Below are 55,095 nucleotides of genomic sequence, written 5' to 3'. Positions count from 1 at the left end.
GCCGAACAGCTCGGGGTCACGGGTGGCCAGGGATTCGGTGAAGAAACCATCGGGACGGTGGTGGGCGTTCATGATCAGAGCTCCGCTTCGGATGGCCATTCAGGCCGGTGACATTTCAGGAATATGGTCCGTTGCCCGTGCAAGTTGGATGGTGTGAGATGGGAGAGGTCTGCACGGGCAACGGTTTCAGATGACTTGATCGCGGGGTGTTCGCCCTTCGAAAAAGTCACTGAGATTGTCGAGGACGCGGAAGCCCATCGCTTCGCGTGCCTCGCGCGTGGCGCTGCCGAGGTGCGGCAGCATCACGACGTTGTCGCATTGCATCAGGTCCGGATTGATGCGCGGTTCTCCGTCAAAGACGTCAAGGCCGGCGCCGCCGATCATGTCGAACATCAGTGCCTGAGTGAGGGCGGTGTCATCCACCACCTCGCCGCGTGCGGTGTTGATGAGGAAGGCATCCTGTTTCATCAGATCGAGACGACGGGCGTTGATCAGGTGACGGTTCGCGGCGCCACCGGGGCAGTGCAGCGAGACGAAATCGCACTGTGGCAGGAGGTCATCGACCGAAGCAACCTGGGTGGCATTGCATTGGGCCAGCACCTCGGGGGCGACCTGGCTGCGGTTGTAGACCAGGATGTCCATGCCGAAGCCATGATGGGCACGGCGGGCCATTTCCTGACCGATACGACCATAGCCAATGATGCCGAGCGTCTTGCCGCTGACCTTGGTGCCGATCAGGTGGGTTGGCCGCCAGCCGGTCCACTGGCCGGCGCGGACCTCGCGTTCGCCTTCACCGGCGCGACGCGCCACCATCAGCAAGAGCGTCATGGCGATATCGGCAGTACACTCGGACAGGACGTCGGGCGTGTTGGTGACGGTCAGGCCAAGGGTGCGGGCAGACGACTCACAGATGTGGCTGTAGCCGACACCGTAGTTGCCGAGGATCCGAGCCTGTGCCTTGGGCACGTCCAGAGCCTCGGCGTTCAGCGTATCGGTGACCGTTGGCAGAACCGCGTCGTATGTCTTGATCGACTCGCGGATCTCGGCAGGCGACAAGGGTTTGTCGCCTGTGTTGAGTACAACATTGTAGTCCTCGGCCAGTTTCGCCTCGACGGCGGCGGGCCAACGACGGGTGACAAAGACCGAAGGTTTGATCATCACGCTGCCTTTCCCATGACGCGGGCGATGGTCTCTCCGATCACCGCCGGGTTTTCAGCGACGGTAACGCCAGCCGCCGATAGGATTTCTACCTTTTCCGACGCAGATTCCCCGAAAGCCGAAATGATCGCGCCCGCGTGGCCCATCGTGCGGCCTTTCGGAGCGGTCAGACCGGCAACGTAGGCGATCACGGGTTTCGAGATGTTGTTGCGGATGTAGTCCGCAGCTTCCGCCTCTTGCGGGCCGCCGATCTCGCCGATCATGGCGATCACGTGGGTATCCTCGTCCTGCTCGAACCGCTCGAGGATGTCCTTGAACGACGAGCCGTTGATCGGGTCACCACCGATGCCGACGCTGGTCGAGACACCGATGCCACGCTCTTTGAGCTGGGCCGCGGCCTCGTAGCCGAGTGTGCCGGAGCGACCGATGATGCCGACATTGCCGGGCAGGTAGATGTGACCGGGCATGATGCCCAGAAGCGCCTTGCCGGGCGAGATCGTGCCCGCGCAGTTGGGGCCGGTCAGCACCATGCGCTTGTCCTTGGGGTAGCGGTACATGTAGCGCTTGACGCGGATCATGTCCTGCGCCGGAATACCGTCGGTGATGCAGACACAGTAGCGGATTCCACCGTCCGCGGCTTCCATGATCGAGTCGGCCGCGAACGGCGGCGGCACGAAGACCAGCGAAGCGTCTGCGCCGGTTGCGTCGACGGCTTCCTTGACGGTGTTGAACACCGGCACGCCTTCGACGGTTTCGCCGCCTTTGCCAGGGACCACGCCGCCTACGACGTTGGTGCCGTATTCCAGCATGTCCTTGGTGTGGAAGCGTGCCATGCGGCCGGTGATGCCCTGAACGATGACGCGCGAGTTGCGATCCAGCAGAATGCTCATTGTACGGCCCTCATCTTGGTGCCTTGGGTAAGGTCGTTTTGCCATGCGCCCACGGCGCGTTCGGCGGCTTCCATCAGCGTGGTGGCGCGGATGATCGGCAGGCCCGACTGGGCAAGGATTTTCTGGCCTTCCTCGACGTTGGTGCCGGCAAGGCGAACAACAACGGGAAGGTCGATGTCCAGTTCCCTGAGCGCCTGAACGACGCCTTCGGCCACCCAGTCGCAGCGGTTGATGCCCGCGAAGATGTTGACCAGGATCGCCTGCACGTTGGTGTCGGAGAGGACCAGACGGAAAGCCTTGGTCACGCGTTCCGGTGAGGCGCCGCCGCCGATGTCGAGGAAGTTGGCTGGCTCGCCACCGGCGAGCTTGATGGTGTCCATCGTCGCCATCGCGAGGCCTGCGCCGTTTACGATGCAGCCGATATTGCCATCGAGACCGACATAAGAGAGACCGCGATCAGCTGCACGGCTTTCGCGCGGATCTTCCTGGCTCTTGTCGCGCAGTTCTGCGATCTGCGGGTGCCGGAACAGGGCGTTGTCGTCAAAGCTCATCTTGGCATCCAGCGCGAGAACGCGGTTGTCGCCGGTGATGACGAGCGGGTTGATCTCGACCATGGTCGCGTCGAGGTCGCGGAATGCCTGATAGCAGCCCTGCAGGGTCCGGACCATATGCTGGGTCAGAGACGGTTCAAGACCAAGTTTGAAGGCGATCTCGCGGGCCTGGAACTCTTGCAGGCCAACCGCCGGTTCCACGGTGGAGCGCACGATGCTCTCGGGACGTTCGGCCGAGATTTCCTCGATTTCCATGCCGCCTTCGGAAGAGGCCACGATCATGACGCGTTGCGAGGAGCGGTCGAGAACGAAACCGAGATAGATTTCGCGGTCGATCTGGACGGCGGATTCCACGTAGACGCGGTAGATGCCTTTGCCTTCCGGTCCGGTCTGGTGGGTGACCAGCTTGCGGCCGAACATGTCGTCACAGGCGTCGTAGATCTCGTTCTCGCTGTCGCAGAGCTTGACGCCGCCGGCCTTGCCGCGACCGCCTGCATGGACCTGCGCCTTGACGATCCATTTGTCGCCACCAAGTTCACGCGCGCGATAGGCCGCCTGTTCGGGGCTGTATGCGAGCGCGCCCTTGGGCACGTCGACGCCGAAATTCGCGAGAATTTCCTTGGCTTGATATTCGTGGATGTCCATTTGCTCCTCCCTGTTGAGCGGCTAATGCCTGGACGATGGTGATTATTGTGCGGCGATGGCCTCGGCGTAGTGCTTGTCGAGAGTGGCCTCGATCAGCGGCTGGTCGAGCGTGGCGCCCATGTCGCGCATGGCGTCTGCAAAGCGGGCAACGATGTCGCGAATGGCCGCTTCGGTCAGTTGGTTCAGAATGCCGATGCGCACCTGTACGGGCTGGGACAGGGTGGGCCAGATGCCAAAGCCGGCGGCGCGGCAGTTCTGTACCAGTTCCATTTCACGGCCCGCGAGGTCGCCCGGCAGGTTGAGGACAACGAGGCTGGTCATGTTCGAAGTGACTTCACAGCCCATCGCGGCGACGGCGTCGCGCAGGGCGGCTTCGTGCTTGCGATAGGAGGCAGCGCGAGCGGCAAGCCCTTCTTGCAGCGTTAGGCGCAGCGATTCATGGAAGGCGGCCACGGCATAGCCCGAATGGGTGCGGTGGTAGGTGCCTTTTTCGACGTCCTGACCATCGACGATGCCCCAGTGGCGGGCTTCGAACAGCGGGTTGTGAACATAGGTGTAGGCGCCGCTGGCCTTCAGGCTGTCGATGTAGCTGTCGGTAAAGCTGACCGGTGCATAGGTGAGGGGCAGGCAGCAGAGGCCCTTCTGGGGGCAGGAGGCCCAGCCCGCGATGCCGGGGAAATCGTCGATCGAGAAATCCTCGACGCCGAGCGACGAAACCGCATCGATCAGACCCATGGCACCGTGGCGGTCGCAGGCGTCCGAGAAGCCGCGCAGGTCGTTGATACGGCCGGAACCGGTTTCCCAGTGCGCCATGAAGGCCCACTTGGGTTTATGTTCCGCCAATGCTGCTTCGACCATTTCCTCGGTCACGGAGGTGCCGTGCGGCACGTCGATCACGACAACGCTGGCGGCCTGCGGGTCCTGCGGGTTGGCGGCGTGTTCCTCTGAGGTCGCCGCCTTGATGCGCAGGGTGAGCGTGTCGATGCCCGAGAAGGTGCCATTGTTGAAGGCGACAACCTTGTCACTGGGCATGACGGCGGCGAACATGGTGTCGAGCGCGCTCCAGCCAGTGCCGGCAACGGCAAAGGTGTAGGTGTTCCTGGTGCCCCAGATTTCGCGCAGCATGTGCTTGCATTCGATCATGCCACGCAGCACGTCACCCTGCATGTGATCGGCAACGCCAGCGCGGGCGAAAGCCTGCAATACGCGGGCGTCTGTATTGCCGGGGCCCGGACCCGCAGCAAGGGTTTCGGGGATTTCGAGAGGGGGGAAGATATCAAAACTCATCTCGGGGCTTCCTCGCCAGTAGTGGCCCGCAGGCCGTGGTATCATGTGTTGAGGAAGAGAAAATCGAACCTTGTTGCATCCCGCAACGTAAGGAACTACTGCTTTTGGGTATCTAATTGGGTGGGTAAATACCTACCCAAAGGTGTAAGAATACCGAGGTATACCGGAATTGACCCCACCCAAATGGGTAGTTTATTTCGAAAAGGGACGTGAATTCATATGCTTGGCCAAAAAGAGGCACCGATCGACATCATGCTCGCCAACAGCAATTCGCTGGTGTTGTCGGCCATGTCAGAGATTTTTGAACGGGATCCCCGATTCTCTCTGGTTGCAACGTCAGCGACCGCAGAAGGGTTTCTGGGAACGGTCATGCGGGTGCCGGTCAAGGTCGGGGTGATCAACTGGAACCTGCCGGTCCTTGGGGCTGCAAAGCTTATCGAAGTTCTGCGGGAACATGAGAACGCGCCGCGTATCGTGGTCTATGGCGACGACACAGGCGATCATCCCCGCCTTGCGATGCAAGCCGGGGCGGCCGGTTTCGCGGCACGTTCGGGGGACGTTAGTGGACTTCTGGAAACCTGCGCCGAAGTTGCCTCTGGCAAGATGGTCTTTCCATTCATTGACGTACGGCAGATGCAACAGGACCCGATCCATACCCTGTCACGCAAGGAACGTGCTATCCTCGAAGCGCTGGCGAAGGGTATGTCAAATAAGGAACTGTCGAAAAACCTCGGGATTTCAACGAACACGGTGAAGTTCCATCTGTCGAACATCTATGAGAAACTGTCGGTGAAGAACCGGTCTCAGGCAATTGCCTATTACTATTCGGCGAATAACAAGTAGGCGAAGGGCAATCGGATACTCATGGCAGAGAAGTTGACAGCCGAGGACATCGAAGCGATTTGCCGGCAGGTTTGGCAACGTTCGCCCGATGCGGTGTCGTTTCCCGGCGGTGAGGGGCGGAAGACGGCATTGGTGCACCTGGAAGAGGGGTCTTTCGCGGTTTCCAAACGCAGCAGTATGGGGCGGGCTCAGTTGGAACGCGAAGCCCTGTTGCGGCTGTCGGATACGGGGGCGGTTCCAGACCTGTTGTATGGCAAGGGCGATGTTGTTGTTCAGCAGGCCATTGACGGACAGCGGCTTTCCGAAGCTCTAGAACTGGCGGATCGCACCGGACGTGACCGTATGTTGATCGAGGCGGCGCAGTCCTTGTTTCGGTTGCGTCGGCAGGCGCGGGATACCGGTCTGGAAGACATGGCGCCGGACATCGGGATACGCAGCGGGTGGGCGGAAGACATGGCCAACGTACCGCTGCGTCTGGCCGAGATGACGAATGTCGCCCTAGAAGGCTACGACCCGCAGGCCGTGGCCGAGATCATCCGCCCTCGCTACAGGGGATTCGTCAAATGGGATGCCCGGCCGGGGAATGCCCTGGTGACCGACAAGGGCGGCGTCGTCTGGTTCGATTGGGAGCATTGCGGTGTCGGTTCGGTGGAAGATGATCTTGTCTGGTTGCTGGCGGATGAATGGTGCCCGATCAGCGCGGTGGCAGAAGAGACTCTTCTACAAGACCTCGAACGGGAGACAGGGTCTGATCTGGCACAGCGGTTCCATTACAAGGCGGTCATGCACAGCGTGATCAGGCTCTCTCTGATCCTTGATCGCAAGGGCGATGGGCCCTGGTGGTCGGTGCAGGAGGCCCTTCAGAACGACCGGATTGGTGTCAGCCTTGCACATGTCACGCGAGTTGCGAAACGGGCTTCGGTCTGGGCCGGAAACTACGATGATCTTGCGGCGCTGGTTCCGTTTCTAAGAGGAGTTCACGCCTTCGCGTCGCAACTGTGAGCGATTCATTGTTCGCGTCGAAGGCACTTTGTGAGTGAATGGAAACGATTGTTTCCCTTCAAGTTTTCCGCGGACCAATCGGTAAAAATATTTTTCACTCTTAACCGTCTGTATTCATTTGAAAAGTTCACTTCCCTGTGAGGTTCGCGGGTTTACGTTAGGGTAATTTTCTTGACACAGAACGCCTTCGGAATTCCAAATATGTAAAAAAATATGTCTTTTTTGCGGCGAATGCCGCCTTTCCTTGGGGGGATAGTTTTATGGCCAGATTTCGTGGTTCCAATGGTAGTGACGTTTTTTCCGGTACTTCTCGTAAAGACAAAATCTACGGACGGGACGGCGATGATACGCTGGATGGTCAGGGCGGCGACGACAAGATTTACGGCGGTGATGGCAATGACAGCATTCTGGGCGGCACCGGCAACGACAAGCTGAGAGGCGACAAGGGCGATGACGTTCTTGATGGCGGCGAGGGCTGTGATGATCTCGATGGCGGCAAGGGCAACGACAGCGTCTATGGCGGTCTTGGCCACGATCGACTGAAAGGCAAATCCGGAAACGACCTGCTGGATGGCGGCGAGGGCAACGACAGGCTCGACGGCGGAGAGGGTAATGACACGCTACTTGGGGGCCTTGGCAACGATATCCTGATCGGGGATGGCTCGGGCTCGGCAAGCGGCTCTGGAAGCGGCGCCTTTGGCACGTTCAACGATTACCTTGATGGTGGTGCCGGCAATGATTTCCTGATTGGTGGTCGCGGTGAAGATACGGTTCTTGGCGGAGAAGGCGATGACATCCTGGTTGGGGATGGCAATGGGTCTGGCTCGGGTCTCGGGAATTGGCTGCGCGGCGGTGGCAGTGGTTCTGGCGGCGGGCGTGGCAAACGTGGTCGCGGCAGCGGCAGCGGATCGGGAAGCGGGTCCGGAGGTTTCTGTGGAAGCGGATCTGGCAGCGGTCAGGCCGCAGGTTTCAATGACTACCTTGATGGTGGTGCAGGCAATGACATCGTTCTTGCCGGTGGAGGCGACGATGAAGCTGTCTACACCATGTCCGAAAACGCGGGTGCGACAGACGACTACCGTGGCGGACACGGCATCGACACGCTGACGCTGAATTTTACGCTGGCCGAATGGTTCCAGCCGGATGTCCAAGCGGATATTGCAAATTACCTTGCCTTTATCCAGGCCAACACCGATCCGGTCTCGGGTGAAGCGAATTCGAATGTCTTCCAGTTTACGGCCTTTGATCTGAGCGCCCGGGAATTCGAGAACCTGCGTGTCTTCGTGGATGGCGTCGAACTTGACCCTGCGGATGACCCGGCGGATGCGATCGACGATTCAATGGGCGTGCAAGAGGATGACGGCAACACCGTCTTTGCCGGTTCGGTTCTCGACAATGACAACGTTCCGGACCTTGTCTATGCGGTGCGCCTGATTTCGACCACCGCCGAAGGGGTTCTAACCTTCAACGAGGGGACGCCGGGCGCACCTGACGGGAGCTTCTCCTTTGATCCCAATGGCGATTTCGAAGATCTCGCAGAAGGGGAAACCCGCGATGTGACCTTTGTTTACGAGGTCGAAGACGCCAATGGTGACACCGATCAGGCGACTGTCACAATTACCGTGACCGGTAACAACGACGCGCCGACCTTGGCGGCGGGTGTTGGCAATGCTGTCGAGGACGGGCCGACCGTCGACGTGGCACTTGCACCGCTTGGCGATGATGTGGACAGCGACGACAATGGGTCGACCCTGACCTACAGCATCACCGGCGCGCCGGGTGCGGGTGAGGGCACTGCCTCGATCACCGGGACCACACTGACCTTTGATCCGGGCGCGGATTTCCAAGGCCTTGCGCTAGGTGAAACGCAGGACGTTGTGATCGAGGTCACGGCCACGGATGCCCACGGTGCGACGGCGGTCAACAACGTGACCATCACCGTGACTGGCACCAATGACGCGCCGACCTTGGCGGCGGGTGTTGGCAATGCTGTCGAGGATGGGCCGACGGTCGACGTGGCACTTGCACCGCTTGGCGATGATGTCGACAGCGACGACAATGGCTCGACCCTGACCTACAGCATCACCGGCACTCCGTCGGAAGGTTCGGCGTCGATCACGGGCACAACCCTGACTTTCGACCCCGGCAGCGATTTCCAGGATCTTGCCGTTGGCGAGACACGCGACGTGGTGGTGCAGGTCACCGCGACGGATGCCCACGGCGCGACGGCGGTCAACGACGTGACGATCACCGTGACCGGAACCAATGACGCGCCCGTGGCGCAGGCCATTGCCGGGGACGTCTGTGAGAACCCGGTCGAGACGCAATTGTCAGACGGCATTGCACCGGGCACGGCGATCCAGAATATCGGGCGCTACTATATCTTTGACTTCGACACCGGCACGGCGGTAACCGTGCCACGTGACGGCGGGGCCAACAACACCTTTGCACAGGTGGCGGCGACCTATCTCTCGGCGGGCAACGGCGTGATCCTGACACTCAACCCGAACAACTCGGGCTGGGGTGCGGCAACGGCCCTGTTCGATGACGGTGTCGAAAGCCTGATGGATGCCTCTGAATATTCGGTCACCGACACCAGCGGCGGCGGCATTCTGCAACCGTACGCGCCAACCCTGCCCGAGGTGATCTACTTTGAGGACAACAACAAGGCCGTGGACCAGATCGCCGTGAGCCTTGCGCCGTTTACGCTATCGGATGGTCGGACAATCGAATTGTCGTTTGAAGCCAATGACATCGATTATGAGGTGAACTCTACCGACGACCTGCTTGTGGGCGCGGTTTCCTTCAGCGCGACGGTGACCGATCCGGCGGATGTGGTGACAGTCGCGGCGGACTTCAGCGATGTGGATGTCACGGACACGCATACTTTCAGCGTGGACGACACGGGCACCCTTGGCAGCGTGACCAACAATGGCGACGGCACCTTCACCTATGACGCCAATGGCCAGTTCGAAGGGTTGGCCGAGGGTGAGACAACCACCGACGCCTTCACCTACACGGTGGATGACGGCAACGGCGGTACCGACACCGAAACCGCGACGATCACCGTGACCGGCAAGAACGACGCGCCGACACTTGCGGCGGGTCTTGGCAACGCGGTTGAGGATGGTCCGAGCGTTGATGTCGATCTGTCGGTGCTGGGTGATGATGTGGACAGCGACAATGACAGCACAACCCTGACCTACTCGGTCACCGGCACTCCGTCGGAAGGTTCGGCGTCGATCACGGGCACAACCCTGACTTTCGATCCCGGCAGCGATTTCCAGGATCTTGCGGTTGGCGAGACACGCGACGTGGTCGTTCAGGTCACCGCGACGGATGCGCATGGTGCGACGGCGGTCAACAACGTCACGGTCACCGTGACCGGCACCAATGACGCGCCGACCTTGGCGGCAGGCGTTGGCAATGCTGTCGAGGACGGCCCGACCGTCGACGTGGCACTTGCACCGCTTGGCGATGATGTGGACAGCGACGACGATGGTTCGACCCTGACCTACTCGGTCACCGGCACTCCGTCGGAAGGCTCGGCGTCGATCACGGGCACTACCCTGACCTTCGATCCCGGCAGCGATTTTCAGGATCTTGCGGTTGGCGAGACACGCGACGTGGTGGTGCAGGTCACCGCGACGGATGCCCACGGCGCGACGGCAGTCAACAACGTCACGGTCACCGTGACCGGCACCAATGACGCGCCGACCTTGGCGGCAGGTGTTGGCAATGCTGTCGAGGACGGCCCGACCGTCGACGTGGCGCTTGCCCCACTTGGCGATGATGTCGACAGCGACGACGATGGGTCGACCCTGACCTATACGGTGACCGGCATTCCGTCAGAAGGTTCGGCGTCGATCACGGGGACAACCCTGACTTTCGATCCCGGCAGTGATTTCCAGGACCTTGCGGTTGGTGAGACGCGTGACGTGGTGGTTCAGGTCACCGCGACGGATGCGCATGGTGAAACTGCCGTCAACGACGTGACGGTCACTGTAACGGGCACCAATGATGCGCCTGAGTTCACGGGGGGCAGCACCGGGGCCACGGTTCGCGCCGGGCTGGATTCCGGGGCGCTGAACGTGTCGGACAATCTGGACGCAGCAGCGCTGGCGGCGGCTTATGATGGCGGCGGGGTGTCGGTTGGTAGCCTGACCACCATTGGCGGCACGCAGGTGCATCAGGTCACGCAAACGGGCCAGTTGCGCACGCCGCATACCACCATCGACCTTGTCGAAGCGGGCGCGTTGGAAAGCGACGATATCGTAGTCATCACCATCAACGGTGAGGTGCTGCGCACCAGCGGAGACCAGGATGTGCTTTTCGGTGTCTCGGATGGTGTCAACCACATGTCCATGTTCTCGACCGACGGCACAGGTGGTGGGCTGTTCAGTGACGCCATTCTTGCGGGAGGAGAGCTTGGCGTGGCCTTCCCCGAGAACCCGACCAATGATCGCACCTTGCTGAGCGGCGTTCCCGAGCTGGCAAGTTTCGAGGTGGAAATCCGCCTTGATCTGGCCAATGACGTGATCACGTTGGTTTCGGATGGCGGGACGCAGACCTACAACATTTCGGGCGATGCCTCGGATCACCTTGATCCGTCGTTGGGCCTCGATCTGATCCTGGCCAATGACCAGACCGGTGAGACGTCGAACTATGTAAGCCTCAGCTATGACGTGCAGGTCCAGCAGCGCACGGCGGATGGCACGCTGAATTTCAACGATGTTGATGTCAGCGATGTGCATACTGCCAGCGTGACCGACACGCGGATATCCGGCACCACCGGGTCGCTTACGGCGGCGTCCGTTGCGGGGCTGCTGGGTCTGGGCGTGACGTCGGATGCGCTGAGTGCGCCGGGGAGCGTGGACTGGAGCTTTGCCAATGATCCGTCGCTGTTCGATTACCTTGGCGTCGGCCAAAGCCTGACGATCGAGTACGACGTGACGGTGAACGATGGCAATGGCGGCACGGATACGCAGACCGTAACCATCACGGTGGAAGGTCTGAACGAGGCGCCGACCGCAAGCGCGATTGACGCAGGCAGCACCAATGAAGACGCAGCGCCCTTCGTGTTCGATCTTCTGGCGACGGCAAACGACGTGGATGACAACGCGGACCTTGATGTCGCAAATGTCGTGGCCACGGCGTCGGATGGCACCACGGTGACCCCCGTGGTGGATACCGAGACCGGGGAAATCACGATTGATCCAAGTGCCTTCAACCATCTTGCGTGCCATGAGGAAGCCACGATCACGATCACCTATGATATCGTGGATGATCAGGGCGCGACGATCCAGAACACGGCCACATTGGTTGTGGAAGGGATCAACGACCTGCCGGTGATCTCGGGCCCTGTCCTTGATGGCGCCAGCGAAGATGATGTGCCCTTGTCGGTGGATCTTCTGGCAAATGCGACGGATGCGGAGGGCGATAACCTTGCCGTGCGCAACGTCACGGCAGTGTCCGACAATGTCGGGCGCACGGTCACTGTGGTGGTCAACCCGTCCACTGGTGAGCTGATCCTCAACCCGAACGATTTCAACGATCTGGCGGTGGGTGAAAGCGAAGTTGTCACGGTGTCCTATGACGTGATCGAAGAGGATCGCGCCTATGCCGATGGCTTGGGTGGTGAGGTTCTCGACAATGCGGGCACCTTCTTTATCGCCGACAACGATACCGGAAGCATGGTCCGTGTGAAGCGTACTGCAAGCGTCCTGACCCATGAGCAGGCCCTGGCCAATGCTGGCGTGACCAACGGCAGCTCTGTTCTGATCGACGGCAACAGCACAGGTGCTGCGGTGTCGGCCAAGCAGGTGCTGAATGGTGTGACCACGATCGTGGATGCCTCCAATATCGTCTTGCAGGGCTATACCGGGACCGAGATCATCGGTGGCGGCGGGCTGTTCAAACAGTTCCAGTCGTCCTTCTCTGATCTTGATCTGGTTGTGCAGATTCCGTTTGAAGACGACGATTGCGGTGACGCGGTTCACACCTATGTCTTTGACAACCTGGATCAATCGGGTGGCTTCACCACGCCGTTGTTCGATGGGGTATCGCTTGACGTGACACCCGAGGCAGTCTCGGCAACCGCAGAGATCACCATCAACGGGGCCAATGATGCGCCAACGGCAACGGCGCTTAACCTTGGCACTTACACGGAAGATAGTGGCGTTCGGTCGTTCAATCTGTTGAGCGGTGCCTCTGACGTGGATGGGGATGACGTTGACATCGCCAATGTCTCGGTGACCTCGAGTGACGGACGGTCCATTAGCCTGTCTTCGATAAACTTCGAGACGGGCCAGGTCACGCTCAACACCGGTCTCTATAATGACCTGAACACTGGGCAATTCCGCAACGTGACCATCAACTATGACGTGGTTGACGGCAATGGCGGTGTGACTGGCAACACTGCCACGGTGCGGATCAACGGGGTCACTGATGCGCCTCCGATTTCGGGCCTGCCAACGTCGCGCAGCCAGCTCGACGCCAGCGACTCTCTGAATGTGCCGAGTGAGGCCCGGACCTGGAACAAAAGCGTTACACCGGGTGTCAGCGGATATGCGCAGCTTCAGGTGCTGGTGGACGGCGATTTCTCTGGTTTCAGCGGAGAATCCATCAACGTCTTTTTGGATAATGTGTACCTAGGTACCTTCTGGAATAGCGGACGGTTTGTCGGCAACGGCATCAGTTCGTCCGGTGTTTCCAGCAATGTAACTTCGGTGACCGGTAGCGTGACCCAGTCGACGAACTCGAACGATGTGACCTGGAACCTGGGCCTCACTCTGACGTCTTCGTTCTGGAACACGGTGTCGTCCAACGGCGTCGCAACCGTGCGTATCGACAACTCGAATGGTGTCGACTTTGAGATGGGCGGCAATGACTTCTATGGTTTCCGGATGGTCTATGGCGGCGGCACACGTGATCCGCTGGTGGTCGATCTTGGAGACGTTGGGATCAGCTTTGTCGCGGATCAGGTTGATTTTGATCTCGATGCCAATGGCCAAGCGGAACGGTCGGCATGGACCAATGGCCAAGATGGCATTCTTGTCATGGACCTTGACGGTTCAGGCACCATCGAGGACGGCAGCGAAGTCTTCTCCGAAACCTTCGGGGCCGGGGGACATGCATCCTCCCTTGCTGCGCTTGCGTCTTTGGATGAGAACGCGGATGGCGTCTTTGATGCTCAGGACGCGGCCTACAGCGACGTCTTTGTCTGGATCGATGCCAATCAGGATGGCGTGACTGACGCCGGGGAGCTTGTTTCGCTTGCCGACGCGGGGATCGTGTCCATTGATCTTGCGGCAGTTTCCGGAGCAACGGAAATTGACGGTCAGGATGTGTCTCTTGTGGGGCAGGTAGAGTTTGCCGATGGAACCAAGAGAGACTTTGTCGAGGTTGCCTTTGATGAAGTCATCGAAGGCGAGGTTGCGGAAGACACGCACCTTGGTGCGGTTAACCCCTCTGACGATTTCCTGTTCTGACACCAAACAGAGTTTCCTGCTTCCCTTGCTGACCGCAAGGGAGGCAGGTTTTCCCAGAAGATCAAAGTCATACGTCCGTGTACTATTGAGGTCATACGGTTGAAACCCAACATGCTGGCGGGCAGGTTTGTGTTGTCACGACGTGATCTTGTTGGCATGTCTTGTTGCCAGATCGGGTGCAGCACAGGTGGTTTCCCATGATTTTCTGGCAGGCGTTTCTGGATGCGTTGGGGCGATTTCTCACCAAGGGGGGCACCGTGCGCGCCAGCCACGTTGCCCTGTCGATGATGCTCGCGATTTTTCCCTTTTGCATGCTGGCCTTATCGGTTGCCGCACTGGTGTCGATGACGGGTCTGACCAGTTCGCAGGCCGATCTGGGCGAGGTGTTGACGGCCGTGTTTGGGGCCTGGCCCGATGCCATTGCCGGCCCGATTGAAAGCGAGGTGCGGGCGGTTCTGGAAAGCAGTGGAGGGTCGACCATCACGGTGGGGGCCGTATTAACGGTCTTCTTTGCCTCCAATGGGTTTGACGCGATGCGGATCGCGGTGTCGGAGGCCTACCACGACAGCGATCCGCGGCCGGTCTGGAAGCAGCGGTTGATCGCGGTGAGCTTTGCCATTGGCGGGGCGCTGGCGGTGACGGCGACGGGGGTGTTCGGGGTGCTGATCCCGGTCTACCTGCGCTATGCGGCGGAGGTTCTTCCGGACCTGCCGTTCACTTTCGACTCGCACAGGACGGTGGGTGTGCTGGTCACCACCTTTGTGCCGTTGTTTGGGTTGGTGGCCTGCCACAAGTGGTTGTCGGGCGTTGTCAGGCCGGTGCGGGCGTTGTTGCCGGGCATCCTTTTGACGCTGGTGCTATGGATGGCGATCGCCCGTGGATTCGAATTCTACGTGCGGAACTTCCCAACATATTCCGTAACTTACGCCGGCTTGGCAGGTGTGATTGCGGCCTTGGTTTTCATGTATCTCATGGCGGCGGTCTTCGTTCTTGGCGCAGAATACAATGCGCGCCTTGGGGAAATTGCCCAACAGACGCGACGGCACAAGGGGGACCCGTAATTTCCGTCTTTTGTCTTTCTGGCGGCCTGATACTCTCGACGCCGGAGTGATGGGAGGATCGAGATGACCGGGACAATCGGGCAGTATTTCAACGAAAAATCAAAGGCGTATCCCGAAAACGGGTTTCTGGCGGTACCTGCGTCGCAGGGGCGCGCTTACTATCCCGAGGGCTATGAAATCACCTATGCAGAGGCGTATCGCACGGTTTCAGACTGGCAGACGCGGCTGGCAGCGGCAGGTTTTGGCCCTGGGCTGCGGGTGGCGGTGTTGTTGGGCAACCGTCCTGAAATGATGCTGTTGAAGCTGGCTCTGAACGGGTTGGGCGTGAGCTGGGTGCCGGTCAATCCGGATTACCGGCCAAACGAGGTGGCCTATCTGCTGCAGGACAGCGCGGCGGTTCTTGCGATTGTCGCGCCGGAGTACCGCGATCTGATGCAGGCGGGCATTGAGGATAGCGGGACCGGCGTGCCCATGCGCGTGATGGAGGCGGAGCTGCCGGAGTTGCCCGGGGTATCGGGTGCGCAGGCGCGTGATGTGGTGGCAGAGGACGAGGCCAGCCTGATCTATACCTCGGGCACCACGGGGCGGCCCAAGGGGTGCATGCTGAGCCATGCCTACGAGATCGAAATGGGCATGTGGTATGCCAGCCGTGGCGGCATGATGACCTTTGAAGAGGGCACGGACAGGATTTACAACCCGCTGCCGTTGTTCCACGTAAACGCCGCTATTCTCACGTTTTTTGGCATTATGGAGAAGGGTAATTGCCTGATCGTGCCGGAGCGGTTCAGCGCCAGTGCCTGGTGGCGTGACCTGGCCGAGACGGGGGCGACGGTGGCGCATTACCTTGGCATCGTGATCCCGGCCCTGATGAACATGCCGGACACGGAGTGGCAGCATCGCCACAAGGTGCGTCTGGGCCTTGGGGCGGGGGTGGAGCCGACGTTGCACGGACCGTTCGAAGAGAGGTTCGGGTTTCCGCTGGTCGAGGCCTGGGGCATGACCGAGATGTGCCGCCTTCTGACCGCGCATGAGGAACCGCGCCAGATTGAGACGCGAGCGATTGGGCGGCCTGGTCCGGGGCTTGAAGTTCGGGTGGTGGATGGCAATGACCAGGAGGTCCCGCGCGGCACGCCCGGCGAGATGGTTCTGCGGCATTCCGAGGCGACACCGCGTAAGGGGGCGTTCTCGGGCTATCTGAACCTGCCGGAGGCCACCGAAGAGGCCTGGCGCGGTGGGTGGTTTCACACCGGCGATACGGTGATGATGGATGAGGGCGACATGATCTACTTTGTCGACCGCAAGAAAAACATCATACGACGCAGTGGTGAAAACATTGCTGCCGCCGAGATCGAGGCCTGTTTGCAGGAACATGAGGCGGTGGAGCGGGTGGCCGTGATCGCGGTGGAAGACGCATTGCGCGACGAGGAGGTGATGGCCTGCATCACCTCGGATCGCGCGGGTGACGAGTTGGCCGAAGAGCTTTTCCAGTGGAGTTTCAATCGCTTGGCCTATTACAAGGCGCCGGGATGGATTCGCTTTGTCGAGGAGATTCCGGTGACAGGGACGCAGAAAATCCAGAAGCATGCCCTGTTTGGCGAGGGGCAGAACCCGACCGAGGGCGCCTTAGATTTCAGGGCCCGCAAGAAGCGCGGGTGACGTGGTTAACAGCGTTGGATGCGCCAAAACGGGGTGTCGGTGCCACGTCGGTATTACGTCGGTATTGCGACGGTGGGGGCAACGGCATCTGCCACCTTAACGCGGCGCACGGTGGTTAACGAGATGTGAAGCGGTGGCCCCACGTTTTTCCAGAAAAACGTGGGGCGGGAAATTCTTCGAGAAGAATTTCTAGCAGATGATGGTAAAGGGGCTTGGGGCGCAGAGGATGACCACGTGAAGGCCCGCGATCAGCATGTGAAAGCCACGGCGGCGGACTTCGACCTCAAGCGCGATCAGGCCGATTTCACGTTCCACATCCGAGATGTCAGGCCGTACCACACCTCCGGTGCGCGCGCTTCTGGCGCGAAACAGCTGATCAAGCCAGTCGCGCCCGGTGGGGCGCGGAAAAGAAGAAAGGGGCAGGGCGGTCATCTGACCACTCTGCCCCCGTCTGGGTTAACACTGTCCTAGCGCGGGATCAGGCGCGGCGACGGCGACGGCCACCACGGCCACCGGCTGCGGCTTCGGAGGGATCTTTGTTGAACTTGATCCACTCGGCACCACCGGCGTCGTTGTTGGTCAGGAAGTTGGCTGCGCGGATGGCTTCCATTTCCTTGCCTGCACGCGGCTTGGTCGAGCCGAGGCCGAACATCTTGCAGAAGGCCTCGTCGTCCATGTCGGCCGGCAGAACAATGCCCGCGGCTTCGACTTCTGCCTTTTTCTCGGCCAGCTTCTTGGGGCCGACGGGCAGGGCGACAGGGTTCATGATCGCCGAGGTCATGCCGGTGGCCATTGCCATCGGCAGGAAGGCGTTGTTGATGCCGTGACGGTTCGGCAGGCCGAACGAGATGTTCGAGGCACCACAGGTGGTGTTCACACCCAGTTCGTTGCGCAGGCGGCGGTTCAGTTCAAAGACCTGAAGGCCGGCAGTGCCCATGGCGCCGATCGGCATGACCAGCGGGTCAACAACGATGTCATGTGCCGGGATGCCGAAGTCGGCGGCGCGTTCCACGATTTTCTTGGCAACGGCGAAACGCACTTCGGGGTCTTCCGAGATGCCGGTGTCGTCGTTCGAGATGGCCACAACCGGAACGTTGTATTTCTTGACCAGCGGCAGAACCACTTCCAGGCGTTCTTCTTCGCCGGTGACCGAGTTCAGCAGCGGGCGGCCTTCGGCGGCTTCCAGGCCTGCTTCGAGAGCGCCGGGAACCGAGGAGTCGATGCAGAGTGGGCAGTCGGTGATGGCCTGAACACGTTTCACCAGTTCGCGCATCAGGTCGGGCTCGACAAAGTTGTTGTCGGCGTAGCGCGGGTCTTCTGCCATCTTGTTGGAGAAGACGGCGCCCGAGTTGATGTCGAGCACGGTGGCGCCGGCGGCAACCTGTGCCAGCGCGTCGGACTCAACGCGGCTGAAGTCACCGGCTTCGAGTTCGGCGTTCAGGATCTTGCGGCCCGTGGGGTTGATGCGCTCACCGATAACGGTGAACGGCTGGTCGAACCCCATGATGGTGGTCTTGGTCTTGGACTCGATGATGGTACGGGTCATGTCTGATCCTTGTTCTTATGCTTTTGCGGGCGCAGCCGAGGCGCCGCCGTTTTCGATCGCCCAGGTGGCGTTGGTCTTGATGCCGCCGAGCGGGAAGAAGTGGACTTTCTCGATGTTGAAGTCCGGGTTGGCAGCCTTGTGGGCGGCCAGATCGGCGATGACTTCGGTCGGCTCGTGCGGCAGCAGCAGCTTGGAGACGTCCTTGGCGCGCTTTTGCAGAACCTTGAGCGACGGGCCGACACCGCAGGCGATGGCGAACTTGATCATGGTTTGCAGCTTGGCCGGACCGGCGATGCCGATGTGGACCGGGATGTTCACGCCACGTTCGGTGAGCATGTTGCACCAGTCGATGACCGGCTGGGCCTCGAAGCAGAACTGGGTGGCAAGCGCCATGTCGGCGTCGGTGCGCTCGTTGAAGGCCTGTTTCCAGTCCAGGGCGGCGAAGGTGTTGGTGCGCGAGCCATCGGGGTCGATGTCGAGGTTGGGCTCGGGGTGGCCGGCCACGTGCAGGTTGGTGAAGCCCGCCTTGTCGAACAAGCCGGTTTCCAGAAGCTGCATCGAGCAGTGATAGTCGCCGTGCGGTTTTTCAACGCCACCTGCCAGCAGGAGCGCCTGTTTCACGTCGGCTTCGCCCTGGTACATGTTGATCCAGTTTTCCAGCGTCGCCTGATCCTTGATGATCCGCGCCGGGAAGTGCGGCATCACCGGGTAGCCTTCTTCGTTCAGGCGTTTGGCGGTGGCGACCATGTCCTCGATCGGGGTGCCTTCGATGTGGGCGATGTAGACGCGGGTGCCTTCGGGCAGCAGCGCGCGGAAGTCTTCCACCTTGGCCGCGGTGCGCGGCATGACTTCGATGGAATAGCCTTTCAGAAAGGCTTCAACTTCGGGGGTGACGGTTTTCACGTCTTCCGTCTTCTTGCGGAAATTCAACAAAGCCATGGCGGCCTCCCATAGTGACGCGCGGGTCATGCCCAGCCTTCATTCGCGATCAGGGTCTTCAGACGGTCCTGATCATATTCTGCCTCAAGACGATCGGCTTCGGCCTTGGCCACTTCCGAGGTCTCGCCTTCAACCGGATAGGGATCAGCCTTGCGCCACTCGGCCAGGTATGCGTCGGCATCCTTTGCGCCCACTTTCATGGCGGCACGGTCGATGGCCTGTTCGAACCGCTCGGTGAGCTGGATCTTTGAACCACGGCGACCCTTGCCCACGATGACCTGGGCGGGGATGTCACGCCAGTAGACGATGGTGACGTCGGGCATGTTTGATTCCTCCGGTTTGAGTAGACCCTTGGTAGGGCAGGATGCGACCTGCCTTATGTACGTTTTCGACAGAACGGCTTCTTTCAGCGACCAATTGGCTTGTAGCGACTGTGCCTGCGGTATGCACACGCATACTCTTCATGATCTTGATGAGTCGCAGGCGGTGCACCGGCGCGTATCGATGGGGATTGCGCGTTCTGCATTCAGCACTTAGGTTGAAGGTAACTCGAAATGGAGGGCGTGACAGATGGCGCCCAAGCGTCCCAAAGGTGCGGGCGCGTTCCCGAAACCGGTTGAGAGCCCCGCGCCGAAACCGCCCGATCCGAGCGAGCTTTATGCCGCGCTGGATCTGGGTACAAACAGTTGCCGCATGCTGATTGCCCAGCCGAAGGGCAACCAGTTCCACGTGGTCGACAGTTTTTCTAAATCGGTCCAGTTGGGGGCCGGTCTGGAAAGCACGGGTCGATTGTCGCGGGGGTCGATGCGCCGGACGGTGCAGGCCCTGCGGATTTGCCAGCAGAAGCTGAAGCGGCACAGGGTCAAGCGTATGCGCCTTGTGGCGACCGAGGCGTGTCGTCGGGCGCGCAATGCCAAGGATTTCATCCGGCAGGTGCGGCGCGAGACCGGGTTGCAGCTCGAGATCATCAAGCCCGAGGAAGAAGCGCGGCTGGCGGTGATCTCCTGTGCGCCGCTGGTGAGCACCAAGACGGAACAGTTGCTGGTGGTGGATATCGGCGGCGGGTCCACGGAACTGGTGTGGATCGACCTGACCTCGGTGCCGGCGCGGGACCGTCCAAGTGCGATCATGCGGTTGCATGCTGGGTTTCATGATCTGGAAAGCCCGTTTCCGGCGGCAAAGGTCGTGGACTGGATCTCCGTGCCTCTGGGTGTGGCGACCCTGCGGGATCAGTTCTTTGACGTGGAAGACGATGCGGCGCGGTTTGCGCTGATGAGCTGGTTCTTTGAAGAGAACCTTGCGGAATTCGCGCCTTACAAAGATGCGCCGCCGAGCGAAGGCTTCCAGATCATAGGCACCAGCGGCACGGTCACCACGGTGGCGGCGTCGCACCTTGGGTTGCGGCGCTATGATCGCACCAAGGTGGACGGGTTGCGGATGACGACGGAACAGATCGACAAGGTGATCCGTGGGTATCTTGATCTTGGCCCCGTCGGACGGCGGCGCGATCCCCGCATCGGGCAGGACCGTCAGGCACTGATCATGTCCGGATCGGCGATCCTGCAGGCGCTCTTGCGGTGCTGGCCGACCAACCGTCTGTCGGTCGCGGATCGAGGGCTGCGCGAGGGGTTGCTTTATGCCCAGATGAGCGCGGATGGCGTTCTGGACGATGTGCCATATTAAATTGGGCTAGACGCGCGAGGAAATTCTTCTAGAAGAATTTCCTTCGGGTAGGATTTTCGAGAAAATCCTATGCACACGGGGCTGCAAGGGCTGAGGATCTAAGAAGATGGCGAAGAAACCGACGGGCAAAAATACATCCGGGCGCGGACAGCGTGATCTGACGATCAAGGTCAAGACGGCGCGCGGGCGCAAATTGTCGTCAACGCGCTGGTTGCAGCGGCAGTTGAACGACCCCTATGTGCAGCGCGCCAAGGCCGAGGGCTATCGCGGGCGCGCGGCTTTCAAGATCATGGAGTTGGACGACAAGTATCGGTTCCTCGTGAACGGGGCGCGGGTTGTCGATCTGGGCTGTGCACCCGGGGGCTGGGCACAGGTGGCCGTGCCGCGCATCAACGCGCTTGGTGAAAAGTCGGGCAAGAAGGTGGGCACCTATCTGGGTGTGGACCTTCAGGAGGTTGAATCGCTGGCCGGGGCGCGGTTCGAGCAGCTGGACTTCATGGAAGACGATGCGGATGTAAAGGTGAAAGAGTGGCTTGGTGGCAAGGCCGATGTGGTCATGTCGGACATGGCGGCGGCCTCGTCTGGTCACAAGCAGACCGACCACCTGCGGATCATTTCGCTTTGCGAGGCGGCAGCCTATTTCGCCTTTGATGTGCTGGACGAGGGCGGCACCTTTGTGGCCAAGGTTCTTGCCGGTGGCGCAGAGGGCGATCTTCAGAAGCTCTTGAAGCAGAAGTTCACCAAGGTCGTGAACATGAAGCCGCCGTCAAGCCGGTCGGACAGTTCCGAAAAATTCGTCGTCGCGACCGGGTTTAGAGGTTAGGTCTGGGGTTAATAGCGCAGCGATTTGCAGGCGAGGGCGCGGAAGGCTTCGGCTGCGATCAGGAAGTCGGCCGTGTTTTCTTCGGCACTGCCCTGTGTTTCGGCGCACGGGGCCGCAAGACGGCGGTGATCCTGACGGATGAGCTCAAATAGACGTGCATGACGCGGACGGGCGGGCGTGAAGAAGCGCTCTTTTGGGACATATTGCATTGAAGACTCTTTGGCAGCAGAGTTTGGGGGAGAGCTTCTGCTCCCAAGCGTGAAGATCGCTTTAAATCTGGGCGAAAATCGGCCCTACCCGGGCCGATTTCAGGGAAAATCCAAAGATTGCGGCGGGTCGTTCGGATACGACATCGGGGTCGCAAACAGGTGAGGCGGGACGGAATCGAAAACGCATTCTCCCCCTCGGCAAATCGCGAACGGGGCGTTAACGTCCCATACCAATGACAAGGGCCGACCACGGCCAAGACATAGCAAGGAGGCGACATGCGCTATCACACACCGGCGTCCTTTGAGGATGCCGTAGCCATTGCCCTTCAAGCCAGTGGAACAACCCGTTTCCTGGCCGGGGGGACCGACGTTCTGGTGCAGATGCGCTCGGATATTGTGACGCCGGATGACCTGATTGACGTGAAACACATTGCCGGCGTGCGTGAGATTACTCGCCGTGCGGATGGCGGCTGGGATATCGGCGTTGCGGTTGCGGGTGCCGAGATGAGCGAACATGGCGAGTTGGGCCGCGAATGGCCGGGCATCGTGGAAGGGATGGACCTGATTGGGTCGACGCAGGTGCAGGGACGGGCGACGCTTGTTGGCAACCTGTGCAATGGATCGCCGGCGGCGGATACGGTACCCGCGATGATTGCGGCGGGTGTCACGCTGACCGTGACCGGGCCGGAGGGAAGCCGCAAGGTGGCGGTCGAGGATATTCCGACCGGGCCGGGGCGGACCTCTCTTGCCAAGGGCGAGGTGGTCTCGGCGGTGCATGTTCCGGCGCGCGGCGACCACGGGGGAGATGCCTATTTGCGGTTCATTCCGCGCACCGAGATGGACATTGCCGTGGTGGGCTGTGGCGTGAACCTGCGTCTGGACGGAGACGTGATTGTCGAGGCCCGTGTGAGCCTCGGGGCGGTCGCACCGACGGCGTTGCTGGTTCAGGAGGCGGCGGATGCCATTGTCGGCAGCACGCTGGACGAGGCGGCGCTGGCCAAGCTGGCAAAGGCGGCGGAAGCGGCCTGTAATCCGATTGACGACAAGCGCGGCACCATCGAGTTCCGCACCGAAGTGGCTGGTGTGCTGGCACAGCGGGCTGCAAAAATCGCCTATGCGCGCGCGAAGGGAGAGGCACAATGAGCAACGTGCATGTAACCACCACCGTGAATGGTGACGAGGCGGAGTTCCTGTGTGATCCGCGCGAGACGCTTCTGGACTGCCTGCGCGACAAGCTCGGCTTTACCGGCGCCAAGGAAGGCTGTGGCACCGGTGACTGCGGGGCCTGTTCGGTGACTCTGGATGGGCGGCTTGTGTGTTCCTGCCTGGTGCTGGGCGTCGAGGCCGAGGGCAAGGAGATCGCGACGATCGAGGGCATGTCGGAGGGCGAGGAGCTGCACCCGTTGCAGCGCAAGTTCATTGAACACGCCGCGCTGCAGTGCGGTATCTGTACGCCGGGTATTCTGGTGGCGTCGAAAGCGTTGCTCGAGAAGAACCCCGATCCGAGCGAAGAGGAACTTCGGTACTGGCTGGCGGGCAACCTGTGCCGCTGCACCGGATATGACAAGATCATTCGCGCCGTGATGGATGCGGCGGCAGAGATGCGGGAGGCCTCGTGATGGCATTTGACGAACAGAAGCAGGACTTCAAGGTTCTTGGCACCCGTCCGGATCGTCCCGACGGTCTCGACAAGGTAACCGGCAAAGCGCGTTATGGTGCGGATGCCTATATTCCGGGGATGCTGCACGGGGTGATCGTGCGCAGCCCGCATGCCCATGCGCGGATCGTGAAGATCGATGCCTCGAAGGCGCTGGCGATGAAGGGAGTGAAGGCCGTGGTGACGCGGGCCGATTTCGCCGAGGGCCAGACCGGTGAGGACTGGAACGTCATGGAAAACTGCATGGCGGGCGAAAAGGCGCTTTATGACGGCCATGCGGTGGCCGCGGTTGCGGCGACTTCGGCGCTTATTGCGCGGGATGCGGCCAAGCTGGTCGAGGTGGAATACGAGGTTCTGCCACATGTGACCGAGGTGAACGCGGCGATGGCCGAGGGCGCGCCGGTCATTCGTGAGGGCGCGGCGGATTACTCGGTGCCGGAAGGCATGCACCCGAACGTTGTGCGCTATATCGAGTTTGGCCATGGCGACGTTGAAAAGGGGTTCGAGGCGGCGGATGTCGTGCGCGAACAGACCTATGCCACCGAGGCCACCCACCAGGGCTATATCGAACCGCATGCTTGTCTGGCGCAGATGGGCGCGGACGGGCGTGGCGAGATGTGGGTCTGTACCCAGGGCCACTGGTTCATTCGCCGGATGTCTGCGGTCTGTCTTGGCATCGAGGTGTCCAAGCTGCGGGTGACCCCTTCGGAGATCGGCGGAGGCTTTGGCGGCAAGACCACGGTGTTCATCGAACCTGTCGCGCTGGCGCTGAGCCGCAAGGCGAACCGGCCGGTGAAGATGGTGATGACCCGCTCCGAGGTGCTGCGGGCGACGGGGCCGACAGCGTCGGCGTCGATGGACGTGAAGATCGGCATGACCAAGGACGGCAAGATGACCGCCGGCAAGGCGGTGTTCCGGATGCAGGGTGGGGCGTTTCCGCTGGCGCCGGTGGATTCCGCGCTGGCCTGTGCCTTTGCCTGCTATGACATCGAGAACGTCCAGCACGAGGGTTATGACGTGATGTCGAACCGGCCCAAGAACGCGGCCTATCGTGCGCCGGGCTCTCCGATGGCGGCCTTTGCGGTGGAAAGCCTTGTGGACGAGATGTGCCGCGAACTATCGCTTGATCCGATCGAGGTGCGTTTGATGAACGCGGCCAAGGAAGGCACGAAATCGTCGAGCGGCCCGACCTATCCGCGGATCGGCCTTGTCGAGACGCTTGAGGCGGCCAAGGCGCATGACCATTACAGTGCGCCGCTGGGGCCGAACCAGGGTCGCGGTGTTGCCTCGGGTTACTGGATGAACTGGGGTGGTGAGACCTCGGTTTCGCTGGCGCTTTCCGAAGACGGATCGGTGACGGTTTCAGTGGGAACGCCGGATATTGGCGGCTCGCGGGCGTCGATTGCCATGATGGCGGCAGAGGCGATGGGCATCGCTTACGAGGACGTGCGGGTGAACGTGGTCGAGACCGGGGCGCTTGGCGTCAACGAGCCGACCCACGGCAGCCGTGCCACCTTTGCCAGCGGTCTGGCCACCATCAAGGCGGCCAACGAGGCGATCGGCAAGCTGTGCCAGCGGGCGGCGGATGCCTGGGGTATCGATGCCGAGGCCGTGGTCTGGGAAGACGGGCATGCGAAACCGTCTGGCCCCAATGCCGGGGAATTCCCGCCGATGAGCATTGGCGAGATCTGTGCCGAGATGGGATCGACCGGCGGGCCGATCTCGGGCCACTTCGAAGCCACGCCGAACGGCTATGGCGGCAGCTTTGGCACCCATATCGTGGATGTCGAGGTGGATCCGGAAACCGGCCGCACCACCGTTTTGCGCTATACCGTGGTGCAGGACGCGGGCAAGGCGATCCATCCGGCCTATGTCGAGGGTCAGTTCCAGGGCGGGGCCGCACAGGGCATCGGCTGGGCGCTGAACGAGGAATACATCTATGGCGAGGACGGGCGTTTGCAGAACACCGTGTTCCTTGACTATCGCGTTCCCGTGGCCTCGGACCTGCCGATGATCGACACGGTGATCGTGGAAGTGCCGAACCCCGGCCACCCTTACGGGGTGCGCGGGGTTGGCGAGACCGGCATTACTCCGCCGTTGCCGGCAATTGCCAACGCGGTGGCCGAAGCGACCGGCGCGCGCCTGCGCAGCCTGCCGATGTCACCGCCGCGTATCCTCAAGGCGATGAAAGGCTAGGCATGGTCGAGGTGCATCTCTGGTCCAGCCTGCGCCGCTTTGCGGACGGGCAGGAAAGTGTCGAGATCGAGGGCAAGACGGTTGGCGAGGTTCTGAAGAACCTTGCCGCCGCCCATCCCGGCCTCGCGCCCGCCATCGAGGCTGGCGCGGGCCTGACCGTGGACGGGACGTTCCTTGGCGCGGGCCGCAATCACGTGCTTGATCCGGAGGCGGAAGTGTTCCTGATGATGCGGATCAAGGGGGGGTAGGTGGTTTGATTCTCGCGTAAAATCAAACGTCTATCGTTTTCTGGCGTTTTCAGGCGACGGGTTTTGATCCGACAGTTGGAACGTGTTTACGCACCGCGTTGCGGTGTGTTTTTTGCGTTTTGAACATCACTGGGGAGTGGAAATCTATTCCCTTGGGAATAGTGGCGGAGAGACAGGGATTCGAACCCTGGGTCCCCGTGAAGGGACAACGGTTTTCGAGACCGCCCCGTTCGACCACTCCGGCACCTCTCCGCGGGGGTCTTGGTGAGGGCGTCGTTTAATGATGATTCCGGAGGGGTGCAAGAGGCGATTTGAATTGTTTGTGAAATCTTTTGGAGTAGGCTGGAGAAAACGGAGCCTGAACGCAGGGAAGGATCAAGGATGACTGGGGTTTTGCGAAAACTGGCCTTCGGGATTTTTCTGACACTGGGTGTGGTCTGGATCGTGGCCGGTGCGGCGCAGGCGGCGGATCGGGCGCGGGTCGAGGCGTTTTTGAAGGTCACGGGCTTTGATGTGGCCATCGATTCCATCGCGCTTTCGGCAGAATCCGCGCCGGATATGCTTGGCGTTGATTCCGGTGAGTTCGGTTATGAGTGGCGGCGCACGGCGGAGCAGGTGTTTGACGTGGCGCTGATGCGGGCGCGGGCGCTGGATATTCTCGAGGCGACGCTGGAGGATGATCTGCTGGACCACGCGGCGGCGTTTTATGCCTCGGACCTCGGGATGCGGCTTGTTGCGGCCGAGAATGACTCGCATTTCGCGGATGACACCCTGAAACAGGACGAAGGCCGGGCGCTGGTGGCGGATATGGTGCAGGAGGCGAGTGCGCGGATCGAGGCGTTTCGCCGAATGAACCATGCCATCGACCCCAACGACATCGGCCCGAAAGCTATTCAGGAAATCCAGATCCGGTTTATCCTCGCGGCCTCTTATGCGGGGGTGATCGAACTGCGGGTCGACGAGGCGCAGTTGCGAGCGGTTCTGGCCGAGAACGAAGGGGCACTGCGGCGCGACATGGCGGCCTCGGCGCTGGCGAATGCGGCCTATACCTATCAGGATTTCACTGACGAGGAGGTTGTGGCCTATGCGGATGCGCTCGAGCATCCGGACATGCAGGTGGTCTATGAGTTGATGAACGCGGTGCATTTCGACGTGATGATGAACCGTTTCGAGGCGCTGGCGACGAAGCTGGGGCAGGTGCAGCCAAGCCAGGAGCTGTGACGGGCGACTGAGCGGGAACGGGTGGTTCAGGCAGACATGGACGAGTTTGATACACGCGGTGCGGACCTGATGGAAAAGCACCACCGCACGCGGCGTTTGTTGCGACGTTACAATGAGACGCCGTCGGATGCGGGCGAGACGCGGGCCGAGGTGCTGTCCGAGTTGCTTGGGCGCGTCGGGCAGGGTGGCTGGATCGAGCCGCCGTTCTTTTGCGACTATGGCGAGAATATCTTTCTGGGCGCGGGTGTTTTCCTGAACTTCAACTGCACGGTGCTGGACGGTGCGCGGGTCGAGATCGGCGAGGGCACCTTGCTAGGGCCGGGGGTGCAGATATATGCGACCTCGCATCCCCTGGCGGCGGGTGATCGTATCTATGACCGCGATGGCGTGCCGGGCTATCACACCACGGCAGCGCCGGTGACCATCGGCCGGCATGTCTGGATCGGCGGCGGCGCGATTATTCTGCCGGGGGTGACGATCGGTGATGGCACGACCATCGGGGCAGGGGCGGTGGTGACATCGTCGGTTCCCGAAAACGTGTTTGCAGCGGGAAACCCCTGTCGGGTAATACGGACGTTATAGGCGTTCGAGGCCCGCGGAAGTTTCTTGGACTGCGAGAAACATATCCCTTGACTAATACCCCAAATCCCCCGATAAGCCCCAAATCCGGCGTAAGGCTCTCCTTGCGCCGTGTTTTGTTGTAACAACGCCTCGAGAGGGGTGCGCGGTTCGAGGCGGTCAGGGTGTAGCCCTGCCACAAACACCCGGAAGGGGGCCACAGAACGCGGATAAATCGAAGGAATAGGACATGTTCGCAGTCCTCAAGACCGGCGGCAAACAGTATAAGGTTCAATCGGGCGATGTGCTCCGCGTTGAAAAACTGGCTGCAGACGCTGGCGAAAAAGTTCAATTCAACGAAGTTCTGATGCTGGGCGGTGACAACACCGTTGTTGGCGCACCTCTCGTTGAAGGCGCGGCCGTTCAGGCGGAAGTGATCGACCAGATCAAAGGCGAGAAGGTCATCAAGTTCGTCAAGCGTCGTCGTAAGCACTCGTCGAAGCGTACCGTTGGTCACCGTCAGAAGCTGACCCTGGTTCGCGTAACCGACATCCTGGCCTCGGGCGCAGACGCATCGGGCGTCAAAGCTGCTGTTGGCGCGGGTTCGGTTGCATCGGCTCCTGCTGCTGCCGCTCCGAAGAAAGCTGCTGCCAAGGCCGAGGCTCCTGCCGCTGCCGGTGCAGACGACCTGACCGCCATCAACGGCGTTGGTCCCGCAGCTGCCAAGAAACTGGCTGACGCTGGCATCACCAGCTTCGCTCAGCTGGCCGCCGTCGACGTCGAAACCTTCGACGCCGTCAAAGTGAAACCCGAGTGGGTTGAACAAGCCAAAGAACTGGCTAACTAATCCACTGAAGTAGGAGACAAGCGATATGGCACACAAAAAAGCTGGCGGTAGCTCCCGTAACGGTCGCGACTCCGCGGGTCGTCGTCTTGGCGTCAAGAAATACGGCGGCGAAGCTGTAATTCCTGGCAACATCATCATGCGTCAGCGCGGCACCAAGATGTGGCCCGGCGAAGGCGTTGGCATGGGCAAGGATCACACCATCTTTGCAACCGTCGAAGGCAACGTGAAGTTCCACAAGGGCCTCAAGGGCCGTACCTTTATTTCGGTCCTGCCAGTGGCGGAGGCCGCAGAGTAAGCCGACCTTAAAGGTTATGAGACATTTAGGGGACCGGCTGAGAAGGCCGGTCCCTTTTCATTTTTGGGTATTCAGGAGCAGCGGAAATGCCCGTTGCAGTGATCAGTTTCAGTGCCTTCGCGGCCAGCCAGGTGGCAACGCCCGGCCCGGCGAACATGGCGCTTCTGGCGACAGGGGCGCGGTTCGGCTTTCGGGCTGCCCTGCCGTTCGTGGCCGGCGTGGCGCTTGGCAAACAGCTGATCATCTGGCCAATCGGGTTCGGGCTGATGTCGCTTGCCGGCAGCGCGCCCTGGCTGTTCGAGGTGCTGAAATGGGCCAGCGTGGTCTATATCTGCTGGCTGGCATGGCGGGTGGCAAACCTGCGCCTGTCACCGGATGGCGCCAAAGTGGACAAGGCCCCCGGTTTTTTCGCCGGTCTGGTCGTACATCCGCTCAATCCCAAGGCCTGGGCGATGATCATCACGGGATTTACCAGTTTCGTGACACCGGGCACCCCCGCCTTGCAGGCGACTGCAACAATCGCCATCTGTTTATTGGCGTGTCAGGCGGTTTTTCACCCGATCTGGACTTTTGGAGGAGACCGGATCGCGCGTTTCGTGGCGGGAAAACCCGCCGAGAGATATTTGATGGGCACCCTGGCGGCTTTGACCGTCGCCTCGGTTCTCTATGTTCTGTTTTGAGGAGGACAGGCATATGAAACACGACACGATCGTGAACCAACCCGTTATCGACGCGGACAGATTTGTTCTGCGTCCCCTGCGCCGTTCGGACCAGGGGCTGATCGAGATGTATGCAGGCGACGAGCAGGTTGCGCGCAACACCACGTCCATTCCGCATCCGCTGCCGCCGGGCAGTGTCGAGGCGTTTATCACCCGTTCGCAGGCCGAAGACCGGCTCGAGGACGTCTGGGTGATGGATGGCACCGCCGACAATGGCGCCGAGGTGATGGGGGTCATCGGCCTCAAGCGCGTGGATGTTGGCAAGGTCGAGGTGGGCTATTGGGTTGCGCCGGCATTCTGGAACACCGGTCTGGCGTCGGAAGCGGTGCGCGCGATGATTGCGGCCAACCCGATGGGCTCGGACACGCTTTATGCCAGCGTCTTTCAGGACAACCCGGCCTCGGCGCGGGTGCTGACGAATTGCGGTTTCCAGTACCTTGGAGACGCCGAGAGCTTCTCGGTGGCACGCGATGCGACGGTCCCGACCTGGACCTATTCGCTGAAATTGGATTGAGGCTTGCCCCGCTTGGCGTTATCAGGCGGAGCAGACACCGCCCGAAAAGGATGAAATCATGAAATTCCTGGACCTTGCAAAGGTATATATCCGCTCGGGCGGCGGCGGTGGCGGCTGTGTGTCGTTCCGTCGTGAAAAATACATCGAATACGGCGGCCCCGATGGCGGCGACGGTGGTAACGGTGGTTCGGTCTGGGCCGAAGCGGTCGAGGGTCTGAACACCCTTATCGATTTCCGCTACCAGCAGCACTTTTTCGCCAAGAACGGTCAGCCCGGTCGCGGCCAGCAACGGACCGGCGCAAGCGGCGACGATATCGTGCTGCGCGTGCCCGTCGGCACCGAGATCCTGGACGAGGATCAGGAGACCCTGATCGCCGACCTGACCGAGGTCGGGCAGCGCGTGCAGCTGGCCAAGGGCGGCAATGGCGGCTTTGGCAACCTGCACTTCAAATCGGCCACCAACCAGGCGCCGCGCCGCGCCAACCCGGGCCTGCCGGGGGTGGAACGCACGATCTGGCTGCGTCTCAAGCTGATTGCCGATGTGGGCCTCTTGGGACTGCCCAATGCGGGCAAGTCGACCTTCCTGGCCTCGACCTCGAATGCGCGGCCCAAGATTGCCGATTATCCCTTTACCACGCTGCACCCGAACCTTGGGGTTGTGGGTGTCGACGAGGTGGAGTTCGTGGTTGCCGACATTCCAGGTCTGATCGAAGGCGCCAGCGAAGGCCGTGGCCTGGGCGATCTGTTCCTTGGTCACGTGGAACGCTGCTCTGTGCTGCTGCACCTGATTGACGGCACGTCCGGTACGCCGGTCGAAGACATGCAGACCATCGTGCGCGAGGTCGAGAATTACGGCGGCTTCCTTGCCGACAAGCCCCGCGTGACGGTTCTGAACAAGATCGACACGCTGGACGAAGAAGAGCGCGAGTTCATCCGCGACGAGATCGAAGCGGCGACGGGCACCCGCGTGATGTTGATGTCGGGCATCAGCCGTGAAGGCGTGACCGATGTGCTGCGCGCCCTGCGGGCCCAGATCGACGAGGATCGCCTGCGCCAGAAGATCGGCGACGAGGAGCCTGAAGCGTGGCAACCCTGAAAGGTGCAAAACGCGTTGTGATCAAGATCGGGTCCGCCTTGTTGGTGGATCGCGAGACGGGTGATCTGCGCCGTGACTGGCTCTTGGGGCTGGCCGAGGATGTGGCCTGGCTCAAGGGGCAGGGCACGGATGTTGTTCTGGTGTCCTCTGGCTCGATTGCGCTTGGGCGCGGGGTGCTGGGCCTGCCGCGGGCCGAGCTGCCGCTGGAACAATCGCAGGCGGCAGCGGCCGTCGGGCAGATCCGTCTGGCACGTGCCTATGAAGAGGCGCTCGCACCCTACGAGATCAAGACGGCACAGGTTCTGGTGACGCTGGAAGACAGTGCCAATCGCCGCCGCTATCTCAATTCGCGCGCCACGATGGCCACGTTGCTGGGCCTTGGGGTCGTGCCGATCGTGAACGAGAACGACACCGTCGCGACCGACGAGATCCGCTATGGCGACAATGATCGCCTCGCGGCGCAGGTGGCGCTGACAACCGGTGCAGACATGCTGATCCTGTTGTCGGATGTGGACGGGTTCTATTCCGACAACCCGATGACAAACCCGGATGCGCACCGCTATGACGTGGTCGAGGAAATCACCCCCGAGATCGAGGCGATGGCAGGCGAGGGCACCTCGGGCCTGTCCAAGGGCGGCATGATCACCAAGCTGTTCGCCGCCAAGACCGCCACCATGGGCGGCTGCGCGATGGCGATCACCGAAGGTAGCGTGATGCGCCCGCTGACGGCGCTGGAAAACGGTGCGAACGCGACATGGTTCACGGCACAGGGCACGCCGCAGCTGGCCCGCAAACGCTGGATCGGGTCGATGAAGCCGCAGGGCGCGGTGACGCTTGATGCCGGGGCCGTCACGGCGCTGAAGGCGGGCAAGAGCCTGCTGGGCGCGGGCGTGGCAGAGGTATCGGGTGATTTCGGTCGCGGCGATCCGGTCGAGATTCTCGGTCCGGATGCGCACAAGCTGGGGCAGGGGCTTTGCGCCTATACAGCCGAGGAAACCCGCGCCATCAAGGGGCGGCATTCTTCCGAGACCGAGGCGATCCTCGGCTATACCGGCCGAACCGCGCTGATCCACCGCGACGACATGGCGCTTCAGGCTTCAATGCACTAGAAATACTCCCGCCGGAGGCGTCCGGCATCTGACACGAAAGCAAAGGACAGAGCTGATGAAAGACATCGCAGACATCCCCGCCCTGATGGCCGAGATTGGCGCAAACGCCAAAGCCGCAAGTGCGGAGCTGGCCTTTGCCCCAGCCGAGGCCAAGGAAAAGGCGCTGAACGCCGCCGCCGATGCGGTCTGGGCGCGTCGGGCCGAGATCATCGAGGCCAACGGCAAGGACATGGAGTTCGGCCGCGAAAAAGGGCTTTCGGCGGCGATGATGGATCGCCTGATGCTGGATGAAGCGCGTATTCAGGGCATCGTGGATGGCCTGCGTGCGGTGGCCGGTCAGGCCGATCCGGTTGGCGAGGTTCTCGAGGAATGGGACCGTCCCACCGGCCTTAACATCCGCCGCGTGCGCACCCCCCTGGGTGTGGTTGGCGTGATCTATGAAAGCCGCCCCAACGTGACCGCTGATGCCGGGGCGCTTTGCCTGAAGTCGGGCAATGCGGTGATCCTGCGCGGCGGCTCGGAAAGCTTCCATTCTTCGGGTGCGATCCATGCCTGTCTGGTTGACGGTCTGAAAGAGGCCGGACTGCCGGAACATGCGATCCAGTTGGTGCCGACCCGTGACCGTGCAGCGGTTCAGGAGCTTCTGACGATGGTCGATACCGTCGACGTGATCGTGCCGCGCGGTGGCAAGGGCCTTGTGGGTCTCGTGCAACGCGAGGCGCGGGTGCCGGTGTTCGCCCACCTTGAGGGCATCGTGCACATCTATCTTGATGCGGCCGCCGATCCCGTGAAGGCGCTGGATGTGGTGCTGAACGCCAAGACCCGCCGGACGGGCATCTGTGGCGCTGCCGAGTGTCTTCTTGTGCATCGTGACATTCTGGACACCGTGGGCCAGGGCGTGCTGCGCGCGCTGGTCGATGCCGGGGTCGAGGTGCATGCCGACGAGACCATCGCGGCAAAGATCGAAGGCACGGTTGCGGCAACCTCCGAGGACTGGGGCAAGGAATACCTCGACATGGATATCGCTGCGAAAGTGGTGGATGACGTGGATGGTGCGATTGCCCATATCCGCCAGTTTGGCTCGGATCACACCGACTGTATCATCACCGAGGATGATGCGACCGCTGATCGGTTCTTTGAACGCCTCGACAGCGCGATCCTGATGCGCAATGCCTCGACCCAGTTTGCCGATGGTGGCGAATTCGGGATGGGGGCCGAGATCGGCATTGCCACCGGCAAGATGCACGCGCGTGGCCCGGTGGGGGCGGCGCAGCTGACCAGCTTCAAGTATCTCGTGGTTGGCGAAGGCACCACCCGCGCCTAAAAGCGCATCTCGACCTGCGTTTCATTGCGGGTAATCGACAGCGCCTGTCCCGTTTCAGAAAGGAAGCGGGGCAGCAGCGCGAACTGCACGCGGTTGGCTTCGATCTCCTGCGTGGTGTCCCCGTTGGCCAGATCGTTCCAAAGCCCTTCTTCGAGGTGAAGACGGTCGGATGTGGCGCTGATGATCCAGCCGTTTTCATCCTCACCAACCCGCAGGGTGCCGCCGTGACCAAGCGCAGTTTCGCCGCATAAAAGCGCGAGGAACAGTTTGCGCAGGACTGGGCGGGGCACGCCGCCTTCGACCTCCCAGAGGATGGTGATGCGGTTGCCCGTGGAGATGTCGGTCAGGATGGAACGGATATCGGCTTCGCTGACGATCTGACCGTCTCCGGCGAGGCCAAAGGCAATGCGGAAAAAACGGATACGTGCACTGGCGTTGCCGACGCTTTGGGTGATCAGGGCCATTTCGGGGCCGGTCATGCCACCTGACATGCCAAGCAGTTCTACACCGTTGCCGATGGCGCCCACTGGGCTGATCAGATCATGACAGATGCGGGACCCTACCAGAGCGGCGATTTCCGTATTAGACATGGGCATGGCGACTCCCTTCTGAAAGAACAGCTATGGACGATCTCAACGCATTCCTCGAACCTGGCATGTTGGTGCAGCACCCGGAGCAACCGGATTGGGGCACCGGGCAGGTGCAATCCAATATCGGTGGCAAGATCACCGTGAACTTTCGCGAGGCGGGCAAAGTTGTCATCAACGGGTCTCGGGTGGTCCTCATTCCAGTGTTTGATCAATGAGTTTGTGAACTGTGATTCACACAACTAATGGTAGTGCGACGGTCTGACGTTGACCAGCATCAATGTTGCCAATTTTTCTGGTGCGACGTAAAACCCCGGAAATGGCATAAACAGACCGAGCAGATGGCGCACGTGGACCCAGACTTCACCCTGAAACTTGTTGAAACCCCCGAAGAACTGGCCGCCGCACAGCGGTTGCGCTATCGCGTTTTCGTGGAGGAACTGGGCGGCGGCGGGGCGCTTGTCGATCATGCGGCGCGGCTTGAGAAAGACCGGTTCGATCCGTTTTTCGACCACCTGGTCCTGATCGACAACGCGCTGGAGTGCGATCCGATTGACCGGGTGGTTGGGGTCTATCGTCTGTTGCGCGATGACAAGGCGGCAGAGATTGGCCAGTTCTATTCGGAAGACGAATATGACCTGTCGGTGCTGAAAAACAGTGGTCGGAAGCTGCTTGAACTTGGGCGCAGTTGCCTGTTGCCGGCGTATCGCGGGGGATCTGCCATGTTCCACCTTTGGAACGGTTTGGCGGCATATGTGTTTGAACACGAAATAGAAATCCTGTTCGGAGTGGCCAGCTTCCATGGCACGGATGTGGAGGCTTTGAAACAGCCGTTGTCGCTGTTGCATCATCGGCATCTGGCGCCTGAGGATTTGCGGGCGCGTGCGCAGAGCGCGCATTACCAGAGCATGAACCTTGTGGATGAGGGCGAGATCGACCGGCGCAAAGCGATGCTTGAGGTGCCGGCGCTGATCAAGGCCTATTTGCGTCTGGGGGGCTTTGTTGGGGATGGCGCCTATGTGGATAACGCGTTCAACACGACGGATGTCTGCCTCATCATGGATACCGAACGCCTTAATGCAAAACAAAAGGCGATTTATACCAAGGGCTTGCAATCATGAGCGCAACCTGGAGCGGGGATGGTGACTATCCCGAGGACAAGAAGATTGGTCCCATGGGATGGCTGCGTGTGGTGCTGCGTGGACTGGTGCTTGGCACCCTGGTGTTTGGCTGTCTTGGTATCCTGCTGCTGGTGCGGCTGATCGAGAAGCCCATTCACGGGGTGCATCGCCCGTGGACGCCGTGGATCACACAGTTCGTCTGTCGCAATGCCTTTCGTATCCTTGGCATTCCGTTTTCGTCGCGGGGCACCCTGATGAAAGAGCGGGGCGCGGTGGTGGCGAACCATAGTTCATGGCTTGATATTTTCGCGCTAAACGCCCGGAAACGCATCTATTTTGTCTCCAAGGCCGAGGTTGCCAACTGGCCCGGGATCGGCTGGCTGGCCAAGGCGACGGGCACGGTGTTCATCAATCGCGACCGTCGCGAGGCGGCAAAGCAGAAGCAGGTGTTCGAGGAACGGCTTCTGGCGGGGCACAAGCTGTTGTTCTTTCCGGAAGGGACCAGCACCGACGCGATCAGGGTTTTGCCATTTAAAACAACGCTGTTTGCGGCGTTCTTTACCGAAGAGTTGCGCGAGAAACTGTGGGTTCAGCCGGTTACCGTGCTGTATCACGCCCCCGATGGGGCTGATACCCGGTTCTATGGCTGGTGGGGAGACATGGATTTCGGCGGCCATCTGCTGAAGGTCCTGGCCTCGGGCAAGCAGGGGCGGATCGAGTTGATCTACCATGCGCCGGTCAAGGTTTCGGACTTTCCCGACCGCAAGACGCTGGCCGCGCATTGCGAGGCCGAGGTGCGGGGCGGGCATTCGCTGCTTCAGGCGTGAGTGTTTTTCGCGTCGGACGGCGTTGCCAGAACTTCGATCAGGCAGGCGCCAACGATCAGGATGGCGCCACCCCATTCCACGAGTGACATGGCTTCTTCGGGTAGGAGAATGCTGGCGCTGAGGACGGTCAGCATGACTTCGGCCATCATCAGGAGGCCGAGCCGACCGGGAAACAGGATTTTCTGGGCCCAGAATACCACCAGAAGGGTCGGGATGATCATGAAGAAGGCCATGACAAGCGATACCGGCAGGGCGCTTGCGATCTGGGGCAGGGTGGGGGCTGTCATGCCGCCGACCAACAGGCCCGTGAGCAGCGCCAGAAGGCTTGTCATCAGCATCTGGCTGAACGTCGAGGCGGCGACCGGGATTTCCCCGTAGCGCATCACCAGCGCGCCACCGATGGCCCAGGCCACACCTGATACAAACCCCATAAGATCGCCGATGTTTAGTGGTACAGAGCCGCCGCCAGACAACAGTAGGCCCATGCCAGCCAGTCCACCGCCAATTGCCAGCCAGCGCGACCAGCCGGCGCGATCGCCAAGCCAGACGATGCCGATCAGCGTGCCCCAGATTGGTGTGAGGTAGAACAGGAGCGTGACACGCACGACCGAGGAGTAGAGCAGGCCGACGGAGAACAGGCCATAGCCCGCACCGGTGAAGATGCCGATCAGAATGGCACGTGGCATGTGGCGGCGATGGCGTTCCCAGTTCACCAGGAGATAGCCACCAAGCGCCATGGCCGCCGGCAGGTTCAGGAAAATAACAGGCCATGTCCCGTTGATGCCTAGGTCTTCGATATAGCGCAGCGGAATCCAGTAGAGCCCCCAGAAAGCTGCGGCCAGAAAGACCGCCACGGAGGCAAATGTCGGGGTGTGCCACTTTTCAGGCATGCGCGGTATCCATTCAGGTTGCGCTGTCGACTTTGCCGGAGTTTTTTCTCAGGGGAAGGCCTGAAAACGGCGTCTTGACAGAAAAACTCTGCGCTTAGCCGCAGCCCTTGGAGGCATAGACGTGATTGGCATCCTTGCGCAGGATCCAACCGCTTTCGTTGCCGACGCGGACCTGACACCAGATTTCCTTGTCAAAGTAGCGCTCGGTGCAGTGGCGGACCTCCTGGAAACAGATGTTGCGGGGTGTCACCGATTGCACGCGCGACGCGGCATCGGGCATGAAATAGAGGTTGAGCGGAGCGAGGGGCTGGAGCGCGATGGTCTCGAACGCCTTGTAGGTGGTGTCTTCGGGCGAAGCACAACGCTTCTTGGCGTTGATGTAGGTCACGCATTTGCCGACGGCGGCAGAAGTTTGGGTGTTGGTGGTGGTTTTGGCAGGTTTATTGCCCTTTGCCGGGCCGAAATAGACCATCTCGAAGGGATCACCGTCACCGATCACACCGCGCCATTGCCCGTCGGCCCCCTTGTCGGCCGAGGCGATCAGGCTGTTCTGTTTGCCATAGAAGCGGATATGGCTGTCGCCTTGCATGGCATAGCCCTTGAAGTTGGCGATATCACAGCCCTTGTCGACCTTGATAAGACGCCAGACGCCCGGTTTGATTTCCTTCTGCCCGAACTTCACGCGGCAGATATCGCCATAGGCCTGAAGGCCCCAGATCGGTTTCTGGTCGGCTTGGGCAGTGGTGCAGGCGAGAAGGGTGGTCGCGAGGGCTAAAAACGTGCGGCGAAACGGGATCATCTGTGGTCCTTGCAATCAATTGGCGGTAAGTCGTCGGGCAGCGCCAGACATCGAATCTTTCGGCCATTCAGAGCAAAGACACTGTTGTTTGCCAAGAATTTTCTGGAGACCCTATTGCAGGGGTTGCCAAGGGGGCAGGGGTTCGATATATGCGCGCGCATTCAAACCCGCAGGTGGGGTTTGGGTTGCTCCGGGGAGACATCCCGGACAGTCCGCCGGTTGTCCCGAAAAACGTCGGGATCACTTCTCCCCACCAAGGCGTAAACCGGAAAAGGAAAACTAGCATGGCTCTTCCCGAGTTCACCATGCGCCAGCTGCTGGAAGCAGGCGTACACTTTGGTCACCAAACCCAACGTTGGAACCCGCGCATGTCGCCGTTCATCTACGGCTCGCGCAATGGCATCCACATCATGGACCTCACCCAGACCGTTCCGATGCTGGACGCGGCCCTGAACGTGATCCGTGAAACCGTCGCCAAGGGCGGCCGCGTTCTGTTTGTTGGCACCAAGCGTCAGGCCGCTGCGCCGGTCGCAGACGCCGCTGAGAAGTGCGCACAGTACTACATGAACCACCGCTGGCTGGGCGGCACGCTCACCAACTGGAAAACCGTTTCGCAGTCGATCAACCGTCTGAAAGAGATCGACGAGAAAATGGCTTCGGGCGCAGAAGGCCTGACCAAGAAAGAGCGCCTGAACATGGAGCGCGACCTCGAGAAGCTGCAGGCTTCGCTGGGCGGTATCCGTGAGATGGGCGGCGTTCCGGATCTTCTCTTCGTCATCGACGTGAAAAAAGAAGCCCTGGCCATCGCAGAAGCCAACAAGCTGGGTATCCCGGTTGTGGCTGTTGTCGACACCAACTGCTCGCCCGACGGCGTTGATTACATCATCCCGGGCAACGACGACGCTGCACGCGCCATCTCGCTGTACTGCGATCTGGCTTCGCGCGCCGCTCTGGACGGCATGTCGGCTCAGCTGGGCGCGGCAGGCATCGACCTGGGTGCAATGGAAGAAGCACCGGCCGAAGAAGCAGTAGCAGAAGAAGCCGCTGCCGACGCGTAAGCGTTACATTTCTTTCACGGGGGCAGGGTAAGCCCGCCCCCGGATACATTTTCCGAATACCCCGCGCGATCGCACCCTTTGGTGCCCTGACCCTTGTCAGCATCGCGCCTATAGAGAGATGAGGAGAGCCAAGATGGCGATCACAGCAGCAATGGTGAAAGAACTGCGCGAAATGACCGGCGCAGGCATGATGGACGCAAAGAAAGCCCTGACCGAGACCGACGGTGACCAGGAAGCGGCAATCGACTGGCTGCGCACCAAAGGTCTGGCCAAAGCGGCAAAGAAAGCCGGCCGTATCGCAGCCGAGGGCCTGGTGGCCGTTAAGGTTGACGGTGGCAAAGGTGTAGCGGTTGAAGTGAACTCGGAAACCGACTTTGTTGGCAAGAACGCTGACTTCCAGGCGATGGTTGGCGGTATCGCTGACGTTGCGCTGACCGTTGAAGACACCGAAGCCCTGCTGGCGGCCGACATGGGCGGCAAGCCGGTTTCGGAAGTTGTCACCGACGCGGTTGCCACCATCGGTGAAAACATGTCGGTCCGTCGCATGGCGTCGGTTGCTGGCGAAACCGTTGTGTCCTACGTCCACAACCCGGCCGTAGACGGCATGGGCAAGATCGGCGTTCTGGTTGCCCTGAACGGCGGCGACGAAGCCTTCGGCAAGCAGGTTGCAATGCACATCGCAGCAGCCAACCCGCAGTCGCTTTCGGAAGCTGACCTGGACCCGGCCGTTGTTGAAAAAGAGAAAAACGTTCAGATCGAGATCGCACGTGAATCGGGCAAGCCCGAGCAAGTGATCGAGAAGATGATCGTTGGCCGCATGAAGAAGTTCATGGCCGAAGTGACCCTGCTGGGTCAGAGCTTTGTCATCAACCCCGACCTGACCGTGGAAGCCGCGGCCAAGGAAGCCGGTGCAGAGATCGTTGGCTATGTCCGCATGGAAGTGGGCGAAGGCATCGAGAAGAAAGAAGAAGATTTCGCCGCAGAAGTTGCAAAGGCAGCTCAGGGCTAATCTCTCTTTCGAGATCCGAATTGGAAGCGCCGTCTGCATCGCAGGCGGCGTTTTCTTTTTGATCGGTTTCTCAAGAATTGGCCGTGCGCAAAAAATGCGGCGCTGCCCGGGAAAAGACAGCGCCGCTCGATACGTACGCCCCAAGTGCATGGGGATGACGGGGCGTCCAATCGAAAAAGCCAGTCCCAAGGCCGAAATAAGCCTTGGGTACCAGCATCCGGATTGTCCGGCTGACCACAAGAGCCCCGGTATTACGGGGATAGCAACCAGAACGTTCCAAGGCTAAAGCCACCACTCACGGAACACTATAACAATGCCTTATTTACCCAGCGTCAAACAAGTCAGGTAAACCCTACTTTTGACGCATAGTTGCGTCAGGCTTCGCTCTCTGGTTTGTAAATCTGGTGCAAAAACGACGCTTTAAGCAGGGCCTGCGCCGTGGTCTCGACATCCAGCGCTTCGCGGGCCAGACGCAGGTGTTTTTCCACGGTCGCGGGGGTGCGATCGATCAGCGTCGCGATGTCCTGGATCGTTTTTCCGTCTCCGACCCATTCAAGCACTTCTCGCTGGCGCTTGGTGAGCGCGCGCTTCGGATATTCGTAGGGCAGGGAGAGGATTTTGAGGTGCGCAATGTTGTTGATCAACTCGATGAACCGTCCGTCACGTTCCCAGATGTCATCGACGTCCTTTTGGGACATGCCACGCCGCGCGGTCATCGCCATGGCGCCCTTGGTGCGCGAGGAAATGGTTGGGAAGCTGATCGTATAGCCAGCAGTCACACCCATTTCGGCGTTGATCCGAAACACCTTCATCTCGTGATCGCTGAGCCTGCCGTTTTCGATCTGTTCTGCCACCCAGGACCAGCTACAGGCGCCGGTGTTGTTGAGCGCCCAACGCATCATCGGGCCGGAAAAATACAGGCCATCGCCGAGGAAACGATCGAGATAATCGCGGTCATGGTTGGAAAGCACCATGAAATCGTCTTCGCTGCCGAGCGAGGCATCGGTGCGGAAATTCGTGTAGCCGTAGATCAGTCGGTCGAAGCCATAGTCCGCCATGCAGGCCGTGTGCATGTCCCACAGGGCCTCGAGCGAATGCGCGTTGGTCAGGGCTTCGATGTAATCCAGTGACATGCAGTTAGCCCAGGTACTGTTTCATGGCATCCAGCGCCAGCATGTAACCGTTGGCGCCAAAGCCGCAGATCTGGCCAATCGCGACAGGGGCGATGTAGGACTTGTGGCGGAAGGCCTCACGCGCGTGGATGTTCGACAGATGCAGTTCGATCACCGGAAGTTCGACCGAGGCGATGGCATCCATCAGGGCAATCGAGGTGTGCGTGTAGGCACCAGCGTTGAGAATGATCCCGTTATGAACACTCTTGGCGGCGTGAATGGCATCCACCAGCGCGCCTTCGTGGTTGCTTTGCTGGCAGGTGACGGCACAGCCTAGCGCCTCGCCACGGGCCACACAGGCGGCCTCGATGTCCTTGAGCGTTGTCGATCCGTAGACCTCCGGCTGCCGTGTCCCAAGCAAATTGAGATTCGGGCCGTTCAAAACGAGAATTGAATTCATTTTTGTCCCCATGTTGCCATCGACATTACAGGCAGGGAATTGCCTCTGTCTAGCGTCATTCTGATTTCATTCAGCGGCACAAATGGCTTATTTTGTTGCACTTGTTAGGCAAATTCGTCCATTTAGTAAAAAAGACCATCGGGGTTCACGGTATCGTGATCGTTAGCATATAATAATAACATAATATTCATTATGAGATAATTGGATTGAGGTAACAGAAGCAACCTTACCCGAGCAATGCCATCCCTGCCAGAGCCGCTGCGCGTACTGAATGGGAATATCAAGCGACCTGCCGAGAAGCTCTGAGTGTTAGTTCAATGTGTTTCTGTAGTGCGTTGACCTTAAACAAGAAACACGCCTCGTGTGGAGGCGCGTTGTGTAACTTGAACAACACTAAGCCGCGTTGAATTTACCCGAGGGCGTAACCTGCCCCGCGTACGGTGCGCAGCGGATCATTGCCGCCATGTACGCACAGCGCCTTGCGAAGACGACCGATGTGTACGTCGACGGTGCGGCTGTCGACATAGATGTCGCGGCCCCAAACGCGATCCAGAAGCTGTTCGCGGCTCCAGACGCGGCCCGGCTTTTCCATGAAGGTCGACAGGAGCCGGAATTCGGTTGGTCCGAGCTTGAGCGGCTTCTCGTCGCGGGTCACACGGTGGGTTTCCGCGTCCAGCACGATGCCTTCGTATTCAAGGCGCTGGCCGACGGATGCAGGACGGACGCGGCGCAGCTGGCTGCGGACGCGGGCCATCAGTTCGAGAACCGAATAGGGTTTGACCACATAGTCGTCCGCACCGGTTTCAAGCCCCCTCACCCGGTCCACCTCTTCCGAGCGCGCGGATAGCATGATGACGGGAATACCGGCCGTTTCCGTGCGCGTCTTGAGACGCCGGCAGATTTCAATGCCGGAAATGCCGGGCAGCATCCAGTCGAGAACGATGATGTCGGGCATCACTTCGGATACCAGCAGAAGCGCCTCATCGCCATCAGCGGCCGACACCACCTCGAAACCTTCGGATTCGAGGTTGTAGGACAGCACATCACGCTGTGCGGGTTCGTCTTCTACGACAAGAACGGTTGGGTGATCTGTAGCCATAATCGGTGCTTCGAATTATTCTGCGGAATGCAGAGCCGGGTCGTAATGGTCTGATTTCGGACGGTTTTCATCGGGCAACTCGCCGGTGACCAGGTAGATGACCTGTTCGGCGATCGAGGTGACATGGTCGCCCATGCGCTCGGTGTTCTTGGCGATGAAATGCAGGTGCATACAGGGCGTGATGTAGCGCGGATCTTCCATCATGAAGGTCAGGAATTCGCGGAACAAGGCGTTGTACATCTGGTCGATGTCGCGGTCGCGCTCGAGAATGTCCTGCGCCAGTTCGGCGTCACGCTGGATGTAGGCATCAAGCGCGTCCTTGAGCATCAACTGGACTTCGCGCGCCATACGACGCAGCGCACCTCGAGCCCCTTCCACGGGCGTCATGTGCACCAGAACGCCGGTCCGCTTGGCCATGTTCTTGGCATAGTCGCCAATACGCTCGAGGTTGCCGGCGATCTTCATCACCGACAGAACGACACGCAGGTCGATCGCGGTGGGAGAGCGCAGGGCAATCAGCTTGAAGCATTCGTCGTTGACCAGTTGTTCCAACTGGTCGATGGCCTTGTCGTTGTTGCGGACGATTTCCGCCAGTTCCTCGTCGCGGTTCTTGAGCGATTTGGAGGCGTCGAGGATGGCCTCTTCGACGAGGCCGCCCATTTTCATGATATGCGCCTGGATCTGCTCGAGGTCGCTATCGAAAGACGAGACAATATGTTTATCGTTCATGGTCCTGCTCCCTTAGCCGATACGGCCGGTGATGTAGCTTTCGGTGCGTTCGTCTTTGGGGTTGGTAAAGATCGTGGCGGTATCGTCGTATTCCACCAGGTTGCCGAGGTGGAAGAAGGCCGTCTTCTGACTGACACGGGCCGCCTGTTGCATAGAGTGGGTCACGATGACGACCGAGTACCGGCCGCGCAGTTCGTCGATCAGTTCCTCGACCTGTGCGGTGGCAATCGGGTCAAGCGCCGAGCAAGGTTCGTCCATCAGCAGAACCTCGGGTTCCGTGGCGACGGCGCGGGCGATGCACAGGCGCTGTTGCTGACCACCGGACAGGCCGGTGCCGGGCTCGTGAAGGCGGTCTTTGACCTCGTTCCAGATCGCGCCGCGACGCAGGGATTTCTCAACGATTTCATCGAGATCCGTTTTGTTCTTGGCAAGGCCGTGGATGCGCGGACCATAGGCGATATTGTCGTAGATCGACTTGGGGAACGGGTTCGGCTTCTGGAACACCATGCCCACCTTGGCGCGCAGTTGAACCGGGTCGACGCGCTTGTCGTAGATGTCTTCGCCATCCAGCAGGATATCGCCTTCGACGCGGCAGACGTCGATGGTGTCGTTCATGCGGTTAAGACAGCGCAGGAAGGTCGACTTGCCACAGCCCGACGGGCCGATGAACGCCGTTACGGTCTTGTCTTCGATGTCGATGTTCACATCCTTGATGGCGTGGGTCGCGCCATAGTAGACCTGTACATTCTTGGCGTTGATCTTGATGTCGTTCTGTTCCACGTTCGCCTCCAGTTTCGGTGCGTCGTACATAATAATCTACCTTTTCCTACTTACCAGCGGCGCTCGAAGCGACGGCGCAGGATGATTGCGATGGCGTTCATGGCAAGCAGGAACACCAGGAGGACGATGATGGCACCCGAGGCGCGTTCCACGAAGGCCGGGTCCGAACGCTGGGTCCAGTTGTAGACCTGAACCGGAAGCGCCGCGGCGGGATCGAAGAAGCCTTCGGGGGGGGCGGCCGGATATTCGCGCACGAAGGCCACCATGCCGATCAGAAGAAGCGGCGCGGTTTCGCCAAGTGCCTGGGCCAGACCGATGATGGTGCCGGTCAGGATGCCGGGGGCGGCCAGCGGCAGGACGTGGTGGAAGACGGCCTGCATTTTCGAGGCCCCTACCCCAAGCGCTGCGTCGCGGATCGACGGCGGAACCGCTTTGAGTGATGCGCGGGTGGCGATGATGATTGTCGGCAGGGTCATCAGGGTCAGCACGAGGCCACCGACGATGGGTGCCGATTGCGGCAGACCTGCGAAGTTGATGAAGATCGCGAGACCAAGGATACCGAAGACGATCGAGGGTACCGCGGCAAGGTTCGAGATGTTCACCTCGACGATGTCGGTGATCCAGTTTTTCGGAGCGAATTCCTCGAGATAGATCGAAGCGGCCACGCCGATGGGCAGCGTCAGGCACAGGACGACCAGCATCATGTAGAACGAGCCGAGGATCGCGACACCAAGACCGGCGGCTTCTGGGCGGTTCTCGGAGGCGTCAGCACGGGTCAGGAAGCCGAAGTTGAAGCGCGTCTTGAGGAGACCGGCCTCTTTCAGCTTGTCAGCCAGCATGAGCTGTTCCGGCGAGACGTTCTTGTCGAGCTTCGCGGTCTCGGGGGTCACACGGCCCTTGAAGTAGCCGTCGATCCGGCCGTTTGCGAGGAACTCGACCTTGACCGTCTGTCCGATCAGGGCCGGATTGGCCAGAACCATGCGGCGCAGTTCCGCAGGGCCTTCCTTGGAGATCATCTTGGCGGCCTTCTTGGCATTCAGGCCCTGGACCACGAGGGTCGGGTTTTCTTCGAACTTTTTCTCGAAACCCTTGGCGATCAGGGGCGCATAGCCAAAGGTCGAGACCTTGGCGATCTTTTCAAGGTTACCGGAGCCGTCCTTGTCGAGTTTCGCCGGGTCGAGGTAGACCTCCATGGTGATGAAGGTCTGACGGAAGGCCGACGAGCCGTTGTAGAGGATCGAGCTGACCAGACCGATCAGGGCGAGGATGGCAACCACGATGGCGGCGACACCGTAGGCGCGGAAGCGGGCCTCGGCCGCGTTGCGGCGCTTGGTGCGTGCATCCTGGGCCACGAGCGAGGTGGCGTGTTTCTTGCCCGATGGGATGTTGGACGAGGTTGCGTCGGTCATTCGTACTGCTCCCGGTACTTACGGACGATATACAGGGCCAGAATGTTCAGACCCAGGGTGACGACAAAGAGGGACAGGCCCAGGGCGAAGGCCACGAGCGTTTCGGGGCTGGCGAATTCCGTGTCACCGGTCAGCTGGCTGACGATTTTAACGGTAATCGTTGTCATGGCCTCGAAGGGGTTGAGGCTTAGCTTGGCGGCGGCCCCTGCCCCCATGACCACGATCATGGTTTCCCCGATGGCACGCGATGCGGCCAGAAGGATGGCGCCGACGATGCCCGGCAGTGCGGCCGGCAGGATCACCTGTTTCACGGTTTCCGACTGGGTCGCGCCAAGGCCGTAAGAGCCATCGCGCATCGCCTGCGGCACCGCGTTGATCACGTCATCGGACAGCGAGGACACGAAGGGGATCAGCATGATGCCCATGACGACACCGGCGGTCATCACCGAGGACGACGAGGTGCCAAGGCCCAGCGGCTCGGCAAAGTAGTCGCGCAGAAGCGGGCCAACGGTGATCAGCGCGAAGAGACCGTAAACGATGGTCGGGATACCGGCGAGAACCTCGATGGCGGGTTTGACAACAGAGCGCACACGCTTGGAGGCGTATTCTGAGAGATAGACCGCGACCAGAAGTCCGATCGGAACCGCGAAGACCAGTGCGACGAAGGAGACATAGAGTGTGCCCCACAGAAGCGGCGCGATGCCGAGGTCGGAGCCACCGGTGAACTGCGGGTTCCAGGTGAGGTTGAAGAAGAAATCCTTGGCCGGATAGAGGCGGAAGAAGTTCGAGGTTTCGAACAGCAGCGAGAAGATGATCCCGACGGTGGTCAGGATCGCAACCATCGACGACAGGATCAGGAGCGCCTTGACGGCGGCTTCGGACACGTTGCGGGCGCGGAATTCGGGCGTGATGCGCATCATCGCCAGAAGCGCGCCGCCGAGCGCCAGCACCAGTGCAACAACGGTCATGGCCATGCGCAGGGTGCCGGTTTGAGCGCGGTAGGCTTTGGCCGCCTCGAACACGTTCTGTTTGACTTCGGAGGCCACGGCCACGCCGAGTTCACCGAGGCGCGAGCGCACATCGGTTGTATCTGCGCGCATGGCGCTGAGTTGGCCTTCGGTCAGGTTGCCCGAGGAGACAGCGAGATCAAGGCCGGTCGAGATACGGCGCACATCGGCCATCACGAGGCTGAGCGAACCGCCTTCGGGAATGTCCGCGGCGGTGATCATGCCGGAGACCTGGCTTTCAACGTAAAGCGGCTGCAAGAGCAGCCAAGCGAAAGTTACCAGAAGCGCGGGTACGGCGGAAAACAGGAAAACCGTTTGGCCGTAGTAATTTGGAAGGGAGTGCAGTTTGCGAACATCGCCCTCGGCGGAGCGGATTGCACGCGAACGGCCGAGGAAGAAACCGAGTGTCGCAATGACGACCACGGTAAGAATAACGAGACCGGCGCTCATGGGATATCCAACGGGATGACGGAAAAGGGAAAGGTGGCGCCCGGAACAGGCGCCACCCCTAATGGTAATGGCTTAGTTCAGCGGGCCCATTGCGACGCCGTTTGCAACCATGTCCTGGGTCTTGGCCAGTTCCGGATCCGAAACCAGACCGTACTCAGCCAGCGGGCCGTCGGGGCCAGCCATGTCGTCCGACACGAAGAAGTCGATGTATTCTTGCAGGCCGGGGATCACACCCAGGTGTGCTTTCTTCACGTAGAAGAACAGCGGACGCGAAACCGGATACTCACCCGAAGCAACGGTTTCGGTCGAGGGGGTTACGTTGTCCATGGTGGCAACAACCAGCTTGTCGGTGTTGTTCTGGTAGAACGACAGGCCGAAAACGCCGATGGCTTGCGAGTTGGCTGCCAGGCGCGCCAGGGTCTCGGTGTAGTCGCCGTCGATGTCGACCGAAACGCCGTCGGTGCGCAGGGCGTGACAGGCTTTCTTGGCTTTCTTCTTGTCGCCGCCGTTGGCTTCTTTGAAGATGTCGTAGGCGCCGGTTGCTTTACAGCCAGCTTCCAGAACCTTCTTGTCGAAGACTTCGCGGGTGCCGTGCTTGGTGCCCGGGATGAAGGCCAGGATGTCTTGCGCCGGCAGAGCAGCGTTTACGTCTGCCCACTGTTTGTTGGTGTTGGCAACCAGCTTGCCGTCAACAACAACTTCTTTGGCGATTGCCGAGAACCAGTCAGCCGGGGTGAAGGCGAACGACGGGCCGTTGATGTCCGACGCGAAGACGATGCCGTCATAGCCGAAGCGGACTTCCATGATTTCGTTTACGCCGTTCGAGGCGCAAAGGTCGATGTCCGACTGCTTGATGCGCGAGGACGAGTTTGCGATGTCGATGGTGTTCTCCCCAACACCTTCGCACATGGCTTTGCGGCCAGCACCCGAACCGCCACCCTCAACAACGGGGGTCGGGAAGTCGAAGTTTTCGCCAAATGCTTCGGCAACGATGGTTGCGTAGGGCAGAACGGTCGACGACCCTTTGATCTGCAGCTGATCACGGGCGTCGGCAGCGGTGGCAGCGGCTACGATGGCCAGCGCCGAGGCAGTCAGTTTAACGGACATGTTTTTAACTCCATTGGTGTTGACCATCTTTGTCGACGGTCTCGGAGCCGGGTGCTACGGCTTCCGCGCTAAGCTTTTGTGACACCAATGTAACGGTTTTATGAACCCCGCAGACTTATCTCGAATTTGTCTACTTTTTGGGGAGAATGACCGTGAAAGTTGATCCCTGCCCCAGCTCACTTTCAACCCTGAGGCGACCACGGTGGCGATTCAGGATGTGTTTCACGATCGCAAGGCCCAGCCCGGTGCCGCCCATTTCGCGCGAGCGGTGTGAGTCGATGCGGTAGAAGCGTTCAGTCAGGCGTGGAATGTGAATCGGATCGATCCCGGGGCCGGTGTCCGCGATGGAAATCAGCAGGGCCGGACCGCGCAGGACATGATCGCGAGGGGATTCGGAGATCGAGATCGTGACGCTTGTCCCCTGCCCGCCGTATTTCAGCGCGTTTTCGATCAGGTTGGTGAACACCTGCATCATCTGGTCGGAATCCGCGACCACCAGTGGGGCCTTGTCGGGCACGTTGAATGTCAGCGTAGCGCCGTTTTCCTCGGCCACCGGCGACAGGTTGCGGATCACCGAGCGGATCAGCGCATCGAGGTCCGTCGTAGTCGTCGGACGCATACGAGCATCTTCTTCGACACGGCTCAGGGACAGCAGATCGCCGACGAGGCGGTTCATCCGGCTGGCCTCGGCGGACATGGTGGTCAGGAAACGTTCCTGGGCCTTGGGATCGCCCTTGGCCGGGCCAAGAAGGGTTTCGATGAACCCGAGGATCGCAGTCAGCGGCGTGCGCAATTCGTGGCTGACGTTGGCAACAAAGTCGCGGCGCATCTGGTCGGCCTGCTGAAGGTGTGTAACGTCGGTGAAGCACAAGAGGACGCCTTCGAAATCCTGCCCCGAGACCCATGAGGCAGTGACGTCATAGCGCACGCTATGCGGGCCGTCGGCGTGGTGGTAGATGGCTTTTTGTGGTTTGCGCGCCGAAAGACATTTGTCCAACGCCTCTGTCAGCCCCGGCTGGCGAAAGACCAGCACGAAGGGGCGCGTCTCGCCGGCCTTGGGATTGAGGGCCTTGGCCTGGGAATTGGCCGCGACAATGCGTGCGTTCCTGCCCACGAAAACCGAAGGCAGCGGGATGGCATCAAGGAACGACTGGATCGGATCGGTCGACATGGGCAACGTCCTGAAATGGCTTTGCGTAAAGCTTTCCGAGAAGTTGCGATTTGTAAACTGGGAAGAACAAAGAAATGGCTACTTAAAAGTATCCTGCAAATACAACGGGATACTTGGGTGCGCTAACGTAAAGCCAGAAGATGCGCTCAGATTTCTTTCAGGCCATTCCGGAAACGGCGCATGTTTTCCTGATAGTGCAAGGCGCTGCCGCGCAGGCCATTGATGGCATTTTCATCAAGCTCGCGCACGATTTTCCCCGGCGCGCCCATCACGAGGGAGCCGTCTGGAATGACCTTGCCTTCGGTGACCAGAGCCCCGGCCCCGATCAGGCAGTTCTTGCCGATCTTGGCGCCATTCAGGATGGTGGCGCCCATGCCGACAAGGCTGTTTTCGCCAATGGTGCAGCCGTGCAGCATAGCCTTGTGACCAATGGTACAGCCTTCGCCGATGGTCAGCGGGCAGCCCGGGTCGGTGTGCATCACGGTGTTTTCCTGAACGTTCGATCCCTTGCCGATCACGATCGGTTCGTTATCGCCGCGAATGGTGGTGCCGAACCAGACCGAGGCCCCCTCTTCCACGCGCACGTTGCCGATCACGTTGGCATCCGGCGCGACCCAGGAATCCTCGGCAATTTCGGGGGCAATCCCGTCCAGTTCATAAAGCGGCATTAGGACATCTCCTCGAATTCGGCTTGCAGGGTGCGGACGTGGGTTTGCAGCGCGGGTTGTTGCTCGCGGCGCATGCGTTCTGCGGTGATGATGGTCTTGAGCTGGGCTTCAGTGGCGTCGAGATCGTCATTCACCAGTACATAGTCATAGGCGCCCCAGTGGCTGATCTCGTCCCAGCTTTTCTGCATGCGCTTGTCGATCACGTCTTCGCTGTCCTGGCCACGGCTGACAAGGCGGCGGTGCAATTCGGTGATCGAGGGTGGCAGGATAAAGATCGACAGTGCGTGTTTGCCGAGGTCGGAGTTCCGGATCTGCTGTTCGCCCTGCCAATCGACGTCGAACAAGACGTCATCGCCGGCATTTATGGTGTCTTTGACCGGACCGGCGGGAGAGCCGTAGAAATTGCCGAAAACATGGGCGTGTTCCAGCATTTCGCCTTCCGACACCTGCTTTTTGAACTCGTCAACGCTCAGAAAGAAATACTCGCGCCCGTGTTCTTCGCCCGGGCGCGGCGCGCGGGTGGTGGCGGAGATCGAAAAACGCAGGCCTTCGTCCCATTGCATCAGGCGGCGGGCAAGGGTCGACTTTCCGGCCCCCGACGGCGAGGACAGGATGATGAGAAGACCACGGCGCTGTGTCATGTCGGTCATGCTTTATTCCACGTTTTGAACCTGTTCGCGCATCTGATCGATCACCGCCTTGAGATCAAGGCCAATTGCGGTGAGATCGACAGACTGCGACTTTGAGCACAGGGTGTTGGCTTCGCGGTTGAACTCCTGCATCAGGAAATCAAGTTTGCGACCCACCGGGCTGCCGCTGGCCAGAAGGTCACGCGCGGCGGTGACATGGGCGCGCAGGCGGTCGATTTCTTCGGTCACGTCGTTCTTGACCGCCAGCATGGCAAGTTCCTGTGCAAGGCGGCTTTCGTCGACGGCATCGGTGTTTTCCAGCACGCGCGCGAGGTTGGCGCGCAGGGTGGCGGCGGTCTCGTCTCGGCGGGATTCAGCGATGGCGGCGGCGCTATCGGTGAGGGTGGCGACCTGCTTCAATTGATCCTTCATCAGGGAATCCAGCGCCTGCCCTTCGTTGCGGCGCATGTCCAGAAAGCTGTCGATCAGGCCCGGCAGGTCGGCCATGATCGCTTCGCGCAGGGCCTTGGTGTCGGTCTCAGACGTGGCCACGTCCAGAACGCCGCGCAGCCCGAGGATATCGCTGGCCTTGGAGGGCGCAAGCGACAGGCCGCGATCCATGGCTTCCTGTTCCACCGTACCAAGCGCGTCGAGGACATTGGAGAGCTGAGCCGGGTTCAGTGACAGGACACCTTCTTCCTCGTCGCGCTGGATGCGTAGCGAAAAGGTTGCCGACCCGCGGTTCACGGATTTGCCAATGGCCGTGCGTAGGGCGGCTTCGAGGCCGTCGATCCAGTCGGGCACGCGAATGCGCAGATCAAGTCCCTTGGAATTCACGCTGCGCAGTTCGGCGACCCAGCTAAAGCCCATTGCCGCCCCTTTGAGCGACGCAAACCCTGTCATCGAATGCAGCACGTCAATCCCCCCGTCTTTTGTCTTGGTACGCCACCTAAAGCCATTGTCCTGTTTCGTGCAAGCCTTGCCGCCGCAAGCGCCGGTAAGAGTTAACCAATTGATCCGAATTTTCGCGGCAATTGCAGAAAATGTGAGAAGATTTGGAGAGGGTTTATCGGATGGGTTGGAAAGGAGCCGGGATGTTTGGGGAATGGCAAGGGAAACCGGAGGGCATCATGGGGCAGTCGCCGCTGCCCGGGCCACTGCGGGATATTCAGACCTATTGGGAAAGCCTGTGCCGGCTGGATCGCCTGCCGGCGCGGGCAGAGGTTGATCCGGCGGGGATTGAACGCGCCCTGAGCCATGCTTTTGTCCTTGAGCGGATCGCCCCGAGCGTGGCGCGGGTGCGGGTTGGCGGGCAGGTTCTGAACACGTTCCTCGGGACCGCGGCCAGGGGTCTGCCGTTTTCCTTCGGCTTTGGCATGACGTCACGCGCGCTGATGGGGGATGTTCTGAAGGATGTGTTCGACGCACCTGTCACGGCGCGGCTCTGGCTGGAGGACGAGAGCAAGGCGCCCTGCCCCTGCGAGATGATCCTGCTACCGCTGGCCGGTGGTCGTGACGGCGCGGCGACGCGTATCCTTGGCGGGCTTGCCTTTGGCGGTGAACAGGGGCCGTGCAGTCACAGGTGGCGGCTGATCAACAGCGAGCGGCGGGCGATCAACACCTCGCAAGCGCCCCTGGCGGCCTGCACAGAGGCCACCCATGTTCCGCACCTCAGGCTGGTTGTGAACCGCCCATGAAAAAGGGCAGCCACGCGGGCTGCCCCTTCTTAAATCGTATTAAAGTCAGGGCCTTAAACCGCTTCCTTCTTGCGCTCATCACGCAGCGAGGACAGTTCCTCGGCAACTAGGAAGGCCAGTTCGAGCGACTGCGACGCGTTCAGGCGCGGATCGCAGGCGGTGTGGTAGCGCGACGACAGGTCTTCGTCGGTCACGGCACGGACACCGCCGGTGCATTCGGTGACGTCCTGACCAGTCATCTCGAAGTGGACGCCGCCCGGTACGGTGCCTTCGGCCTTGTGGACCGAGAAGAACTCTTGCACTTCGCGCAGCACGCTGTCGAAGGGACGGGTCTTGAAACCGCTCGACGATTTGATGGTGTTGCCGTGCATTGGATCACAGGTCCACAGGACGTTGGCGCCCTCTTCCTGAACGGTCTTGATGAGACGCGGCAGGTGTTCGCCCACCGAACCGGCACCGAAACGCGCGATCAGGGTGAGACGGCCCGCTTCGTTTTCCGGGTTCAGCTTGGCCATCAGAACCTTGAGGTCCTCGGCGGTGGTGGTCGGACCACACTTGAGGCCGATCGGGTTCTGGACACCGCTGCAGAATTCGACATGCGCACCGTCGGGCTGACGGGTGCGGTCGCCGATCCAGATCATGTGGCCGGAGCCGGCCAGCCAGTTGCCGGAGGTGGAGTCAAGACGGGTCAGCGCCTCTTCATACTCAAGCAGCAGACCTTCGTGGCTGGTGTAGAAATCCACGGTGCGCAGGGCATGCGCTGTCGAACTGTTAACGCCGGCCGCGTTCATGAAATCAAGCGCGTTCGAGATGCGGTTGGCCATGTCACGGTACTTGGCCGCCTTTTCGCCCTCGGTGAAACCCAGCGTCCAGGCGTGTACCTGGTGAACGTCGGCATAGCCGCCGGTCGAGAAGGCGCGCAGCAGGTTCAGCGTGGCCGCCGCCTGGGTGTAGGCCTGCAGCATCTTCTTGGGATCGGGGATTCGGGCATCTGCAGTGAAGGCCAGCTCGTTGATGATGTCACCACGGTAGCTGGGCAGTTCCACGCCATCCACCACTTCGGTCGGTGCAGACCGCGGTTTGGCGAACTGGCCCGCCATGCGGCCGACTTTGACCACGGGCACCTTGGCACCGTAGGTCAGGACCATCGCCATCTGGAGCATCACCTTGAAGGTGTCGCGGATCGCGTCTGCGCTGAATTGCTCAAAGCTTTCGGCGCAATCGCCGCCTTGCAGCAAAAACGCCTCGCCGCGTGAGGCGGCCCCGAGCTTCTCCTTGAGACGGCGCGCCTCACCGGCAAAGACCAGCGGCGGATAGCTGGCAAGCTGGGCCTCCACGGCCTTCAGCGCGTCCTCATCCGTATATTCAGGCATCTGGATCCGCGGTTTGTTCCGCCAGCCAGATTTTACCCATTCTGCCATTGTCTTTCTCCGGTAACAAAAGTTGCGAGCCCCTCTATACAAAAGGACTTGAGCAAGGGCCATAACTGAATTAGGGGCCTTGACCTGCTGGTTCAATTTGGCGCTATGATTGTACCCTATCGGCCCGGCCACAACCAACTACCCCAGGAACACGCCAGATGTCTCAGGTGAAACGGATCAGCAACACGTTGGATCAGAACGCGAAAACGCGCCGGTTTGTCTTTGTTTTGCTTGAAAATTTCACGCTTCTTTCCTTTGCCTCGGCTTTGGACTGCCTGCGGCTTGCCAATAGGCACACGACCACACCGCTTTATGAGTGGAAGCTGATCGGTGAAGGCGGTGATATGGTGACCTGCTCGACCGACACGACATTCAAGCTGGACGATGACCTGATCGACCTGCACCGCGATGACACGGTGATCCTGTGTGGCGGGCTCGACATCCAGTCGGCCACCACCAAGAAGGTTCTGGCCTGGCTGCGCCGCGAAGCGCGCAAGGGAATCAGAATCGGCGGTTTGTGCACGGCAGCTTACGTCATGGCAAAGGCCGGCCTTCTGGATGGCAAACGCGCCACGATCCACTGGGAGAATCAGGACAGTTTTGCCGAGGAGTTCCCCGAGGTCGAACTCAGCAAGTCGGTGTTCGCGATTGACGGCACCCGCATGACCACCGCGGGCGGTACCTCCTCGATTGACATGTTCCTTCAGGTCATCGCGGATGATCACGGCGAGGAACTGGCCAACTGGGTCGCCGATCAGCAGATCTATTCCTCGATCCGGACCGATCAGGATACCCAGCGTCTTTCGGTTCCGACCCGGATTGGCGTGCGGCACCCGAAGCTGAGCCAGGTTATCCAGATGATGGAACAGAACATCGAAGAGCCGATCAGCCCATCGATTCTGGCCAAGGATGTCGGCATGTCGACACGGCAGCTTGAACGGCTGTTCCGTCGTTACCTGAACCGCTCGCCCAAGCGCTATTACATGGAATTGCGGCTTCAGAAGGCCCGCAACCTGTTGATGCAGACGGATATGAGCGTGATCAACGTTGCGCTGGCCTGTGGTTTCGCGTCGCCCTCGCATTTTTCGAAATGCTACCGTGCGCATTACGACACCACGCCCTATCGCGAACGTGGCACCCAGGCGACGCGCCTGTCGATCTGATTGTCAGAACCGTTTGAACAGCTCTTCTTCGTTGGTGTTGAGCGCGAAACGCAGGACAATCAGCTTTTCTCCACGGTCATGCAGGAAGGCGTAGAAGTAGCTGTAGTTCAGCTCTTCGCTCCAATAGGCGCGCAGTTCCTTGGAAAAGCCGTTGCCATAGTCTTCGCGCTTGAGAATGGTCATCTTGGTAAAGTCAAAGGGCATGGCGCGCAGAAGCTGGGCGTTGACTTCGGCCAACTGTTCGCGCGTGTATTCATCCCGTCCGCCAAGCTGCTGAACCAGTGGAACAAAATCGCGGTTCATGATGCTTTCGTCGACGTAATTTGCATAGGCGT

53 protein-coding genes and 1 tRNA gene (1 of these 54 running past the window's edge) are annotated in these 55,095 nt (G+C 60.5%); 27 read left to right on the top strand and 27 right to left on the bottom strand.

The window, feature by feature from the left end; all coding sequences use genetic code 11:
- Window positions 1-186: 186 nt before the first annotated feature.
- From ABWV42_RS15350 to ABWV42_RS15335, 4 genes are read right to left on the bottom strand one after another with little or no spacing between them, the layout of a single operon-like run.
- Window positions 187-1,158 (bottom strand): 2-hydroxyacid dehydrogenase, encoded by a 972-nt coding sequence (locus ABWV42_RS15350; RefSeq protein WP_353340934.1) that lies wholly within the window; start codon window positions 1,156-1,158, stop codon window positions 187-189.
- On the bottom strand, window positions 1,158-2,048 hold the full coding sequence (sucD, locus tag ABWV42_RS15345; RefSeq protein WP_255106825.1) for a succinate--CoA ligase subunit alpha: 891 nt from the start codon (window positions 2,046-2,048) through the stop codon (window positions 1,158-1,160). Before sucD ends, ABWV42_RS15350 begins: the two co-directional genes overlap by 1 nt.
- Window positions 2,045-3,244, bottom strand: a complete 1,200-nt coding sequence (locus tag ABWV42_RS15340; RefSeq protein WP_353340932.1) for a malate--CoA ligase subunit beta — start codon at window positions 3,242-3,244, stop codon at window positions 2,045-2,047. Before ABWV42_RS15340 ends, sucD begins: the two co-directional genes overlap by 4 nt.
- A gap of 42 nt (window positions 3,245-3,286) precedes the next feature.
- Window positions 3,287-4,531, bottom strand: coding sequence for a pyridoxal-phosphate-dependent aminotransferase family protein (locus tag ABWV42_RS15335; protein WP_353340931.1), 1,245 nt, complete (start codon window positions 4,529-4,531; stop codon window positions 3,287-3,289).
- A gap of 219 nt (window positions 4,532-4,750) precedes the next feature.
- Here ABWV42_RS15335 and ABWV42_RS15330 point away from each other — a divergent pair, with 219 nt between their 5' ends.
- The 5 genes from ABWV42_RS15330 (at window position 4,751) to ABWV42_RS15310 (ending at window position 16,583) form a co-directional block, all read left to right on the top strand.
- Complete coding sequence (locus ABWV42_RS15330) at window positions 4,751-5,374, top strand: LuxR C-terminal-related transcriptional regulator (RefSeq protein WP_353340929.1); 624 nt, start codon at window positions 4,751-4,753, stop codon at window positions 5,372-5,374.
- 21 nt (window positions 5,375-5,395) lie between these two features.
- A complete protein-coding gene (locus ABWV42_RS15325) occupies window positions 5,396-6,376 on the top strand; it encodes a phosphotransferase (protein WP_353340928.1) in 981 nt (326 codons plus the stop codon).
- Window positions 6,377-6,636: 260 nt separating this feature from the next.
- Window positions 6,637-13,866 carry a cadherin-like domain-containing protein gene (locus ABWV42_RS15320; RefSeq protein WP_353340927.1) on the top strand — a complete coding sequence of 2,410 codons (7,230 nt, stop codon included), beginning with the start codon at window positions 6,637-6,639 and terminating at the stop codon, window positions 13,864-13,866.
- A gap of 197 nt (window positions 13,867-14,063) precedes the next feature.
- The gene (locus ABWV42_RS15315; protein ID WP_353340926.1) at window positions 14,064-14,927 is read left to right on the top strand and encodes a YihY/virulence factor BrkB family protein; all 864 of its coding nucleotides are present in this window, start codon (window positions 14,064-14,066) and stop codon (window positions 14,925-14,927) included.
- A gap of 63 nt (window positions 14,928-14,990) precedes the next feature.
- A complete protein-coding gene (locus tag ABWV42_RS15310) occupies window positions 14,991-16,583 on the top strand; it encodes an AMP-binding protein (protein WP_353340925.1) in 1,593 nt (530 codons plus the stop codon).
- 189 nt (window positions 16,584-16,772) lie between these two features.
- Here the strand turns inward: ABWV42_RS15310 and ABWV42_RS15305 are convergent, their stop codons facing one another.
- The 4 genes from ABWV42_RS15305 to ABWV42_RS15290 are packed head-to-tail and all read right to left on the bottom strand — an operon-like array spanning window position 16,773 to window position 19,391.
- Window positions 16,773-17,015: an N-(5'-phosphoribosyl)anthranilate isomerase gene (locus tag ABWV42_RS15305; RefSeq protein WP_353340924.1), complete on the bottom strand. Its 243-nt coding sequence runs from the start codon at window positions 17,013-17,015 to the stop codon at window positions 16,773-16,775.
- Between the two features lie 46 nt (window positions 17,016-17,061).
- Window positions 17,062-18,129 carry a methyltetrahydrofolate cobalamin methyltransferase gene (locus ABWV42_RS15300; protein ID WP_255106817.1) on the bottom strand — a complete coding sequence of 356 codons (1,068 nt, stop codon included), beginning with the start codon at window positions 18,127-18,129 and terminating at the stop codon, window positions 17,062-17,064.
- A gap of 15 nt (window positions 18,130-18,144) precedes the next feature.
- Window positions 18,145-19,068, bottom strand: coding sequence for a methylenetetrahydrofolate reductase (locus ABWV42_RS15295; protein WP_255106816.1), 924 nt, complete (start codon window positions 19,066-19,068; stop codon window positions 18,145-18,147).
- A 26-nt stretch (window positions 19,069-19,094) separates the two neighbouring features.
- Window positions 19,095-19,391 carry a virulence factor gene (locus ABWV42_RS15290; RefSeq protein ID WP_353340922.1) on the bottom strand — a complete coding sequence of 99 codons (297 nt, stop codon included), beginning with the start codon at window positions 19,389-19,391 and terminating at the stop codon, window positions 19,095-19,097.
- A 247-nt stretch (window positions 19,392-19,638) separates the two neighbouring features.
- On the opposite strand from ABWV42_RS15290, the gene ABWV42_RS15285 reads away from it, so the two are divergent.
- Together ABWV42_RS15285 and ABWV42_RS15280 are read left to right on the top strand one after the other, a co-directional pair.
- Window positions 19,639-20,751 (top strand): Ppx/GppA phosphatase family protein, encoded by a 1,113-nt coding sequence (locus ABWV42_RS15285; RefSeq protein ID WP_255106812.1) that lies wholly within the window; start codon window positions 19,639-19,641, stop codon window positions 20,749-20,751.
- A gap of 106 nt (window positions 20,752-20,857) precedes the next feature.
- Entirely contained in the window at window positions 20,858-21,574 is a 717-nt protein-coding gene (locus tag ABWV42_RS15280) for an RlmE family RNA methyltransferase (protein WP_255106810.1), read from the top strand.
- Between the two features lie 8 nt (window positions 21,575-21,582).
- On the opposite strand, the gene ABWV42_RS15275 is transcribed toward ABWV42_RS15280, so the two are convergent.
- The gene (locus tag ABWV42_RS15275) at window positions 21,583-21,783 is read right to left on the bottom strand and encodes a hypothetical protein (RefSeq protein ID WP_353340921.1); all 201 of its coding nucleotides are present in this window, start codon (window positions 21,781-21,783) and stop codon (window positions 21,583-21,585) included.
- A gap of 276 nt (window positions 21,784-22,059) precedes the next feature.
- On the opposite strand from ABWV42_RS15275, the gene ABWV42_RS15270 reads away from it, so the two are divergent.
- The 4 genes from ABWV42_RS15270 to ABWV42_RS15255 are packed head-to-tail and all read left to right on the top strand — an operon-like array spanning window position 22,060 to window position 25,884.
- A complete protein-coding gene (locus ABWV42_RS15270) occupies window positions 22,060-22,926 on the top strand; it encodes an FAD binding domain-containing protein (protein WP_353340919.1) in 867 nt (288 codons plus the stop codon).
- Window positions 22,923-23,402 carry a (2Fe-2S)-binding protein gene (locus tag ABWV42_RS15265; RefSeq protein WP_255106782.1) on the top strand — a complete coding sequence of 160 codons (480 nt, stop codon included), beginning with the start codon at window positions 22,923-22,925 and terminating at the stop codon, window positions 23,400-23,402. The genes ABWV42_RS15270 and ABWV42_RS15265 overlap by 4 nt, the downstream gene beginning before the upstream one ends.
- Window positions 23,402-25,636 (top strand): xanthine dehydrogenase family protein molybdopterin-binding subunit, encoded by a 2,235-nt coding sequence (locus ABWV42_RS15260; protein ID WP_353340918.1) that lies wholly within the window; start codon window positions 23,402-23,404, stop codon window positions 25,634-25,636. Before ABWV42_RS15265 ends, ABWV42_RS15260 begins: the two co-directional genes overlap by 1 nt.
- A 2-nt stretch (window positions 25,637-25,638) precedes the next feature.
- The gene (locus tag ABWV42_RS15255; protein WP_353340917.1) at window positions 25,639-25,884 is read left to right on the top strand and encodes a ubiquitin family protein; all 246 of its coding nucleotides are present in this window, start codon (window positions 25,639-25,641) and stop codon (window positions 25,882-25,884) included.
- Between the two features lie 162 nt (window positions 25,885-26,046).
- Here ABWV42_RS15255 and ABWV42_RS15250 read toward each other — a convergent pair.
- Window positions 26,047-26,136: transfer RNA gene (locus tag ABWV42_RS15250), tRNA-Ser, on the bottom strand.
- A 129-nt stretch (window positions 26,137-26,265) separates the two neighbouring features.
- On the opposite strand from ABWV42_RS15250, the gene ABWV42_RS15245 reads away from it, so the two are divergent.
- The 9 genes from ABWV42_RS15245 to ABWV42_RS15205 all read left to right on the top strand — a co-directional run bounded on the left by ABWV42_RS15245 (window position 26,266) and on the right by ABWV42_RS15205 (window position 33,567).
- On the top strand, window positions 26,266-27,105 hold the full coding sequence (locus tag ABWV42_RS15245; RefSeq protein ID WP_353340916.1) for a DUF2059 domain-containing protein: 840 nt from the start codon (window positions 26,266-26,268) through the stop codon (window positions 27,103-27,105).
- 36 nt (window positions 27,106-27,141) lie between these two features.
- Entirely contained in the window at window positions 27,142-27,687 is a 546-nt protein-coding gene (locus ABWV42_RS15240) for a sugar O-acetyltransferase (protein ID WP_353340915.1), read from the top strand.
- 226 nt (window positions 27,688-27,913) lie between these two features.
- Complete coding sequence (locus ABWV42_RS15235) at window positions 27,914-28,510, top strand: 50S ribosomal protein L21 (RefSeq protein ID WP_255106772.1); 597 nt, start codon at window positions 27,914-27,916, stop codon at window positions 28,508-28,510.
- 25 nt (window positions 28,511-28,535) lie between these two features.
- Entirely contained in the window at window positions 28,536-28,805 is a 270-nt protein-coding gene (rpmA, locus tag ABWV42_RS15230) for a 50S ribosomal protein L27 (RefSeq protein ID WP_255106771.1), read from the top strand.
- Window positions 28,806-28,891: 86 nt separating this feature from the next.
- Window positions 28,892-29,485, top strand: a complete 594-nt coding sequence (locus ABWV42_RS15225; RefSeq protein WP_353340914.1) for a LysE family translocator — start codon at window positions 28,892-28,894, stop codon at window positions 29,483-29,485.
- Window positions 29,486-29,498: 13 nt separating this feature from the next.
- Window positions 29,499-30,038 carry a GNAT family N-acetyltransferase gene (locus ABWV42_RS15220; protein ID WP_353340913.1) on the top strand — a complete coding sequence of 180 codons (540 nt, stop codon included), beginning with the start codon at window positions 29,499-29,501 and terminating at the stop codon, window positions 30,036-30,038.
- Window positions 30,039-30,096: 58 nt separating this feature from the next.
- The gene (obgE, locus tag ABWV42_RS15215; protein WP_255106765.1) at window positions 30,097-31,134 is read left to right on the top strand and encodes a GTPase ObgE; all 1,038 of its coding nucleotides are present in this window, start codon (window positions 30,097-30,099) and stop codon (window positions 31,132-31,134) included.
- Entirely contained in the window at window positions 31,122-32,243 is a 1,122-nt protein-coding gene (gene proB / locus ABWV42_RS15210; RefSeq protein ID WP_353340912.1) for a glutamate 5-kinase, read from the top strand. Before obgE ends, proB begins: the two co-directional genes overlap by 13 nt.
- A gap of 55 nt (window positions 32,244-32,298) precedes the next feature.
- Window positions 32,299-33,567 carry a glutamate-5-semialdehyde dehydrogenase gene (locus tag ABWV42_RS15205; protein WP_353340911.1) on the top strand — a complete coding sequence of 423 codons (1,269 nt, stop codon included), beginning with the start codon at window positions 32,299-32,301 and terminating at the stop codon, window positions 33,565-33,567.
- On the opposite strand, the gene ABWV42_RS15200 is transcribed toward ABWV42_RS15205, so the two are convergent.
- Window positions 33,564-34,163, bottom strand: coding sequence for a histidine phosphotransferase family protein (locus ABWV42_RS15200; protein ID WP_353340910.1), 600 nt, complete (start codon window positions 34,161-34,163; stop codon window positions 33,564-33,566). The genes ABWV42_RS15205 and ABWV42_RS15200 overlap by 4 nt on opposite strands.
- Window positions 34,164-34,189: 26 nt before the next feature.
- On the opposite strand from ABWV42_RS15200, the gene ABWV42_RS15195 reads away from it, so the two are divergent.
- The 3 genes from ABWV42_RS15195 (at window position 34,190) to olsA (ending at window position 36,102) form a co-directional block, all read left to right on the top strand.
- A complete protein-coding gene (locus ABWV42_RS15195; protein WP_255106757.1) occupies window positions 34,190-34,372 on the top strand; it encodes a DUF3553 domain-containing protein in 183 nt (60 codons plus the stop codon).
- 123 nt (window positions 34,373-34,495) lie between these two features.
- The gene (olsB, locus tag ABWV42_RS15190; protein WP_353340909.1) at window positions 34,496-35,275 is read left to right on the top strand and encodes an L-ornithine N(alpha)-acyltransferase; all 780 of its coding nucleotides are present in this window, start codon (window positions 34,496-34,498) and stop codon (window positions 35,273-35,275) included.
- Window positions 35,272-36,102, top strand: a complete 831-nt coding sequence (gene olsA / locus ABWV42_RS15185; RefSeq protein WP_353340908.1) for a lyso-ornithine lipid O-acyltransferase — start codon at window positions 35,272-35,274, stop codon at window positions 36,100-36,102. The genes olsB and olsA overlap by 4 nt, the downstream gene beginning before the upstream one ends.
- Here the strand turns inward: olsA and ABWV42_RS15180 are convergent.
- Window positions 36,093-36,992, bottom strand: coding sequence for a DMT family transporter (locus tag ABWV42_RS15180; RefSeq protein WP_353340907.1), 900 nt, complete (start codon window positions 36,990-36,992; stop codon window positions 36,093-36,095). The two genes, olsA and ABWV42_RS15180, sit on opposite strands and share 10 nt — an antisense overlap.
- A gap of 94 nt (window positions 36,993-37,086) precedes the next feature.
- Window positions 37,087-37,791 (bottom strand): hypothetical protein, encoded by a 705-nt coding sequence (locus tag ABWV42_RS15175; RefSeq protein WP_353340906.1) that lies wholly within the window; start codon window positions 37,789-37,791, stop codon window positions 37,087-37,089.
- A gap of 284 nt (window positions 37,792-38,075) precedes the next feature.
- On the opposite strand from ABWV42_RS15175, the gene rpsB reads away from it, so the two are divergent.
- A complete protein-coding gene (gene rpsB, locus ABWV42_RS15170) occupies window positions 38,076-38,849 on the top strand; it encodes a 30S ribosomal protein S2 (protein ID WP_255106747.1) in 774 nt (257 codons plus the stop codon).
- A 133-nt stretch (window positions 38,850-38,982) separates the two neighbouring features.
- Window positions 38,983-39,858: a translation elongation factor Ts gene (gene tsf / locus ABWV42_RS15165; RefSeq protein ID WP_255106745.1), complete on the top strand. Its 876-nt coding sequence runs from the start codon at window positions 38,983-38,985 to the stop codon at window positions 39,856-39,858.
- A gap of 374 nt (window positions 39,859-40,232) precedes the next feature.
- On the opposite strand, the gene ABWV42_RS15160 is transcribed toward tsf, so the two are convergent.
- The 12 genes from ABWV42_RS15160 to ABWV42_RS15105 form a co-directional block, all read right to left on the bottom strand.
- Window positions 40,233-40,991: a LuxR family transcriptional regulator gene (locus tag ABWV42_RS15160; RefSeq protein ID WP_255106743.1), complete on the bottom strand. Its 759-nt coding sequence runs from the start codon at window positions 40,989-40,991 to the stop codon at window positions 40,233-40,235.
- A gap of 4 nt (window positions 40,992-40,995) precedes the next feature.
- Window positions 40,996-41,430 carry a type II 3-dehydroquinate dehydratase gene (gene aroQ / locus ABWV42_RS15155; protein ID WP_353340905.1) on the bottom strand — a complete coding sequence of 145 codons (435 nt, stop codon included), beginning with the start codon at window positions 41,428-41,430 and terminating at the stop codon, window positions 40,996-40,998.
- Between the two features lie 409 nt (window positions 41,431-41,839).
- On the bottom strand, window positions 41,840-42,529 hold the full coding sequence (gene phoB, locus ABWV42_RS15150; RefSeq protein ID WP_255106739.1) for a phosphate regulon transcriptional regulator PhoB: 690 nt from the start codon (window positions 42,527-42,529) through the stop codon (window positions 41,840-41,842).
- Window positions 42,530-42,544: 15 nt separating this feature from the next.
- The gene (phoU, locus tag ABWV42_RS15145) at window positions 42,545-43,258 is read right to left on the bottom strand and encodes a phosphate signaling complex protein PhoU (RefSeq protein ID WP_255106737.1); all 714 of its coding nucleotides are present in this window, start codon (window positions 43,256-43,258) and stop codon (window positions 42,545-42,547) included.
- Between the two features lie 12 nt (window positions 43,259-43,270).
- Window positions 43,271-44,068 carry a phosphate ABC transporter ATP-binding protein PstB gene (gene pstB / locus ABWV42_RS15140; protein WP_353340902.1) on the bottom strand — a complete coding sequence of 266 codons (798 nt, stop codon included), beginning with the start codon at window positions 44,066-44,068 and terminating at the stop codon, window positions 43,271-43,273.
- A 20-nt stretch (window positions 44,069-44,088) separates the two neighbouring features.
- Window positions 44,089-45,447 carry a phosphate ABC transporter permease PstA gene (gene pstA / locus ABWV42_RS15135; RefSeq protein ID WP_353340901.1) on the bottom strand — a complete coding sequence of 453 codons (1,359 nt, stop codon included), beginning with the start codon at window positions 45,445-45,447 and terminating at the stop codon, window positions 44,089-44,091.
- The gene (pstC, locus tag ABWV42_RS15130) at window positions 45,444-46,904 is read right to left on the bottom strand and encodes a phosphate ABC transporter permease subunit PstC (protein WP_353340899.1); all 1,461 of its coding nucleotides are present in this window, start codon (window positions 46,902-46,904) and stop codon (window positions 45,444-45,446) included. Before pstC ends, pstA begins: the two co-directional genes overlap by 4 nt.
- Window positions 46,905-46,976: 72 nt before the next feature.
- Complete coding sequence (locus ABWV42_RS15125; protein WP_255106728.1) at window positions 46,977-48,011, bottom strand: PstS family phosphate ABC transporter substrate-binding protein; 1,035 nt, start codon at window positions 48,009-48,011, stop codon at window positions 46,977-46,979.
- A gap of 130 nt (window positions 48,012-48,141) precedes the next feature.
- A complete protein-coding gene (locus ABWV42_RS15120) occupies window positions 48,142-49,182 on the bottom strand; it encodes a sensor histidine kinase (protein ID WP_353340897.1) in 1,041 nt (346 codons plus the stop codon).
- 146 nt (window positions 49,183-49,328) lie between these two features.
- Window positions 49,329-49,850: a gamma carbonic anhydrase family protein gene (locus ABWV42_RS15115; protein WP_353340896.1), complete on the bottom strand. Its 522-nt coding sequence runs from the start codon at window positions 49,848-49,850 to the stop codon at window positions 49,329-49,331.
- The gene (gmk, locus tag ABWV42_RS15110) at window positions 49,850-50,491 is read right to left on the bottom strand and encodes a guanylate kinase (protein ID WP_353340944.1); all 642 of its coding nucleotides are present in this window, start codon (window positions 50,489-50,491) and stop codon (window positions 49,850-49,852) included. The genes ABWV42_RS15115 and gmk overlap by 1 nt, the downstream gene beginning before the upstream one ends.
- A gap of 12 nt (window positions 50,492-50,503) precedes the next feature.
- Window positions 50,504-51,382, bottom strand: coding sequence for a YicC/YloC family endoribonuclease (locus tag ABWV42_RS15105; RefSeq protein WP_353340895.1), 879 nt, complete (start codon window positions 51,380-51,382; stop codon window positions 50,504-50,506).
- 227 nt (window positions 51,383-51,609) lie between these two features.
- Between ABWV42_RS15105 and ABWV42_RS15100 the strand changes: the two genes are divergently transcribed.
- A complete protein-coding gene (locus ABWV42_RS15100) occupies window positions 51,610-52,176 on the top strand; it encodes a PAS domain-containing protein (RefSeq protein ID WP_353340894.1) in 567 nt (188 codons plus the stop codon).
- 53 nt (window positions 52,177-52,229) lie between these two features.
- Here ABWV42_RS15100 and ABWV42_RS15095 read toward each other — a convergent pair whose 3' ends face one another.
- Complete coding sequence (locus ABWV42_RS15095; protein WP_255106721.1) at window positions 52,230-53,597, bottom strand: class II 3-deoxy-7-phosphoheptulonate synthase; 1,368 nt, start codon at window positions 53,595-53,597, stop codon at window positions 52,230-52,232.
- Window positions 53,598-53,755: 158 nt separating this feature from the next.
- Here ABWV42_RS15095 and ABWV42_RS15090 point away from each other — a divergent pair, with 158 nt between their 5' ends.
- Window positions 53,756-54,760: a GlxA family transcriptional regulator gene (locus tag ABWV42_RS15090; RefSeq protein WP_255106719.1), complete on the top strand. Its 1,005-nt coding sequence runs from the start codon at window positions 53,756-53,758 to the stop codon at window positions 54,758-54,760.
- A 3-nt stretch (window positions 54,761-54,763) separates the two neighbouring features.
- Here the strand turns inward: ABWV42_RS15090 and ABWV42_RS15085 are convergent, their stop codons facing one another.
- Window positions 54,764-55,095, bottom strand: the 3' portion of a protein-coding gene (locus ABWV42_RS15085; protein WP_353340893.1) for a hypothetical protein. 82 nt of this gene lie beyond the right edge of the window; 332 of the gene's 414 nt are visible here — the last part of the coding sequence; its start codon lies off the right edge, out of view; its stop codon occupies window positions 54,764-54,766.

Origin of the sequence: Pelagimonas sp. KU-00592-HH (assembly GCF_040369695.1) — a bacterium.
Lineage (GTDB): Bacteria > Pseudomonadota > Alphaproteobacteria > Rhodobacterales > Rhodobacteraceae > Shimia.
This window is presented reverse-complemented; position numbering and strand designations above follow the sequence as displayed.

Coding starts and splice junctions, on each gene's coding strand:
- ABWV42_RS15315 (WP_353340926.1), top strand. CDS start 14,064: ATGATTTTCTGGCAGGCGTTTCTGGATGCGTTGGGGCGATTTCTCACC.
- ABWV42_RS15100 (WP_353340894.1), top strand. CDS start 51,610: ATGGGGCAGTCGCCGCTGCCCGGGCCACTGCGGGATATTCAGACCTAT.
- ABWV42_RS15350 (WP_353340934.1), bottom strand. CDS start 1,158: ATGATCAAACCTTCGGTCTTTGTCACCCGTCGTTGGCCCGCCGCCGTC.
- ABWV42_RS15300 (WP_255106817.1), bottom strand. CDS start 18,129: ATGACCCGTACCATCATCGAGTCCAAGACCAAGACCACCATCATGGGG.
- ABWV42_RS15310 (WP_353340925.1), top strand. CDS start 14,991: ATGACCGGGACAATCGGGCAGTATTTCAACGAAAAATCAAAGGCGTAT.
- ABWV42_RS15260 (WP_353340918.1), top strand. CDS start 23,402: ATGGCATTTGACGAACAGAAGCAGGACTTCAAGGTTCTTGGCACCCGT.
- ABWV42_RS15280 (WP_255106810.1), top strand. CDS start 20,858: ATGGCGAAGAAACCGACGGGCAAAAATACATCCGGGCGCGGACAGCGT.
- ABWV42_RS15240 (WP_353340915.1), top strand. CDS start 27,142: ATGGACGAGTTTGATACACGCGGTGCGGACCTGATGGAAAAGCACCAC.
- ABWV42_RS15340 (WP_353340932.1), bottom strand. CDS start 3,244: ATGGACATCCACGAATATCAAGCCAAGGAAATTCTCGCGAATTTCGGC.
- ABWV42_RS15115 (WP_353340896.1), bottom strand. CDS start 49,850: ATGCCGCTTTATGAACTGGACGGGATTGCCCCCGAAATTGCCGAGGAT.
- ABWV42_RS15290 (WP_353340922.1), bottom strand. CDS start 19,391: ATGCCCGACGTCACCATCGTCTACTGGCGTGACATCCCCGCCCAGGTC.
- ABWV42_RS15120 (WP_353340897.1), bottom strand. CDS start 49,182: ATGTCGACCGATCCGATCCAGTCGTTCCTTGATGCCATCCCGCTGCCT.
- ABWV42_RS15200 (WP_353340910.1), bottom strand. CDS start 34,163: ATGCCCATGTCTAATACGGAAATCGCCGCTCTGGTAGGGTCCCGCATC.
- ABWV42_RS15255 (WP_353340917.1), top strand. CDS start 25,639: ATGGTCGAGGTGCATCTCTGGTCCAGCCTGCGCCGCTTTGCGGACGGG.
- pstB (WP_353340902.1), bottom strand. CDS start 44,068: ATGTACGACGCACCGAAACTGGAGGCGAACGTGGAACAGAACGACATC.
- ABWV42_RS15245 (WP_353340916.1), top strand. CDS start 26,266: ATGACTGGGGTTTTGCGAAAACTGGCCTTCGGGATTTTTCTGACACTG.
- ABWV42_RS15325 (WP_353340928.1), top strand. CDS start 5,396: ATGGCAGAGAAGTTGACAGCCGAGGACATCGAAGCGATTTGCCGGCAG.
- pstA (WP_353340901.1), bottom strand. CDS start 45,447: ATGACCGACGCAACCTCGTCCAACATCCCATCGGGCAAGAAACACGCC.
- ABWV42_RS15105 (WP_353340895.1), bottom strand. CDS start 51,382: ATGACAGGGTTTGCGTCGCTCAAAGGGGCGGCAATGGGCTTTAGCTGG.
- ABWV42_RS15275 (WP_353340921.1), bottom strand. CDS start 21,783: ATGCAATATGTCCCAAAAGAGCGCTTCTTCACGCCCGCCCGTCCGCGT.
- ABWV42_RS15330 (WP_353340929.1), top strand. CDS start 4,751: ATGCTTGGCCAAAAAGAGGCACCGATCGACATCATGCTCGCCAACAGC.
- ABWV42_RS15265 (WP_255106782.1), top strand. CDS start 22,923: ATGAGCAACGTGCATGTAACCACCACCGTGAATGGTGACGAGGCGGAG.
- olsB (WP_353340909.1), top strand. CDS start 34,496: ATGGCGCACGTGGACCCAGACTTCACCCTGAAACTTGTTGAAACCCCC.
- aroQ (WP_353340905.1), bottom strand. CDS start 41,430: ATGAATTCAATTCTCGTTTTGAACGGCCCGAATCTCAATTTGCTTGGG.
- phoB (WP_255106739.1), bottom strand. CDS start 42,529: ATGGCTACAGATCACCCAACCGTTCTTGTCGTAGAAGACGAACCCGCA.
- ABWV42_RS15220 (WP_353340913.1), top strand. CDS start 29,499: ATGAAACACGACACGATCGTGAACCAACCCGTTATCGACGCGGACAGA.
- ABWV42_RS15090 (WP_255106719.1), top strand. CDS start 53,756: ATGTCTCAGGTGAAACGGATCAGCAACACGTTGGATCAGAACGCGAAA.
- ABWV42_RS15320 (WP_353340927.1), top strand. CDS start 6,637: ATGGCCAGATTTCGTGGTTCCAATGGTAGTGACGTTTTTTCCGGTACT.
- ABWV42_RS15270 (WP_353340919.1), top strand. CDS start 22,060: ATGCGCTATCACACACCGGCGTCCTTTGAGGATGCCGTAGCCATTGCC.
- ABWV42_RS15175 (WP_353340906.1), bottom strand. CDS start 37,791: ATGATCCCGTTTCGCCGCACGTTTTTAGCCCTCGCGACCACCCTTCTC.
- gmk (WP_353340944.1), bottom strand. CDS start 50,491: ATGACACAGCGCCGTGGTCTTCTCATCATCCTGTCCTCGCCGTCGGGG.
- rpmA (WP_255106771.1), top strand. CDS start 28,536: ATGGCACACAAAAAAGCTGGCGGTAGCTCCCGTAACGGTCGCGACTCC.
- ABWV42_RS15125 (WP_255106728.1), bottom strand. CDS start 48,011: ATGTCCGTTAAACTGACTGCCTCGGCGCTGGCCATCGTAGCCGCTGCC.
- ABWV42_RS15335 (WP_353340931.1), bottom strand. CDS start 4,531: ATGAGTTTTGATATCTTCCCCCCTCTCGAAATCCCCGAAACCCTTGCT.
- olsA (WP_353340908.1), top strand. CDS start 35,272: ATGAGCGCAACCTGGAGCGGGGATGGTGACTATCCCGAGGACAAGAAG.
- ABWV42_RS15295 (WP_255106816.1), bottom strand. CDS start 19,068: ATGGCTTTGTTGAATTTCCGCAAGAAGACGGAAGACGTGAAAACCGTC.
- ABWV42_RS15205 (WP_353340911.1), top strand. CDS start 32,299: ATGAAAGACATCGCAGACATCCCCGCCCTGATGGCCGAGATTGGCGCA.
- ABWV42_RS15225 (WP_353340914.1), top strand. CDS start 28,892: ATGCCCGTTGCAGTGATCAGTTTCAGTGCCTTCGCGGCCAGCCAGGTG.
- ABWV42_RS15180 (WP_353340907.1), bottom strand. CDS start 36,992: ATGCCTGAAAAGTGGCACACCCCGACATTTGCCTCCGTGGCGGTCTTT.
- sucD (WP_255106825.1), bottom strand. CDS start 2,048: ATGAGCATTCTGCTGGATCGCAACTCGCGCGTCATCGTTCAGGGCATC.
- rpsB (WP_255106747.1), top strand. CDS start 38,076: ATGGCTCTTCCCGAGTTCACCATGCGCCAGCTGCTGGAAGCAGGCGTA.
- obgE (WP_255106765.1), top strand. CDS start 30,097: ATGAAATTCCTGGACCTTGCAAAGGTATATATCCGCTCGGGCGGCGGC.
- ABWV42_RS15195 (WP_255106757.1), top strand. CDS start 34,190: ATGGACGATCTCAACGCATTCCTCGAACCTGGCATGTTGGTGCAGCAC.
- ABWV42_RS15095 (WP_255106721.1), bottom strand. CDS start 53,597: ATGGCAGAATGGGTAAAATCTGGCTGGCGGAACAAACCGCGGATCCAG.
- ABWV42_RS15235 (WP_255106772.1), top strand. CDS start 27,914: ATGTTCGCAGTCCTCAAGACCGGCGGCAAACAGTATAAGGTTCAATCG.
- tsf (WP_255106745.1), top strand. CDS start 38,983: ATGGCGATCACAGCAGCAATGGTGAAAGAACTGCGCGAAATGACCGGC.
- phoU (WP_255106737.1), bottom strand. CDS start 43,258: ATGAACGATAAACATATTGTCTCGTCTTTCGATAGCGACCTCGAGCAG.
- pstC (WP_353340899.1), bottom strand. CDS start 46,904: ATGAGCGCCGGTCTCGTTATTCTTACCGTGGTCGTCATTGCGACACTC.
- ABWV42_RS15285 (WP_255106812.1), top strand. CDS start 19,639: ATGGCGCCCAAGCGTCCCAAAGGTGCGGGCGCGTTCCCGAAACCGGTT.
- ABWV42_RS15160 (WP_255106743.1), bottom strand. CDS start 40,991: ATGTCACTGGATTACATCGAAGCCCTGACCAACGCGCATTCGCTCGAG.
- ABWV42_RS15305 (WP_353340924.1), bottom strand. CDS start 17,015: ATGACCGCCCTGCCCCTTTCTTCTTTTCCGCGCCCCACCGGGCGCGAC.